Source organism: Bradyrhizobium hipponense, from assembly GCF_008123965.1.
In the GTDB taxonomy this organism is placed as follows: domain Bacteria; phylum Pseudomonadota; class Alphaproteobacteria; order Rhizobiales; family Xanthobacteraceae; genus Bradyrhizobium; species Bradyrhizobium hipponense.
In genome coordinates this window covers 1-57,299 of record NZ_VSTH01000041.1, presented here as the reverse complement: position 1 = coordinate 57,299, position 57,299 = coordinate 1, and the positions used below count along the sequence as shown (strand labels likewise).

Annotated in this window: 53 protein-coding genes (1 of these 53 running past the window's edge); 23 read left to right on the top strand and 30 right to left on the bottom strand. The window is 61.7% G+C overall.

Going from position 1 to position 57,299, the window contains the following annotated elements; translation table 11 throughout:
- Together pdxR and FXV83_RS12970 are read left to right on the top strand one after the other, a co-directional pair.
- Positions 1-437, top strand: partial view of a MocR-like pyridoxine biosynthesis transcription factor PdxR gene (gene pdxR / locus FXV83_RS12975; protein ID WP_148739566.1) — the 3' end only. The gene continues 1,030 nt to the left of window position 1, outside the view; only the last 437 of its 1,467 coding nucleotides appear in the window; the start codon falls outside the window, past its left edge; the stop codon is at positions 435-437.
- Between the two features lie 74 nt (positions 438-511).
- Positions 512-1,138 (top strand): FMN-binding negative transcriptional regulator, encoded by a 627-nt coding sequence (locus tag FXV83_RS12970; RefSeq protein WP_148739565.1) that lies wholly within the window; start codon positions 512-514, stop codon positions 1,136-1,138.
- 456 nt (positions 1,139-1,594) lie between these two features.
- Here the strand turns inward: FXV83_RS12970 and FXV83_RS12960 are convergent, their stop codons facing one another.
- A complete protein-coding gene (locus FXV83_RS12960; RefSeq protein ID WP_235939518.1) occupies positions 1,595-1,903 on the bottom strand; it encodes a hypothetical protein in 309 nt (102 codons plus the stop codon).
- Positions 1,904-2,330: 427 nt separating this feature from the next.
- Between FXV83_RS12960 and FXV83_RS12955 the strand changes: the two genes are divergently transcribed.
- Positions 2,331-3,470, top strand: coding sequence for a hypothetical protein (locus FXV83_RS12955; RefSeq protein WP_148739563.1), 1,140 nt, complete (start codon positions 2,331-2,333; stop codon positions 3,468-3,470).
- A gap of 34 nt (positions 3,471-3,504) precedes the next feature.
- Here the strand turns inward: FXV83_RS12955 and gor are convergent, their stop codons facing one another.
- The 3 genes from gor to rpiA are packed head-to-tail and all read right to left on the bottom strand — an operon-like array spanning position 3,505 to position 6,174.
- The gene (gene gor, locus FXV83_RS12950; RefSeq protein WP_148739562.1) at positions 3,505-4,893 is read right to left on the bottom strand and encodes a glutathione-disulfide reductase; all 1,389 of its coding nucleotides are present in this window, start codon (positions 4,891-4,893) and stop codon (positions 3,505-3,507) included.
- A 46-nt stretch (positions 4,894-4,939) separates the two neighbouring features.
- The gene (locus tag FXV83_RS12945) at positions 4,940-5,458 is read right to left on the bottom strand and encodes a DUF2059 domain-containing protein (protein ID WP_148739561.1); all 519 of its coding nucleotides are present in this window, start codon (positions 5,456-5,458) and stop codon (positions 4,940-4,942) included.
- A gap of 2 nt (positions 5,459-5,460) precedes the next feature.
- Complete coding sequence (gene rpiA / locus FXV83_RS12940; protein ID WP_148739560.1) at positions 5,461-6,174, bottom strand: ribose-5-phosphate isomerase RpiA; 714 nt, start codon at positions 6,172-6,174, stop codon at positions 5,461-5,463.
- A gap of 183 nt (positions 6,175-6,357) precedes the next feature.
- On the opposite strand from rpiA, the gene FXV83_RS12935 reads away from it, so the two are divergent.
- From FXV83_RS12935 to FXV83_RS12915, 5 genes are all read left to right on the top strand, one after another.
- The gene (locus FXV83_RS12935) at positions 6,358-7,074 is read left to right on the top strand and encodes an HAD family hydrolase (RefSeq protein WP_148739559.1); all 717 of its coding nucleotides are present in this window, start codon (positions 6,358-6,360) and stop codon (positions 7,072-7,074) included.
- A gap of 103 nt (positions 7,075-7,177) precedes the next feature.
- Complete coding sequence (locus FXV83_RS12930) at positions 7,178-7,660, top strand: hypothetical protein (protein WP_148739558.1); 483 nt, start codon at positions 7,178-7,180, stop codon at positions 7,658-7,660.
- A 112-nt stretch (positions 7,661-7,772) separates the two neighbouring features.
- The gene (moaA, locus tag FXV83_RS12925; RefSeq protein WP_148739557.1) at positions 7,773-8,801 is read left to right on the top strand and encodes a GTP 3',8-cyclase MoaA; all 1,029 of its coding nucleotides are present in this window, start codon (positions 7,773-7,775) and stop codon (positions 8,799-8,801) included.
- A gap of 170 nt (positions 8,802-8,971) precedes the next feature.
- Positions 8,972-9,553, top strand: coding sequence for a TRAP transporter small permease subunit (locus tag FXV83_RS12920; protein WP_148739556.1), 582 nt, complete (start codon positions 8,972-8,974; stop codon positions 9,551-9,553).
- Between the two features lie 27 nt (positions 9,554-9,580).
- Positions 9,581-11,236 (top strand): TRAP transporter large permease, encoded by a 1,656-nt coding sequence (locus FXV83_RS12915; RefSeq protein ID WP_148739555.1) that lies wholly within the window; start codon positions 9,581-9,583, stop codon positions 11,234-11,236.
- 75 nt (positions 11,237-11,311) lie between these two features.
- On the opposite strand, the gene FXV83_RS12910 is transcribed toward FXV83_RS12915, so the two are convergent.
- The gene (locus FXV83_RS12910) at positions 11,312-12,400 is read right to left on the bottom strand and encodes a TRAP transporter substrate-binding protein (RefSeq protein ID WP_148739554.1); all 1,089 of its coding nucleotides are present in this window, start codon (positions 12,398-12,400) and stop codon (positions 11,312-11,314) included.
- Between the two features lie 279 nt (positions 12,401-12,679).
- On the opposite strand from FXV83_RS12910, the gene FXV83_RS12905 reads away from it, so the two are divergent.
- A complete protein-coding gene (locus tag FXV83_RS12905; protein ID WP_148739553.1) occupies positions 12,680-13,969 on the top strand; it encodes a M20/M25/M40 family metallo-hydrolase in 1,290 nt (429 codons plus the stop codon).
- 393 nt (positions 13,970-14,362) lie between these two features.
- On the opposite strand, the gene FXV83_RS12900 is transcribed toward FXV83_RS12905, so the two are convergent.
- Together FXV83_RS12900 and FXV83_RS12895 are read right to left on the bottom strand one after the other, a co-directional pair.
- Positions 14,363-15,823, bottom strand: coding sequence for a sensor histidine kinase (locus tag FXV83_RS12900; RefSeq protein ID WP_148739552.1), 1,461 nt, complete (start codon positions 15,821-15,823; stop codon positions 14,363-14,365).
- 2 nt (positions 15,824-15,825) lie between these two features.
- Entirely contained in the window at positions 15,826-16,500 is a 675-nt protein-coding gene (locus FXV83_RS12895) for a response regulator transcription factor (protein WP_148739577.1), read from the bottom strand.
- Positions 16,501-17,347: 847 nt separating this feature from the next.
- Between FXV83_RS12895 and FXV83_RS12890 the strand changes: the two genes are divergently transcribed.
- Entirely contained in the window at positions 17,348-18,235 is an 888-nt protein-coding gene (locus tag FXV83_RS12890) for a hypothetical protein (RefSeq protein WP_148739551.1), read from the top strand.
- 271 nt (positions 18,236-18,506) lie between these two features.
- Here the strand turns inward: FXV83_RS12890 and FXV83_RS12885 are convergent, their stop codons facing one another.
- Positions 18,507-19,166: an Abi-alpha family protein gene (locus FXV83_RS12885; protein ID WP_148739550.1), complete on the bottom strand. Its 660-nt coding sequence runs from the start codon at positions 19,164-19,166 to the stop codon at positions 18,507-18,509.
- A 675-nt stretch (positions 19,167-19,841) separates the two neighbouring features.
- On the bottom strand, positions 19,842-20,414 hold the full coding sequence (locus tag FXV83_RS12880) for a MarR family winged helix-turn-helix transcriptional regulator (protein WP_148739549.1): 573 nt from the start codon (positions 20,412-20,414) through the stop codon (positions 19,842-19,844).
- A 1,083-nt stretch (positions 20,415-21,497) separates the two neighbouring features.
- On the opposite strand from FXV83_RS12880, the gene FXV83_RS12875 reads away from it, so the two are divergent.
- A complete protein-coding gene (locus FXV83_RS12875) occupies positions 21,498-22,313 on the top strand; it encodes an ABC transporter substrate-binding protein (RefSeq protein WP_235939512.1) in 816 nt (271 codons plus the stop codon).
- Here FXV83_RS12875 and FXV83_RS12870 read toward each other — a convergent pair.
- From FXV83_RS12870 to FXV83_RS12855, 4 genes are all read right to left on the bottom strand, one after another.
- Entirely contained in the window at positions 22,264-22,692 is a 429-nt protein-coding gene (locus FXV83_RS12870) for a YunG family protein (protein ID WP_235939509.1), read from the bottom strand. The genes FXV83_RS12875 and FXV83_RS12870 overlap by 50 nt on opposite strands.
- Before the next feature lie 368 nt (positions 22,693-23,060).
- A complete protein-coding gene (locus FXV83_RS12865; RefSeq protein WP_148739548.1) occupies positions 23,061-24,149 on the bottom strand; it encodes a TRAP transporter substrate-binding protein in 1,089 nt (362 codons plus the stop codon).
- Between the two features lie 199 nt (positions 24,150-24,348).
- Positions 24,349-25,485 (bottom strand): Mrp/NBP35 family ATP-binding protein, encoded by a 1,137-nt coding sequence (locus FXV83_RS12860; protein ID WP_148739547.1) that lies wholly within the window; start codon positions 25,483-25,485, stop codon positions 24,349-24,351.
- 54 nt (positions 25,486-25,539) lie between these two features.
- Positions 25,540-25,974: a VOC family protein gene (locus tag FXV83_RS12855; protein WP_148739546.1), complete on the bottom strand. Its 435-nt coding sequence runs from the start codon at positions 25,972-25,974 to the stop codon at positions 25,540-25,542.
- 197 nt (positions 25,975-26,171) lie between these two features.
- On the opposite strand from FXV83_RS12855, the gene FXV83_RS12850 reads away from it, so the two are divergent.
- The 5 genes from FXV83_RS12850 (at position 26,172) to FXV83_RS12830 (ending at position 30,904) form a co-directional block, all read left to right on the top strand.
- Positions 26,172-27,041, top strand: a complete 870-nt coding sequence (locus tag FXV83_RS12850) for an NAD(P)-dependent oxidoreductase (protein ID WP_148739545.1) — start codon at positions 26,172-26,174, stop codon at positions 27,039-27,041.
- Between the two features lie 22 nt (positions 27,042-27,063).
- Positions 27,064-28,341 carry a sodium:proton antiporter NhaD gene (nhaD, locus tag FXV83_RS12845; RefSeq protein ID WP_148739544.1) on the top strand — a complete coding sequence of 426 codons (1,278 nt, stop codon included), beginning with the start codon at positions 27,064-27,066 and terminating at the stop codon, positions 28,339-28,341.
- 136 nt (positions 28,342-28,477) lie between these two features.
- Positions 28,478-30,073, top strand: a complete 1,596-nt coding sequence (locus tag FXV83_RS12840; protein ID WP_148739543.1) for a sensor histidine kinase — start codon at positions 28,478-28,480, stop codon at positions 30,071-30,073.
- Positions 30,074-30,117: 44 nt separating this feature from the next.
- Positions 30,118-30,321 carry a DUF1289 domain-containing protein gene (locus FXV83_RS12835; RefSeq protein WP_148739542.1) on the top strand — a complete coding sequence of 68 codons (204 nt, stop codon included), beginning with the start codon at positions 30,118-30,120 and terminating at the stop codon, positions 30,319-30,321.
- Between the two features lie 28 nt (positions 30,322-30,349).
- A complete protein-coding gene (locus FXV83_RS12830; protein WP_148739541.1) occupies positions 30,350-30,904 on the top strand; it encodes a TIGR02281 family clan AA aspartic protease in 555 nt (184 codons plus the stop codon).
- 27 nt (positions 30,905-30,931) lie between these two features.
- Here the strand turns inward: FXV83_RS12830 and dusA are convergent, their stop codons facing one another.
- The 4 genes from dusA to FXV83_RS12810 form a co-directional block, all read right to left on the bottom strand.
- Positions 30,932-31,960 carry a tRNA dihydrouridine(20/20a) synthase DusA gene (gene dusA, locus FXV83_RS12825; RefSeq protein WP_283811707.1) on the bottom strand — a complete coding sequence of 343 codons (1,029 nt, stop codon included), beginning with the start codon at positions 31,958-31,960 and terminating at the stop codon, positions 30,932-30,934.
- A 90-nt stretch (positions 31,961-32,050) separates the two neighbouring features.
- A complete protein-coding gene (locus FXV83_RS12820) occupies positions 32,051-32,245 on the bottom strand; it encodes a hypothetical protein (RefSeq protein ID WP_148739539.1) in 195 nt (64 codons plus the stop codon).
- Positions 32,246-32,667: 422 nt separating this feature from the next.
- Positions 32,668-34,230: a fatty acid--CoA ligase gene (locus FXV83_RS12815; protein ID WP_148739538.1), complete on the bottom strand. Its 1,563-nt coding sequence runs from the start codon at positions 34,228-34,230 to the stop codon at positions 32,668-32,670.
- Between the two features lie 163 nt (positions 34,231-34,393).
- Positions 34,394-35,341 carry a LysR family transcriptional regulator gene (locus tag FXV83_RS12810; RefSeq protein WP_148739537.1) on the bottom strand — a complete coding sequence of 316 codons (948 nt, stop codon included), beginning with the start codon at positions 35,339-35,341 and terminating at the stop codon, positions 34,394-34,396.
- A gap of 190 nt (positions 35,342-35,531) precedes the next feature.
- Here FXV83_RS12810 and FXV83_RS12805 point away from each other — a divergent pair, with 190 nt between their 5' ends.
- A complete protein-coding gene (locus FXV83_RS12805; RefSeq protein WP_148739536.1) occupies positions 35,532-35,990 on the top strand; it encodes a MaoC family dehydratase in 459 nt (152 codons plus the stop codon).
- On the opposite strand, the gene FXV83_RS12800 is transcribed toward FXV83_RS12805, so the two are convergent.
- From FXV83_RS12800 to acuI, 7 genes are all read right to left on the bottom strand, one after another.
- Positions 35,987-36,775: an SDR family oxidoreductase gene (locus FXV83_RS12800; protein WP_148739535.1), complete on the bottom strand. Its 789-nt coding sequence runs from the start codon at positions 36,773-36,775 to the stop codon at positions 35,987-35,989. The two genes, FXV83_RS12805 and FXV83_RS12800, sit on opposite strands and share 4 nt — an antisense overlap.
- Positions 36,776-36,830: 55 nt before the next feature.
- The gene (locus tag FXV83_RS12795; protein ID WP_148739534.1) at positions 36,831-37,622 is read right to left on the bottom strand and encodes a crotonase/enoyl-CoA hydratase family protein; all 792 of its coding nucleotides are present in this window, start codon (positions 37,620-37,622) and stop codon (positions 36,831-36,833) included.
- Positions 37,623-37,810: 188 nt separating this feature from the next.
- Complete coding sequence (locus FXV83_RS12790; protein ID WP_148739533.1) at positions 37,811-38,911, bottom strand: NADH:flavin oxidoreductase; 1,101 nt, start codon at positions 38,909-38,911, stop codon at positions 37,811-37,813.
- 87 nt (positions 38,912-38,998) lie between these two features.
- The gene (locus FXV83_RS12785; RefSeq protein WP_148739532.1) at positions 38,999-40,198 is read right to left on the bottom strand and encodes an ABC transporter substrate-binding protein; all 1,200 of its coding nucleotides are present in this window, start codon (positions 40,196-40,198) and stop codon (positions 38,999-39,001) included.
- A gap of 88 nt (positions 40,199-40,286) precedes the next feature.
- Positions 40,287-41,882 carry a class I adenylate-forming enzyme family protein gene (locus FXV83_RS12780; protein WP_148739531.1) on the bottom strand — a complete coding sequence of 532 codons (1,596 nt, stop codon included), beginning with the start codon at positions 41,880-41,882 and terminating at the stop codon, positions 40,287-40,289.
- Between the two features lie 339 nt (positions 41,883-42,221).
- Positions 42,222-43,340 carry an alkene reductase gene (locus FXV83_RS12775; RefSeq protein WP_148739530.1) on the bottom strand — a complete coding sequence of 373 codons (1,119 nt, stop codon included), beginning with the start codon at positions 43,338-43,340 and terminating at the stop codon, positions 42,222-42,224.
- Between the two features lie 130 nt (positions 43,341-43,470).
- Positions 43,471-44,457 carry an acrylyl-CoA reductase (NADPH) gene (gene acuI, locus FXV83_RS12770; RefSeq protein WP_148739529.1) on the bottom strand — a complete coding sequence of 329 codons (987 nt, stop codon included), beginning with the start codon at positions 44,455-44,457 and terminating at the stop codon, positions 43,471-43,473.
- Positions 44,458-44,795: 338 nt separating this feature from the next.
- On the opposite strand from acuI, the gene FXV83_RS12765 reads away from it, so the two are divergent.
- From FXV83_RS12765 to FXV83_RS12755, 3 genes are all read left to right on the top strand, one after another.
- Positions 44,796-45,149: a winged helix-turn-helix transcriptional regulator gene (locus FXV83_RS12765; RefSeq protein WP_347341049.1), complete on the top strand. Its 354-nt coding sequence runs from the start codon at positions 44,796-44,798 to the stop codon at positions 45,147-45,149.
- A 166-nt stretch (positions 45,150-45,315) separates the two neighbouring features.
- Positions 45,316-46,119, top strand: coding sequence for an SDR family NAD(P)-dependent oxidoreductase (locus FXV83_RS12760; RefSeq protein ID WP_148739528.1), 804 nt, complete (start codon positions 45,316-45,318; stop codon positions 46,117-46,119).
- A 46-nt stretch (positions 46,120-46,165) separates the two neighbouring features.
- Entirely contained in the window at positions 46,166-46,819 is a 654-nt protein-coding gene (locus tag FXV83_RS12755) for a MarR family winged helix-turn-helix transcriptional regulator (protein WP_235939501.1), read from the top strand.
- A 92-nt stretch (positions 46,820-46,911) separates the two neighbouring features.
- On the opposite strand, the gene FXV83_RS12750 is transcribed toward FXV83_RS12755, so the two are convergent.
- The 3 genes from FXV83_RS12750 to FXV83_RS12740 all read right to left on the bottom strand — a co-directional run bounded on the left by FXV83_RS12750 (position 46,912) and on the right by FXV83_RS12740 (position 49,662).
- Positions 46,912-47,691, bottom strand: a complete 780-nt coding sequence (locus FXV83_RS12750; protein ID WP_148739527.1) for an SDR family oxidoreductase — start codon at positions 47,689-47,691, stop codon at positions 46,912-46,914.
- A gap of 73 nt (positions 47,692-47,764) precedes the next feature.
- On the bottom strand, positions 47,765-48,769 hold the full coding sequence (locus FXV83_RS12745) for an NADP-dependent oxidoreductase (protein ID WP_148739526.1): 1,005 nt from the start codon (positions 48,767-48,769) through the stop codon (positions 47,765-47,767).
- A complete protein-coding gene (locus FXV83_RS12740; protein ID WP_148739525.1) occupies positions 48,766-49,662 on the bottom strand; it encodes an alpha/beta fold hydrolase in 897 nt (298 codons plus the stop codon). Before FXV83_RS12740 ends, FXV83_RS12745 begins: the two co-directional genes overlap by 4 nt.
- 471 nt (positions 49,663-50,133) lie before the next feature.
- On the opposite strand from FXV83_RS12740, the gene FXV83_RS12735 reads away from it, so the two are divergent.
- Positions 50,134-50,733, top strand: a complete 600-nt coding sequence (locus FXV83_RS12735; protein ID WP_148739524.1) for a TetR/AcrR family transcriptional regulator — start codon at positions 50,134-50,136, stop codon at positions 50,731-50,733.
- A gap of 40 nt (positions 50,734-50,773) precedes the next feature.
- Here the strand turns inward: FXV83_RS12735 and FXV83_RS12730 are convergent, their stop codons facing one another.
- Genes FXV83_RS12730 through FXV83_RS12720 form a run of 3 tightly spaced genes read right to left on the bottom strand, consistent with a single transcriptional unit; the run spans position 50,774 to position 54,465 of the window.
- Positions 50,774-51,478 carry an SDR family NAD(P)-dependent oxidoreductase gene (locus FXV83_RS12730; protein WP_148739523.1) on the bottom strand — a complete coding sequence of 235 codons (705 nt, stop codon included), beginning with the start codon at positions 51,476-51,478 and terminating at the stop codon, positions 50,774-50,776.
- 17 nt (positions 51,479-51,495) lie between these two features.
- A complete protein-coding gene (locus FXV83_RS12725; RefSeq protein WP_148739522.1) occupies positions 51,496-53,820 on the bottom strand; it encodes a molybdopterin-dependent oxidoreductase in 2,325 nt (774 codons plus the stop codon).
- A gap of 18 nt (positions 53,821-53,838) precedes the next feature.
- Positions 53,839-54,465, bottom strand: coding sequence for a TetR/AcrR family transcriptional regulator (locus FXV83_RS12720; protein ID WP_148739521.1), 627 nt, complete (start codon positions 54,463-54,465; stop codon positions 53,839-53,841).
- A 172-nt stretch (positions 54,466-54,637) separates the two neighbouring features.
- Between FXV83_RS12720 and FXV83_RS12715 the strand changes: the two genes are divergently transcribed.
- Both FXV83_RS12715 and FXV83_RS12710 read left to right on the top strand, forming a co-directional pair.
- On the top strand, positions 54,638-55,837 hold the full coding sequence (locus FXV83_RS12715) for an acetyl-CoA C-acyltransferase (RefSeq protein ID WP_148739520.1): 1,200 nt from the start codon (positions 54,638-54,640) through the stop codon (positions 55,835-55,837).
- 92 nt (positions 55,838-55,929) lie between these two features.
- Positions 55,930-57,135 carry a multidrug effflux MFS transporter gene (locus FXV83_RS12710; protein WP_148739519.1) on the top strand — a complete coding sequence of 402 codons (1,206 nt, stop codon included), beginning with the start codon at positions 55,930-55,932 and terminating at the stop codon, positions 57,133-57,135.
- Positions 57,136-57,299 lie beyond the last annotated feature (164 nt).

The following is a 57,299-nucleotide window of genomic DNA, read 5'->3' as shown; positions in this document are numbered from 1 at the left end:
GACCCCTATTCGCCGCCGCCAAGCAGATAATGGACCGGCACACGCCGCTCACCGAGCAGGACGCCCTCGCCGCGTTGCTGGAAAGTGGCGCCTATGACAGCCACATCAGGCGCGTGCGCCGGCGCAACGCAGAACGCCAGCAGGCACTGGTCGATGCGTTGCACCGCCGCTTCGGCGATCGCGTCCGGATAGAAGGCACGGCCGCAGGCCTGCACGTGGTGGCCTGGTTCGACGGCGTGCCGCAAAAGCGTGAGGATGCCTTGGTCAAGGCGGCTCGCGCCAAGGGCGTTGGCATCTATCCCGTCTCCGCGCTGTTCGTCGGCGTTCGGCGGTCGCGGGAGCCAGTCGGCCTCATCATGGGCTATTCGGCTCTGGAGACTGCGCAGATCGAACGCGGCTGCAAGCTTCTGGCCCAGACGGTCGATGAACTGGACTGATAAAACTTCGCTGAACTGGTCGTTTAATCCAGACCAGGCTTCGGCTATCTCCGGACCAAGAGCGGAGACACACCATGTACATCCCCCCGGCCTTCAAAGACGATATCGAGAGCATCCGGTCCACCATCCGCGGTGCCCGCCTCGCTAGCCTCGTGACGGCTACGACCAACGGTCCGGTCGCCACGCCGCTGCCGCTCTTCCTCGACGAGAGCGAGGGAGAACATGGCGTGCTGTACGGACATGTGGCCAAGGCCAACCCGCAATGGAAGCTGCCGCCGATCGGAGATGCGCTGGCCATCTTCAGCGGTCCCGACGCCTATGTGACACCGTCCTGGTACGCGACCAAGCAGGAAACCGGGAAGGTCGTCCCGACCTGGAACTACGTTGCCGTGCATGCCTACGGCCCGGTCGAATTCTTCCACGAGCCGGAGCGCCTGCTTGAGGCGGTAACTCGGCTGACCAACAGGCACGAAAGTTCGCGCGCAAAGCCTTGGGCCGTCGATGACGCCCCCGCCGATTTCATCGCCGCACAATTGCGCGGAATCGTGGGTTTGCGCATTCCCGTCGTGCGGTTCGAAGGCAAGCGCAAGATGAACCAGAACCGCCCCGAGGCCGACCGTGTCGGCGTCGCACAAGGTCTTGCGGCAAGCGAGAACGCGCAGGATCGCGAGGTTGCGCCTCTCATCCCGCTCTCGGCCTGATGCTCGCGGTCCCCGGAATCCGTTGTCGGGAGCTATCGTCCCGTCAGGTGTGCGTCTCAGCACGCATGTTGGGCAATGCGGCCGTCGATGCAGTACCCGACGCTGGAGCTCGCAGCGGTGTCACGACGGATCGCTGCATCGACGACATCCGAACGCGCCGCAACCGCAGGCAGCGTCCAGGCACCGTCATAGCGCCCGCGCAAGCCTGGGGAACGAAAACATCGCTCCCAACTTGTTGTGTCGCGGAGGAAACGCATGAACCACGTCGCCTATTGCCCCGGCTGCGGCCATGGCCTGGTCCCTATCCTATCCGAGAACGGCCGTGCAAAGCCCCGTTGCTTGTGGTGCGAAAGCCTGGACGCAAGAACGATGGACATGGCGAAGTGGGCCGACAGTCCCTCGGGCAAGCCCGAGCTGATCTCGCGTCAATCCTTCGAATGAGCCGCCCTTCCCGCGTCAGATCCTCGCCGCCAGGCCTTGAGCGGAAACAGGACCGTACTTCAGGGGACGCACAGCAACCGAGCTTCGCGCCGGACGGCGCCGCGGGACGAACAGGCAGTTGACGAGAATCGGCTCGTCATCGCCGAGCGCGGTCCGCTCCCTCGCCAGCAGGCTCATGACCGAACGCATCTTGAGGATCTCCTGCGCCACGAAGCTGCAGTCCTCATACCGGTTGATCTGTTCACGCACGATGGCTTCAGCCTCGAGCATGCTGACGCGGAGCGCCCTAATGGTTCTGCGGATTTCGTTGATACGGTTGTCCATCGCTGCCTCCCAGGTACGGTTGCAGCATAAGAACAAATCATGAACAAAATGTCAATCGATGCGCGGACTGGTCTCGCCCGACTTCCGATCGAGGCCGGCCGGGACCGCAATCCAACTGCTGCGCGGCCGATCCGCCATCGCCGCATCCGCTCGCCGCTGCACTCGCCTTGGCGAGGCTTGCCGACAAATTAGACAAGCTAACTCTGGCTCACTGCGAGCGTTTGCGAGGAAGGCAAACGCAGCACGGAGAATCGACCGACTTAACATCCCGTGCAATCTCGATTTTTCCAATCGGGGCCCGCCGCTAGCAGGCAAACGAATCGATGCGCCGCTCTGCGCCACAACTGGCCCAGAATTCGCAGGGCAGCATCAGGCCCGAGTCTCGCGGCACTCCCCACTAGGCGGATTGCTCGGATTGGAGGATGTCATGAACGTGCATGCTGCGGGCGATCTCAAAACAACTGGCCTCACGCGGCCGGCTGGCGCGCCGCTGCGCCTGAACAGCCAGGATTTCGTCGCGATCGATCGCGACCGGGATGCGAAGTATGAGGCGACCTATCGTCCGCAAGCCCTCTACAACCGTGCGGACGCGGGCTTTCACGCCAACAACGAAACCTTCCTGCTTCATGAAGTCGCGACGAATCTGCCGATCTATCGCCCGGACACCGGCCCCACCGATTTCCATCTCCATCTTCCGCCGGGTAGCTTTCAGCTCGTGCTGGTGACCTCGGGCGCGTTCACCTTCGACTACGATGGACGCTTCTACAATGTTGGCCCAGGCGCAGTGATGCTGCAAAGCGCGATCGTCCACCGCCAGCTGTTTTACACCTGGTCCGGCCTGTCGACCGAAGAGAACCTGAGGACGCCGCAGACGGTGGTGCCGGATCCGATCTCCATGGGCTACTCCGGCAAATTCCTCGAAGCCTTCATCACCGATCCGACGACCTTTCCGAACCCGACAATCGTTGGCCCGGATCAGATCGACGAAGCCGAGACGCCGCGGGTGGCCTGGAGCCATCCGCTGCATGATCGCCCGGCGAATGCAGGCTTCTGGCTTCAGGATCCGCTGGCGCTGGATGCCCTGTTCAAGCCGCTGTCCGATAGTCCGATCAAATCGGCCACGCCAGTTTACGTGCGCGATATCGGCATCGAAATCCCGAGCGGTCATCTCGTCACCGGCCATATCATCGCGACCGACCCGCGCGGCCAGTCGCTGTTGCCGAAGAGCACGTCGACGGCAGCGGACGGCGCCTGTTTTGCCAAAGGCGAGGTCGTCATCTACCGCGTCATTCGCGGCACCGCCGAATTCAGCAACAAGGCTGGCGAGAGCTTTGAGCTCACGGCCGGCGATGTGGTGACGGCCGGCAAAAACGCGACAAGCCTCGTCGGCGTCGGTGAAAACACCCAGGTCCTCCGGCTCGGCCTTCTGCAAGGCATGAACAACCTTCGCAGCTGGACGCCGACCCAGCGTGACGAAATCGACGGCCTGGCCGCTCAGATCATCACACGGAGGGACATTCGTCCCCTGCGCACCGAAGGCAAGCCGGTCGGATATTTGTACGCGTAGGCGCAAGCCTCGCCCGAGCGGCGCTCGTGGCGCCCTACTCCGCCGCTTGCCGCACGTGACGCGCGGTCGGAGTGCGCATGGTGACGAGCTCTTCGGCGGCGGTCGGGTGCAGCGCGAAGGTAGCGTCGAAGTCGGCCTTGGTCGCCTTCATCTTCACGGCGATCGCGACCGCCTGGATGATCTCGGCGGCGGCATCGCCGACGATGTGGCAGCCGAGCACGCGATCTGACGCGCCGTCGACGACGAGCTTCATCAGCACGCGGGTGTCGCGGCCGGACATCGTCGCCTTGATCGGACGGAACGACGTCTTGTAGATGTCGACATGGCCAAACTGCGCCCGCGCCTCGGTCTCGGTGAGGCCGACGGTGCCGACCTCCGGCTGCGAGAACACCGCGGTCGGGATGGTCGAATGATCCACCCTCACCTCGCGCTTGCCGAACACGGTGTCGGCGAAGGCGTGCCCCTCGCGGATCGCGACCGGGGTCAGATTGTGGCGATGGGTGACGTCGCCGATCGCGTAGATGCTGTCGACCGAACTTTTGGAGAAATGGTCGACCGCGATGCCGCCGTTATTCGGATTGATGGCGACGCCGGCCTTCTCCAGGCCGAGATTGGCGACGTTGGGATGCCGGCCGATCGCGAACATCACCTGATCGGAGGCGACGCTCGAGCCGTTCGACAGATGGGTGGTGAATTCCTCGCCATGGCGATCGACCTTGGTCACCGTGCAGGCGGTGAGGATGGTGATGCCCTGCTTCTCCATCTCGGCGCGCACGTGAGCGCGCACGTCGTCGTCGAAGCCGCGCAAGATGTTGTCGCCGCGATAGATCACGGTGACGTCGGAGCCGAAGCCGGCAAAGATGCCGGCGAATTCCAGCGCGATGTAGCCGCCGCCCTGGATCACGATCCGCTTCGGCAGCTTTTTGAGATGGAAGGCCTCGTTTGAGGAAATGACATGCTCGATGCCGGGGATCGAGGCGCCATGGTTGGGCGCACCGCCGGTTGCGATCAGGATGTATTTTGCGGTGATCTTGCGGTCATTCTCGATCAGACGGACGGTGTGCTTGTCCTCGATGAGCGCCCGGCTCTTGACGATCTGCCCGCCGGACTTCTCGACATTGGCGGTGTAGGCCGCCTCCAGCCGCGCGATCTCCTTGTCCTTGTTGGCGATCAATGTCGGCCAGTCGAAGGTCGCGGGCGGAATGGTCCAGCCGAAACCGGCGGCGTCCTCGATCTCGTGACGGACATGCGAGCCGATCACGAAGAGCTTCTTCGGCACGCAGCCGCGGATCACGCAGGTGCCGCCCATGCGATACTCTTCCGCGACCGTCACGCGGGCGCCGTATCCCGCCGCGATGCGGGCGGCGCGCACGCCGCCCGAACCGCCACCGATGACAAAGAGGTCGACGTCGAATTCAGCCATTGTCCACTCCGACCCCTTTCAAGGACTTCTGATCAGATAGTATCGATCAGATCTCCTTGCCACGCTTGCGCATCTCGGCGCGGAAGGCGCCCATCACGGTCTCTGTGAAGTTCTGCGCCCATGAATTCATGAACGCCATGCTGAGGCCGATGGCCTTGGGCTCGGCCTCGACCAGCTTCTTGCCGAGCGGCGACTTGTAGAAGGCAACGAGATCCTTCAGCTCCTGCTCGGTGAACTCGCTGGCATAGACCTGCGCCATGCCTTCTCCGATCTCCTTTTCCCGGCCGTTGAGCTGCTGGGCAACGATCGGCGCCACCTCGTTCAGATCCTTCTGGTAGTTGAGGTTCTGCTGGATCAGCGCGCCCTTGGTCTTCTCGACCATGCCCGGCACCGCGTTGGCGTACATCGCGCTGGCATTCTTCATCGCCAGGATTTCCTTGGCCGCCGCAATCGCGGCCGGCGACGATTTTGGCGCCGCCGCCTGCTGGGCCAGGGCCGGGCCGGCGCAAACGGCCAGTCCCACAGCGAGGGCCGCGGCCGGCAACAATTTCAAAACGCTCTTCATTCCTAGTCTCCTTTCGGCTTTCGCCGTTCAATCACGCGAATTCCCTCGCCACCCGCCAAAACGGCCGAGCTGGCCAAGCCGATAAACAGACCATGCTCGACCACGCCTGGGATCGCGCTCAACGCCGTGGCGAGATGAGCCGGATCCTCAATCCGTCCGAGCTGGGCATCGACGATCCAGTGGCCGCCATCGGTGACGAAAACGTGGCCATCCTTGCCGTTGCGGACCGCCATTTGCCCGGAAACGCCGCACTGCGCAAATGCCTTCTCGATCGCACGCCGGGTTGCGCCGAGCCCGAACGGGATGACCTCGACCGGCAGCGGAAAGCGGCCGAGCGTCGCCACCCATTTGCTGTCGTCTGCAATCACGATCATGCGATCAGAAGCTGCCGCCACGATCTTCTCGCGCAAAAGCGCACCGCCGCCGCCCTTGATCAGATTGAGCGCGGGATCGATCTCGTCGGCGCCATCGATAGTGATGTCGAGATGGTCGATCTCGTCCAGCGTGGTCAGCGGCACGCCGCAACGCACGGCGTCAAGGCGCGTCGCCTCCGAGGTCGGCACGCCGATCACCTTGAGCCCGGCGCGCACGCGTTCGCCGAGCAGCTCGACGAAATGCTTCGCGGTCGAGCCGGTGCCGAGCCCGAGCTGCATGCCGTCACGCACCTCCTCGAGCGCACGCGCCGCCGCCTCCCGCTTCAACTGGTCCATGTTCAAATTGCGTCCGCCTCTGATCCCAAGAGTCCGATCCCAAGAGTGTGCCGCCGGCATAGGCCGCGTTCGGCGGCCTGTGTAGCCTCGTTTTCCCCCGGAGAACAGGGTCTGGGGAACAGGCCTATAAGCTGATCTTATGGGCCCGCCCCTTGCGCCGGTACGGCCGGACCGATAGCGCTTTCGTGCATGACCTCCCCGCACACCATCGTTTTCGATCTCGACGGTACGCTTGTGGATACGGCGCCCGACCTGATCAGCGCGCTGAACCACGTGCTCGACCGCGAAGGGCTGCCGCCGGTGCCGATGCAGTCCGCCCGCAACATGATCGGCGCTGGCGCCCGCAAGCTGATCGAGCGGGGCCTGGAGGCCGAGGGCCGTACCGTCAGCCTCGCGGACATGAACCGGCTGACGGCGGATTTCATCGCCTATTACGCCGACCATATCGCCGTCGAATCCCGGCCCTTCGAGGGGCTGGAGGCTGCGCTCGACCATTTTGCGGCGCAAGGCCACCGTCTCGCGGTCTGCACCAACAAGCTGGAATGGCTGTCGAAGCGGCTGTTGGACCAGCTCGGCCTCAGCCGCCGGTTCGCGGCGATCTGCGGTGCCGATACCTTTGGCGTTCCAAAGCCCGACCCCACCATCCTGCGCGAGACGGTGGCCCAGGCCGGCGGGCGGCTCACGGCCAGCATCATGGTCGGCGATGCCGGACCCGATGTCGGGGTGGCTCGGCGGGCCGGCGTGCCTGTGATCGGGGTCAGCTTCGGCTACACGGACGTGCCGATCGCGGACCTCAAGCCGGACCGGCTGATCCATCACATGCGCGACCTGCCGGCTGCCGCCAGCAGTCTGATGACGGCCAAAGGCCCTGAAATCGCTACGCAATCCCAAGAAGTTCCGCGTTAACCAACGATTAACTATGCGCCGTCCACCGGTTGCGCGGGAAAATCCCCGCCCCTAAGGTCGGTGGGGGGAATGCGGCGGTTCGTCGCAGTGGAAGTGGATGATCATGCGTCGTGTCATCGCGATTGCGTTAGCGGCAGCGAGCCTTTTTGGAGCAACAAGTCTTGGCGGCTGCTCCTCGGTGTCCTGGGACATGTTCAAATCGGCCCCGCCGACCCTCCAGGTCCAGCTCGAATCCAGCCCGCCGGGCGCCGACGCCAATACCTCGCTCGGCCCGGGTTGCAAGACGCCCTGCTCCGTCTCGGTTCCCTCACCCGACGCGCCCTTCACGGTCAGCTACGCCCTGAACAAGTTCCAGCCGGCCAGCGTGCCGGTGAACGTCATCAGGAATCCCGGCGATCTCACCACGCCCGCCTCCGTCACCACCGACCCGAATCCGGTGTTCGCCCAGCTCCAGCCGGCCACCCCACCCAAGCCGGTGAGGAAACCGCACCGGCCGAAGAAGCCGAAACCGGCCGCAGCCGCGGCACCGGCCGCCGCACCGGCCGCGGGGTCGCCGTTCCCCGATCCGAGCGCCGGCAAGCGCTGATCTCCGTGCCGCGCCCGATTGTCCTTGCCACGCCTGATGCTTAGATTGATTGCTTCCACAGCACCGCTGACGCAAAGGTGCGCACCTCGCCGTTAGTGACAAGGCCTGTTGTATGAACGGATCCTCCGCCCTCGCCCAGCTGTCGAGCCCCATGACCGATCCGTTCGGGCGGACCATCTCGTACCTGCGCGTCTCGGTCACCGACCGCTGCGACCTGCGCTGCTTCTACTGCATGTCGGAAGACATGACATTCCTGCCCAAGGCGGACCTGCTGACGCTGGAGGAGCTCGACCGGCTCTGCTCGGCCTTCATCGCCAAGGGCGTGAAGAAGCTGCGGCTCACCGGCGGCGAGCCGCTGGTCCGCCGCAACGTGATGACACTGGTGCGCTCGCTGTCGCGCCATCTCGCAACCGGCGCATTGGGCGAGCTGACGCTGACCACCAACGGCACTCAGCTGGCGAAATACGCCAGGGAACTCGCCGATTGCGGCGTGCGCCGCATCAACATCTCGCTCGACACGCTCGATCCCAAGAAGTTTCGCGAGATCACCCGCTGGGGCGAGATGGACAAGGTTCTGGATGGCATCGAGGCCGCGCGCGCCGCGGGCCTTAGCGTCAAGATCAACGCGGTGGCGCTGAAGAACCTCAACGAGGACGAGCTTCCCGACCTGATGCGCTGGGCCCACAGCAAGGGCATGGGACTGACGCTGATCGAGGTGATGCCGATGGGCGAGATCGGCGCGGGCCGCATCGACCAATATCTGCCGCTGTCGCTGGTGCGCGCGCGGCTCGCCCAGCAATTCACGTTGACGGATCTAGCCGAGACCACCGGCGGGCCGGCGCGCTATGTCAGCGTCGCCGAGACCGGCGGCAAGCTCGGCTTCATCACGCCGATGACCCATAATTTCTGCGAATCCTGCAACCGGGTGCGGATCACCTGCACGGGAACACTGCACACCTGCCTCGGCCACGAGGATGCCTCCGATTTGCGCAAGCCGCTGCGTGCCTCCAGCGAAGATGTGCTGCTTGCGGATGCGATCGACCGCGCCATCGGCCTGAAGCCCAAGGGCCACGACTTCATCATCGACCGCCGCCACGACCGCCCCAGCGTCAGCCGCCACATGAGCGTGACCGGCGGGTAGCGGTTATCCGCGACGGGAGCCTTATTCCCCTTAACTATCAACAAACTTCCGATTGACTGGCAGCACGCTCGCTGGTTTGGTGCGGCTGCTCATGCCTGCGCGGCGAGACAAGCCACGCGCCACTCGGCGCAGTCAAGACGGCCGGGGCAAAATCGGGGGAGGACCTATCGTTGCAAGCGCTCCTAAAGCTGAGCCATGGAATTGACGCGTTCACACGTTGGACGGGCAAGCGTCTGGCATGGCTGATCTTGGTTGCCGTGATCATCTCGGCCATGAATGCGATCGTCCGAAAGACGTTCGATACATCCTCCAATTCCTGGCTCGAGCTGCAATGGGTGCTGTTCAGCATCGTCTTCCTGCTGTGCGCGCCCTGGACGCTGCTGGACAACGAGCACATCCGCATCGACATCATCAATAACATGTTGCCTAAGACGGCTCGCAACGTGATCGATATCATCGGCCACGCGGTCTTCCTGCTGCCGCTGACGGTGGTCATGATGATCACCGGCGTACCGTTCTTCCAGCGCTCGTTCCAGCTCAACGAGCAGTCGGGCAACGCGGGCGGCCTGCCGCAGTGGCCTGCCAAGTCGCTCATTATGATCGCGTTCGCCTTCCTATTCGTTCAGGGCATCTCCGAGCTGATCAAGCGCATCGCAATCATGCGCGGCATGATCCCCGACCCTCACGAGTCGCAGGTGTCGGCAATCGAGGCGGAGGTCGAGCACCTCGTCGAGGCCATCGAGAAGAAGTAGCGCCGGCGGCGTTTGAGGGGGAATTTGATGACCGCGTTTCTTATCGCCAATATGGCGCCGATTATGTTCGCGTCGCTGGTGGTCGTGCTGCTGCTCGGCTATCCCGCTGCATTCTCGCTCGGCGCCGTCGGCCTGATCTTCGCCGTGGTCGGGATTCAGCTCGGCCAGTTCCACCCCGACTTTCTCCAGGCCCTGCCCGAACGCGTCTACGGCGTGATGAACAACGACACGCTGCTCGCGATTCCGTTTTTCACTTTCATGGGATTGGTGCTCGAACGCTCCGGGATGGCGGAGGATCTGCTCGACACGATCGGCCAGTTGTTCGGCACCGTCCGCGGCGGCCTCGCCTATGCCGTGGTCTTCGTCGGCGCACTGCTTGCGGCGACGACAGGCGTCGTCGCGGCGTCGGTGATCTCGATGGGCTTGATCTCACTGCCTATCATGCTGCGATACGGCTACGACCGGCGCATGGCGACCGGCATCATCGCAGCTTCCGGCACGCTGGCGCAGATCATTCCGCCCTCGCTCGTCCTGATCGTGATGGCCGACCAACTCGGCAAGTCCGTGGGCGACATGTACGAAGGTGCGTTCGTTCCGGGCCTGGTGCTCGCGGGCCTTTATGCCCTCTACGCATTCCTCGTGACCGTGATCTTCCCGAAGGCCGCCCCGGGCCTTCCCAAGGATGCGATTGGCTTTCGCGAGGACAGCGGTAGCCGGGGTCTGGCCTCGCTCGGTGTCCTGTTCCTGGCGAGCTGCGTCTTCGGCTGGTTCATGATGCGGAGCTCGGAGAGCCATGGCGCCGACTACGTCGTGCTCAGCATGTTCTTCGGCATCCTATTCGCGTTCTTCGTCGCCATCGTGAACTGGATCATCGACAAGCTTACGGGCTTCCGTTTCCTGTCGAAGCTGGCGCAGCAGACGACCTTCGTCATGGTGCCGCCGCTGTTCCTGATCTTTCTGGTGCTGGGCACGATCTTCATCGGCCTCGCCACGCCGACCGAAGGCGGCGCGATGGGCGCGACCGGCGCACTCATTCTCGGCGGTATGAAGCGGCGGCTGAGCTGGGACCTGATCCGCCAGGCCATCGAATCGACGGCGAAGCTGTCCGCATTCGTCGTCTTCATCCTGGTCGGCGCCCGCGTGTTCTCGCTGACCTTCTACGGCGTCAATGGCCATGTCTGGGTCGAGCACCTGCTGACCTCCCTGCCCGGCGGACAGATCGGATTCCTGATCTTCGTCAACGCCTTCGTGTTCGTGCTGGCGTTCTTCCTCGATTTCTTCGAGCTTGCCTTCATCGTGATCCCGCTGCTCGGGCCCGCGGCTGAGCATCTCGGTATCGACCTGATCTGGTTCGGCGTCATCCTCGGCATCAACATGCAGACCTCGTTCATGCATCCGCCGTTCGGATTTGCGCTGTTCTACCTGCGCTCGGTCGCGCCGAAAGAACGCTATACCGATCGCGTCACCGGCAAACGCATGGACCCGGTCACGACGGGGCAGATCTATTGGGGCGCGGTGCCGTTCGTCGTCATCCAGATCATCATGGTGCTCATCGTCATCGCGTTCCCTTCGATGGTGATGCACTACAAGGGCGTGCAGTCCAACATCGATCCGAACACCATCAAGATCGAGATTCCGCAGATCGAGCTGCCGCCGCTCGACTTCGGCCAACCGAAACAATAGAGCTGGTGTCGCCCGCAAAAAAAGAACCCGGAGCCACAGCTCCGGGTTTTTCGTTTGGCCAACGGCGCGCTGCGGTCAGCTCTGCGAGTTGCGCGCCATGAAGTTGTCGTAGCCGACTTCGGCGACCTGGAACCACTGATATCCGTTGGTTGAGAAGGCCGTCAGCGAGTCGTACACCTTCTTGAAATCCGCATTGGTGGACGCGACTTCGGTGTGCAGTTCCTTTGCGGCCTTCAGGCAGGCCTGCATGATCTCCGGGGAGAACGGATGCAGCTTGGCGCCCGCGGCGAGCAGGCGCCGCAACGCCGGCGGGTTGGACTGGTCGTACTTGGCCATCATCCAGTTGTTGGCAAAGTGGCCCGCCTGCTCGAGGACGCTCTGGTAGTGCTTCGGCAGCGCGTTCCACTTGTCCTGATTGACGAAGGCGAGAAGCATCGGGCCGCCTTCCCACCAGCCCGGAAAGTAGTAGTGCGGCGCGACCTTGACGAAGCCGAGCTTGTCGTCGTCATACGGTCCGACCCATTCGGCGGCGTCGATGGTGCCCTTCTCGAGCGCCGGGTAGATGTCGCCTCCGGCGATCTGCTGCGGCACCGCGCCGAGCTTCTGCAACACGCGCCCCGCAAAGCCGCCGATGCGAAATTTGAGGCCGCTGAAGTCCTGGGGCACTTTGACTTCCTTGCGGAACCAGCCGCCCATCTGACAGCCGGTATTGCCGGCAAGCAGCGAGACGACGTTGTACTTCTTGTAGAACTCGTTGAGAACTTCCCGCCCGCCGCCCAGCATGTACCAGGCCTGGTTGATGCGCATGTTCGGTCCGAACGGCACCGCCGAGCCGAACGTAAAGGTCGGGTCCTTGCCGAAATAGTAGTAGGACGCGGTGTGGCCGATCTCGCAGGTGCCGTTCTGCACTGCGTCGAGCACTTGCAGCCCGGGCACGATTTCGCCGCCCGCGAACGTCTGGATCTGGAATTTGTTGTCAGTCGCTTCCGCCACCATCTTCGCCATCATCTCGGCGCCGCCGTAGAGCGTGTCGAGCGATTTCGGCCAGCTCGTCGGCATGCGCCACTTGATCTCCGGCGTCGACTGCGCGATTGCAGGAGCGGCGAGCGTCACCGCACCCGCTGCACCAAGCCCTGTGACCTTGATGAAGTCTCTTCTCTTCATGATTTCCTCTACCTTGATGGATTGTGATTATGGGCCTTCTTGCCGAGGCTTCGAGACAGCATGGAACATGTGTCATCCGATTTCCATCCCCACGAAGGTAAGGGACACAAAATGCCCAGCTCCCCCGCCAACCCCGTCCTGCTACTTTAGGCTTAGACGGCCAGCGGCCATGGCCGTCCAATCATGTTCCGCCAGTGCATGACACGTGAGCCGGGCGCGTGACAGGCGCCGGAAACACGGGCATACCGGATCATCCTCGAAAACCATGGTCCGCCGCTCATGTTCCGATCGCACTCTGCTCCATCGCTCGTTGGTCCGTTGCTCGCGTCGCTCTGGCTGGCATGTGCCGCAACCATCGCGCATGCCGAGCCCATCCCTGACGTCCATGCGCTGGCGCAAAAGGAGCAGCAGCCGCTGCTCGACACGCTGCGCGATCTCGTCAGCATCGAATCCGGCAGCAAGGACCTCGACGGCCTGAACCAGATCGCCGAGCGCGTCGCCGCGCAGCTCAAGCAGCTCGGCGGCACGGTGGAGATCCTGCAGCCCACCGAGATCTATCGCCTCGACGACACGCCCGAGAAGATCGGCCCGGCCGTGCGCGCCGTCTTCAAGGGCACCGGCAGCAAAAGGATCATGCTGATCGCCCATATGGACACGGTGTACCTGAAAGGCATGCTGAAGGACCAACCGTTCCGCATCGACGGCGACAAGGCCTACGGCCTCGGCATTGCCGACGACAAGCAGGGCGTCGCGCTCATTCTCCATACCGTGGCGTTGCTGCAGAAGCTGAATTTCAAGGATTTCGGCACACTCACAGTGCTCACCAATGGCGACGAGGAGATCTCCTCGCCCGGCTGGCGCAGCACCATCACCCGGTTCGCCGCGGATCAGGATGTCGTGTTCTCGTTCGAAGGCGGTGGTACCGACGGCACGCTGCGCCTCGCCACCAGTGGCATCGGCTCGGCCTATCTCACGGTGCAGGGCAAGTCGTCGCATGCGGGCGCACGGCCCGAGGGCGGCGTCAACGCCCTGTACGAGCTCTCGCACCAGGTGCTCCAGATGAAAGACCTGTCCAGGCCCGAGCAGGGCCTGAAGCTCAACTGGACGGTCGCCAAGTCAGGTACCAACCGCAACGTGATCCCTGCCGAGGCCACCGCCCAGGCCGATGCGCGTGCGCTCAAGGTGGCGGATTTCGACGAGCTGGAAAAGGCGCTGCGGGACAAGATCAGGAATCGTCTGCTGCCCGACTCAAAGGTCGACCTGAAATTCGAGGTGCGTCGCCCGCCGTTAGAGGCCAACGACGCCTCGCGCGGCGTGGCGGCCTACGGCAAGACGATCTATCAGGAGCTCGGACTGTCCCTCAAGGTCGACGAGAAGGCGACCGGGGGCGGCACCGACGCCGCATTTGCCGCGCTCAAGACCAAGGGAGCGGTGGTGGAAGGCATGGGCCTGTCGGGCTTCGGCGCGCACTCCAACGATGCCGAATATGTGCAGCTCAACAGCATCGTGCCGCGTCTTTATCTGGCCACGCGCATGATCATGGATCTGTCCACCGGCAAGCTGAAATAGCGCCTTCTTCCTTCTCCCCTTGTGGGAGAAGGTGGCATAGGCGGCCTTCGGCCGCCGTTCTTAAGAACGCCGATGCTTCGCATCGGCTATGGCGCCGGATAAGGAGTCTTCTCCGAGCGCTCAATTGAGAGTGGGACTCGCGGAGCGAGACCCCTCACCCGTCTCGCCGCTATCGCGGCGAGCCACCCTCTCCCACAAGGGGCAGGGCGATCGCATATGGCGTTATGGGCGGCCTGAGCGCGCGCCTCGTCCTTCGAGACGACCGCTTCCCGCGGTCTCCTCAGGATGAGGCTGAGCGGGATCGGCGCCCGTTGAAACCGCTGCCGCGCACTCCATCCTCATCCTGAGGGCCCGCCCCTAGGCGGGCGTCTCGAAGGATCGGCCAGAACAAGATCAGCCCATATGCGATCGCCCTGCCACAAGGGAAGAGGGTGCAGCGTTAGTGCCGGGCAGGTCCTTCTCTGCGACCATTGCTTCCTCCGCCAACCGAAACCGCAGCGTGAACTCCGCGCCGCCGCCCGCGAGGTTCGCAACCTCCACTGTGGCGGCATGATCGTCCGCGACGGCACGCACGATCGACAGCCCCAGGCCGGCGCCGTCGGTGCGCTGGCGGTCGGCGCGCCAGAAGCGCTGGAAGATCAGCTCGCGCTCGGCCTCCGCGATGCCCGGGCCGCAATCGCGCACATGCACCGAACCGTCGTCCCGTACCTCGACGTCGACGGAGGTGTCCTTCGCCGTGAACTTGATGGCGTTTTCGGCGAGGTTGAAGATCGCGCGCTGCAGCATCTCGGAATTGCCGTGAATCATCACGGGCACCTCGCTGCCCTTGAGTGCGATGTCCTTGTGCCGGGCCAGCGCGAACGGCGCGATCGCGCCGACCACCTCGGCGCAGACGGCGCGTAAGTCAGCGGTCTCGCCGGGGTCGAGCACCAAGGTGTCGAGCTCGGCAATCTCCAGGAGCTGAGCCACGATCCGGCTCATGCCCTCGATATCGGCGTGCAGTGCCTGCTTCGCTGCACCATCGTGAAGCGTCTCGATCCGCGTCCGCAGGATCGCAAGCGGCGTGCGCAATTGATGCGCGGCATCGGCCGTGAACTGCCGCTGCACCCGAAAGCCGCCGTCCAGGCGATCGAGCGCCTGGTTGACCGCGGTGACCAGCGGCATGATCTCGCGCGGGATCTGCTCCGTCGGCAGGCGGATGTCGGTGCGGGCCGGTCCGATATTGCTGGCCTCTTCCGAGGCCTTCCACAGCGGCGCAATCGCGCGGCGGAAGATGATGATGTCGGTGGCGAGCAGGATCAGCAGGATCGGGATGGTGATCCATCCCACGCGCCGGAAGAAATTCGAGACGATATCGTCGATGATGACATCGCGATGCGCGAGATCCTCGGCAACCTGGATGCGCACCGTCTTGCCGCTGATGTCCCGGGTGACGCCGGCGCCGGAGATGGTCTCGGAGAGTGGCGCCGCTGCGGCAGCGCCGGCGCGCCGGTGCGAGGAGAACAGCAGCCGGCCTTCGGCATCGCGAATGTCGTACCGATAACGACCGTAAGCGTCTGAATAAAGCCCTCGCAGGCTGTCCGGCAGGTTGAACGTCAGCGTGCCGTCCGGCTGCGCGACGATGCGCTCGGCGAGTACTTCGGCCTGCGCACGCATGGCATCGCGATGCAGCAGGTCGATCTCCGAATTGAGCAGCCAGAACAACACCAGCGGCAGGAAGATCGCGACCACCGCGACCGCGACGATGTGCAGGAACACGATGCGCCAGATCAGCGATTTGAACGTCGGCGATCTCGCGTAGAGCCCGGCATAGGATCCGACATGGGATCTGACCTGGGATCTGACCTGGGCCACGCTTATTTCTCCTCGGCCATGAGATAGCCGACGCCGCGAATGGTATGGATCACGACCCTGGCGCCGTGCTCGGCCAGCTGCTTGCGCAATCGCGAGACATAGACCTCCACCGCGTTCGAGGCGACCTCGCCTTCGAGCCCGAAAATGTGGTCCTCGACATTCTTCTTCGGCACCACACGCCCCTGCCGCCGCAACAGGATCTCCAGCACCGAGGCCTCGCGCGCCGAGATGATGCGCGGCTGGTCGTCGACGAAGATCTGACGGCTTTCAGTGTCGTAGACGAGATTGGCCAAATGGAGCGAGCGGCCGAGCAGCTGGCCCGGACGGCGCAAGATCGCCTCCAGCCGCGCCACCAGCTCCTCCATGGCGAACGGCTTTGCGAGGTAGTCGTCCGCACCGCTGCGCAGGCCGTTGACGCGATCCTGCACGCCGCCGCGCGCGGTCAGCACCAGCACCGGCAGCGGATTGCTCTGTCGGCGCTGCTCGCGCAGTACCGAGAGGCCGTCGCCGTCGGGCAGCCCGAGGTCGAGGATCATCGCAGCGTAACTGACGCTGCCCACCGCCTCGCGCGCCTCGGCGGCGCTGCTCGCGATGTCGCTCTCATAGCCGGCCGCCGCCAGCCCGCTGGCGACCAGCCGTGACAGTTCGGCATTGTCCTCGACGATCAGAAGACGCATCGTAGTCCCGCCGGATGGTTCGATATCAGCACGCGGCTTGCGCCGCATCTTCGCTCTCTTCCACCATTCGGGGCGCGTCGGCCAGCGAAAAAATGAGAACCGCTGACCTTCTGGTGCCTTGTCAGTTTCATGTATGCCAAAATGGGGAGGCACCCACACGGTCGCGTCGTCAATCCGAAATCTCGTGCTTGATCGGACATTGCTGCAGCGGAGACCACGCCCTGAACGGGCACTTCCCCTGAGGGAGTGAGTTAGCCGGTCAGCGGATCGTTGCAGTAAGGTGCCAACAATCTGCGGATAGTAGTGATCTCAATGTTAGCCGTGTCCGTGGTAGTGGCGCGCGCGGCGGCGTCCTCGACGCGGAAGAAGTCGGGCAATTGGCGTACCTGTGAATAGAGGGCTGCGCTGAAGGAGCAGAGGGCTCGACTCTTGGTTGCAATATGGCCACAATGGTATTGCGGGACCTTCAAGGCCCTCGCAAGACGTACCCAGAGAAGACGTACTCACTCAATTGATCTCAAAAAATGGGAGTTATTTGCATGCGAGCGCTACATGTTGTTGTGGCTCTGACGGCTCTTTTGATTTCTTCCGTATCGTGTTTCGCCTGCGAGGCGGGCGATCAAAAAACCTCAAGTGACGGCCGGACCCTTATTTGCCAGTGTAGTAACGGCAGCTGCCGCTGGGCTGGTGGCTAGCCGACCCCTCATATGACTTGTGAAGTGCGGCGCGCTCCAATGCGCGCCGCTGTCTTGAAGGGAGTGGACGCCTACAGGTGCAGCCCCCGATTGACATCTGCCGTTTGCCGTGCCCGAACCTCCTATTTTCAAAGTTCTGGGGGCGGCGCTAGATGGCTCAGTTCAAGGCGCAATGCATCTTTGACAAACCAGCTAGGCGAACGGCCGAGCACATCTTCGGCCAATGGATGAGAGATCAATTCCCCTCAGCATTTCGAAACACTGAGCATCTAACATCGTTTACAGACTACAGCACTGGCGTACCGGTGCCGACGATGGCCAAGGGGCGCATGAACCGCAACGGCAGCCCACACGCTCAACAATTGAGGCTTGTCTGCGAGTCTTGCAACAATGAGTGGATGTCTCGGCTGCAAAATCAAGCCAAGGAGCCGTTGACTTCACTCATGCGGAACGACTGGTCGAAACTGGACGTGCCGTCGATCAAGTCAGTTGCTGCATGGGTGGCAATGGTGACTATGTGCCTTGAATTCGCTGACCTTAAGACCCAGGCGATCCCTCTCGCCGAACGGCAGTTTCTCATGTCGACAGGAACACCGCCGCCCGACTGGATCATTTGCCTAGGTCGTTGCCGGACCGATAATGCCCCCGGCACTATGTGGCATCGAGCAGCAATGCTAGAGACGGAAAAGACACAATCCCCACCACAGCAGTTCCAGCCGAACTACCAGACAACGACCATCTGTCTTGAAGCCGCTTTCGCGCATGTCCTCAGCGGTCCGGTTGCGCTTCTTCCCGATCCTAAAGCCTATGCAGAATCGCTCGGAGTTCGGGTGTTCTGGCCGCTCCCGCAAACCGCTCCGTCTGAACCACTTGTATTCACGCCAGAAGGAATTACCCGCGTCGCGATGCAATTCTGGCGAGACAATGGGTTGGTTACGGATCTTCTGCATGGAACGCGGAGCCCCTTCATTCCGAACAACACGTTGCCCGGGCAATTGCCGCAATCATTGATCTCGCTGCTGCTTCGAAAAAGCCGCTAGTCCCTCTGAACCGAAAGCGCTCACGGGCTATAGCTCCAAGCTCGTAATCAGCGCCTCAAGGGTTGCCGCGATGGGGTTCATCGCCGCCTGCGTGCGCCAGCCGATGGCTGTGACCCTTGGTGCTCACGTCAATATGCAGTCACAAATCGTCGGATAGCGTTGGTAAGCACCACTCCCTCACGGTTCGGCGCATTAGCGAGCGCCAGCGAAAGAAGCAAGACGCTTCCGACGAGAACATCTAAGAAGTCCAGCGCGAACATGAGGTCAGCACTCACTTCCATGCTTCTTCGGTTTCGCCTTTCAGTCGTCGGAGAAGCTTTGTCTCATAATAACGACCATCGCCGATCTTCACGCTAACCGTCCCGGCGAAATGATTACCATCGACCAAAAACGTTGACTTTGGATCGTCATATTGAAGAAGCCCAAGAGCAGTCAGCCGATCCATAGTGACTTCCAAATCATTCGCGGCTGCGCCCAAGTCGTCGGGAAGCAATTGCTTCGGATCGGAACGAAATAATTTCCGTAGTATTGGCCAGTCCTGCGGCTCCAATCTTCGGATCACGTCGATGAGCAACTTATCAGCGCTCGGGTTCTTTGGGTTAACACTGAACGCCAGATAGGCCGCCCAAACATCCTGTAGAGTTTCGTCGCTCTCGTCCCCGATCGCATCCATAATTGGCCCAGTCAGTCGACCAGGTAGAGGTCGCGTGTGCCCTACCAATCCCGCCAAATCTATCGCCTTCTGCGTCTTCTCGATCACGCGGAGACGGTTTCTTATACGGAAGCCCGCCATGCTGTCGGCAAAGGCATGTCCGACTTCACGGAAGCCTTCCCCGAATACTCCATCCAGCCACGACCCGACCTTGTCTATCGATTCAAGGGAACGATTTCCAAGCTTGGCCAGCTCCTCAGTAGCCTTATCTCCAACCATCCCACACCCTCCCCGATTGGAGAGGGCAGCATGTTCCCGTTCACAGTAAAAGTCTAGGATGAGGTTCGCTCCCGCTCGCCCTTGATAGGAGCCGACGAGCAGCGCTGAAGGGAAATGGATTTAGCACCTGCGAAGCGCTAGACTGAAACCTTCAGGACACCCTTTCTCGAGGCGAGAGTCTCAAATATGGCGATGAATATCGCGCTTGGACCAATACTTCTTGCAATATCGTTCTCTTGAACTCTCGTCGTACGATTAAAGCGATTGAGATCGACGACGATTCAATTGGGGTATCGCTCGTTGACGTCACCAAGGAATATCTAAACGAATGCGCAGAATTTCGAAAGCCGGTTAAGCATCTGAACGCCGTGCGGATCAATCCATCACGGCCCCGCCAACTTCTTGCGTTTTCCCCGGCCAGCGAAAAGACGCCTGGCAGGCCGATCGCATTTGTCAGATCCATGTAAGCCAACCAGACGTGCACTCATAAGGTCGGGAGGCGGCCGTTCGGTGCAGGCAGAACTCCGCGCTCGATCGAACATTCCCATTTCTGACCCGGAGCGGATCTCCGGTGCACCGACGCAAGATCAAATTCAGCAAATCGTTCCCGCTGAATAGTTCGCAGCCGTGACGTCGACAGTGACGCAAGCACTCAGGCTCATCAGCATTGAGCCGCTAGCCTTTTCCGCTCCGCCCCTCGAAATAGGTGCAAAGCAAGGTCATCTCTTTTTGGTCTATGGATTTCCGAAAGAGCCGACACTTGAAATGATGATCCTTCCCCTCTCCGCTTTCGACCAGAAACATACATTGACTGCAAACGCCAGGATGGTAGCGACGCTCGGCAACATCGAGTCCAATCAGAACACGGCGAAGCGTATCGCGCAGCTGAGACCGATCGGGGACCTCCAGTGCCACAATCTGATCTCGCAAGGCGTTTATCGGATCGCGCTCCAGCAACGTCTCGCCTTCGCCTGTAACGCAGAGCGCAATCGAGCGCTTGTCCTCTGCAGATGGCTTGCGGACCACCAGTCCTTTGTTCTGGAGCACGGCGACAATCTGCGATGCGGCGCTGCGGTTCGTACTCAGAAAGCTGGCGAGAGCAGTCGGCGTCCTCGAAAACCTGTTTGCACGAGCGAGAAAGCGTAAAGCCATCCATTCACGATCGCTTAGACCCGAACGATTACCTTCAAAGAGCCAACTGTCGGCCGATTGGACCAGGAGTTGCAAGATTTCAATTGCCATTCTCATTGACAAATCCCTACGGGAAACGGCCGCCTTGGCATCTCGATCAGAGATCGAGAACCGCCGTGTTCGGTGAAAGCTGAATTCCCGTCGGGACTGGTTGAGTCCAGTATTTAGTACCGTGAAGTCGGAACGGCGGTGAAGCATACCTGACGCCCGCCCCGACTTCGGCCCGATTGCCGGATTCCGATAGCCCTCCCGTTCGGCAAAGGGAACACCGCAAAACTACGCACCGCACTCACGTTGAGATTGTTGGCGTCAAATCGCACGCGCCCGAACAACATCGGGAATCTCTGCCGCGGTGACCGCTAAGCATCTCTCCCGGCGCGAGATTCCGGACGTCTCTCCCCCAGGAAGTTGACGAGGAAGCATCGCAAGGCCGGTCGCCGTCCTGTCAGGTTCGTGTAAGCCAACCAGGAGTGTCCACAACAAGCGGGGAGTGTTGACTGGTGGAATGCAAGAGGCACTGCCGCTTTCGTCTCCGAACCGGACATGCGCGGCGACGCTGAGCACCCAAGCTGGTAGAGCGCGGCGAAGCTGAGCGCACAGCCGGTCCGAACGACGATGTTGGTCGTGCGCTCGGTCCAGCCGGGAGAAATGATCGGCTACGCCTCGCTCTACCCCATCCCGCAGCACGCGGCTCAGGCTGATCTGCGCTCTCTTGCACCATTCGGGGGCGCGTCAGCCAGGAAAAAACGCTCCGCGGCGTATCCTTGCTTCCGTCAGCTTTGCGTAAGCCGATCGGGGCGCCTGCTCATGAGCGCGCGGAGCGGCTGTTGCGGGCGCAATCGGACATCCCGTGCTTCATCAAACGTTGCCGCTTCCGACCCAACCCGGACATGAGCCAAGCTTCGTAGCGCCGCTCGCTTGCCGGACTGAACTGAACGGATACTATCGATCTGATCGTTCCTTGGAGCAAAGGATGAAGCGTCGAGACTTCATGGTGGGGGCCGGTGCGGCTGCACTCTGGTCGGACCTCGCGCGATCGCAACAACCCGCAGCAATGCCGGTGGTAGGCGTTCTTGGCAGCGGGAGTGCGGAGGGCTGGGCGCGCTGCTGACTGCTGCGTTTCGCCGTGGTCTTGGCGCGATGGGCTACGTCGAGAGCCAGAACCTTGCCCTTGAATACCGCTGGGCGGAAGGTCAGTACGATCGTTTGCCCGCAATGGCTGCCGACCTGGTGCATCGCCAGCCATCCGCGATCGCCGCCTTCACGACCCCGGCGGCACTCGCCGCAAAGACAGCGACCGCATCGATTCCGATCGTATTCACGACGATCGGGAACCCGGTGCAGATTGGTCTGGTGCCGAGTCTCAGCCGGCCGTCCGGAAACGTCACCGGCGCGACCTCCTTGAACGTACGGGTCGGGCCGAAGCGCTTGGAGTTGATGCACGAACTCCTGCCGGCGGCCAAGGATATGGCTCTGTTGCTGAACCCGAACAATCCCACTACGGAAAACCAGTTGAAGGAGATGCAGGTCGCGGCGCACGCGCTCGGGCTTCAAGTCCAGGTCTTGCATGCGAGCACCGAGGACGATTTTGATGCGGTGTTCGCGCGCGCAAGCGAATTGCGCTCCGCAGGCTTGGTGATCGGCGGAGATATTCTCTTCACGGGGAATAGCGACAAGCTCGCCAAGATGGCGCTGCGGCATGCGCTCCCCGCCATCTTTCAGGGCGGCACCTTCGCCGCGGCCGGCGGCATCATGGATTATGGAGGCGACTTTGCCGAAGCGAACCGCCTTGCCGGCGTCTACACCGGCCGTATCCTGAAAGGCGAAAAACCTGCCGACCTGCCGGTGCAGCAGGCCACCAGAGTTCAGTTGGTTGTCAACGTGAATACGGCGAGTGCGCTTGGCATCACAGTCCCCGTCTCCCTTCTCGGACGCGCAGACGAAGTGATCGAGTAGCTCTACTTTTGCTGCGCCCATGACTCCGGTTTGGCGCGCCATCACGGTGCTCCTGAAACGCCGCTCTGAGTTCAGCGAGTTCGTCCTTTGTTGCTCCCAGTTCTGCGTCGACGCGATTTGCTGGCACGTCCAAATAAACGATCGGCTGATCGAACTGGCTCGCTGTGAGGTCATACCTCCGCCCTCCGATCCGATCGTAGAAATGATCGCCGGCCGGCAGAGGCGTCTTCAGCAAGTCGCCGCCGAAGAGCTCGTGAATGAGCAGTGCAGTCACGTTGCATTGCCCTGCCGCCGGATTGTTCGCGGTCAATTGGCGGACGGTCGACAGCGACCATGCCTTGCGCAGCGCGCTTTCAACTTCATCTGGATCGAAGCTCATCGTCATCCCAAGAATTGGCGCTGCGGCGCGAATTTCGGATTATACGATTATCACATTCTGCCCCTGTTTTGCCCGACGAGTCAAACTGCTTGGCCGGATCGTCGAAGGTACGGAAAGCAGTGCATTTCGCGCGCCTGTTCCCCGCTCCGCGGACGATTGCCGCTCCCGCCGAATTGGTCTGGCCTGTCAAACTGTTGCCAGCATCCCCAGCGTGTCCTGCGTTGACCCCTCGTCTACTGTGCATGGGGTTGTTTTCCATCTTTTTGTTGGCACCCCCGGCGCGCCGCGGCAAGAAGGCATCGCGGCAAAGAAAAGCCCGGCCTCCAGGGAAGGCCGGGCTTTCCGGTCTTGCGACTTTAGGCTTGCGATCAGCCGCGGGTGCGCGAGCGGATCATGAAGCTGTCGTAGGTGTATTCGGCGACCTGCCACCACAGATATTCGTCGGAGCGGTAGGCCTGCATGGCGTCGATCGACTTCTTGAAGTCGGGGTTCTTGGCCGAGATCTCGGCCCACAATTCGTTGGTCGCCTTGAAGCAGGCTTCCAGCACCTCGTTGGTGAAGGGACGAAGCTGGGTGCCGCCGGCGACCAGACGCTTCAGCGCCCCCGGGTTCTGCATGTCGTAGCGCGCGGCCATCCAGCTGTTGGCGTTGGCCATCGCGTTGGTCAGGATCGCCTGATAGTTCTTCGGCAGCTGGTTCCACTTTTCCAGATTGACGAAGGAATGCACCGTCGGGCCGCCCTCCCAGAAGCCGGGATAATAGTAGTACTTGGCGACCTTGGCGAAGCCGAGCTTCTCGTCATCATAGGGGCCGACCCACTCGGCCGCGTCGATGGTGCCCTTTTCCAGCGCCGGATAGATGTCGCCACCGCCGAGCTGCTGCGGCACCACGCCGACCTTCTGGAGCACCTGGCCGGCGATGCCGCCGATGCGCATCTTGAGGCCCGAGAGATCGGCGACCGTCTTGATCTCCTTGCGGAACCAGCCGCCCATCTGCGTGCCGGTGTTGCCGCAGGGGAACCCGATCACGTTCGACTTCTTGAAGAACTCGTTGGCGAGTTCGTTGCCGCCGCCCTGGTAGAGCCAGGAATTCTGCTGACGCGCATTGAGGCCGAACGGCACCGACGCGAAGATCGAGAAGGTCGGATCCTTGCCGACATAGTAGTAGGAGACGGTGTGGCACATCTCGACCGTGCCGTTCGAGGTTGCGTCGAGCGCCTGGAGGGCCGGGACGACTTCGCCCGCGGCGAACACCTGGATCTGGAATTTGTTGTCGGTCATCTCGGCGACGTACTTCGCCACCTGCTCGCCGCCGCCATAGATGGTGTCGAGCGACTTCGGGAAGCTCGACGTCAGGCGCCACTTCACCTCGGGCGAGGACTGCGCGATCGCCGGCGAGGCCACCGCGGTCGCCGCCGCGCCTGCTGCCGACACTTTCAAGAAATCACGACGCTTCATCTTCAGGTCTCTCCTTGCTGGGGCGTTTCCCCTAGACTTTCTCTTTGCCGCCGCTCATTCCGGCGGGCGCGTTCTAGGCCGCGTCGAACCGAAGGGGGCTTGACTGCCGGGGGCCTTTAACATGGAAGTCCCGCTTGCGGAACGCGACATTGGCATGACAGGGCTCGACGAAAGTCGCATGTCTGCCCATGCGCCCGGCTCAGGCCGCAGCAATGACGCCCTTGAGCTGATCGCGGACCTGCCCCGCAATGGCGCGATAGATCGCCGCATGAGGCCCGCCCGGCTCGCTGTCGACCACGGGGTTACCAGCATCCGAGGATGCGCGAATCGCCATGTGCAGGGGGATCTCGCCCAGGAACGGCACGCCGAGCTTCTCGGCCTCGTGCCGCGCCCCGCCATGGCCGAAGATGTCGGACTTCGTGCCGCAATGCGGGCATTGGAAATAGCTCATGTTCTCGACGATGCCGAGCACGGGCACGTTGACCTTCCTGAACATCGCAAGCCCGCGCCGCGCATCGATCAGGGACAGATCCTGCGGGGTCGAGATGATGACGGCGCCCTTCAGCGGCACGTTCTGCGCCAGCGTGAGCTGGGCATCGCCGGTGCCGGGCGGCATGTCGACGACCAGCACGTCGAGCTCGCCCCATTCGACGTCGCGCAGCATCTGCGTCACCGCCGACATCACCATCGGGCCGCGCCAGATCATCGCGGTCTCTTCCTCGACCAGGAAGCCGATCGACATGATGGCGAGGCCGTAGCGCCTGAGCGGAATCATCTTGCGCGCGTCGTTCAGTGCCGGCTTTTCGCGCAGGCCGGTCAAGCGCGGCACCGAGGGGCCGTAGATGTCGGCATCGAGCAGCCCGACCCTGAGGCCGAGGTCGCGCAGGCCCAGCGCCAGATTGAGCGCGGTGGTCGACTTGCCGACGCCGCCCTTGCCCGAGGCCACCGCGATCACGGCAGCGACGCCCGGAATCTCGGATTGCCGCGCCATCGGCGAGGCGCCGCCCTGCGGCGGCTTGTGAGCATGCACCGGCTGCACGCCCGGCGTGCCGCGGCTCGGAGTTGGCGGCGGGGGCGGCGCGGCGCCGGGCTTGCGCTCGGCGGTCAGCGCCACCATCGCGGTGGTGACCCCCGGAATGGCGCGCACGGCGGCTTCAGCCTCGGCACGGACCGATTCCCAAGCCCGGGCTTCGGCGGCATCGACGTTGATCGAGAAGAAAACCTTGCCGTCGGATGCGCTGATCGTGCTCAGCACATTGGCATTGGTAAGCGCGACCCCGCGCGGCGATTTGATCCGGCTAAGGCTGTCCAAAACCTGTTGCTGCGTCACGCTCAAAGCGCATCTCCTGAATTCAAGATCTGCCCCATTAGAGCGGAAACGCCCAAAAGGCTACTGCCTGCCGATATCGTCAGCCATCTCGGCAGGCGCGGCCCCCTGCTCCTTGGCCGCCTCGTAATTGAGCTCGATCATCACCCCGTTGGGGTCGTGGACGAAGATCTGCCAGAGCTCGCCGCCGGGCACCTGGCGCGATTCGAATTTCATGCCCTTGGCAGCGAGGCGCTGCTTCATGTCTTCAAAGCCGCGGCTGGCGAAGGCGACGTGATGAACAACGCCGGAATCCGGTTTTTGTGGCTCCGAGGTCGGAGAAATATCGACGAGGTGCACCACTGGCTTGCCCTCGCTATACATCCAGGCCCCCGGAAAGGCGAAATTCGGCCGCGCGCCGTTTTCCAGGCCCAGCACATCCTCGTAGAAGCGGACCGTCTCGGCCAGCTTGCGGGTCCGGATGTTGAAATGATCGAGGACGCCAACGCTCACGCCCATGCTTTCGCTCCCTTTTTTGAAGTCCTTGGTCGTCCCGTCATCCTAGCACAGGAGGCCGCCAAACGAAGCCGTTGCCCTCCCGGCGCAACGGTTTATGGTGCGCCTCCGATCCGCCTCGCCGCGGAACTTGAAGACCCCCGCTGGCGTCCCGCGCCCGGCAAGAACCGTAAACCCAAACTACCGACAAGGTACCACACATGGCTAAAGTCGCTTTCCTCGGTCTCGGCGTGATGGGCTTCCCCATGGCCGGACACCTCGTCAAAAAAGGGGGCCATGAGGTCACCGTCTACAACCGCACCGCGGCCAAAGCGAAGGAGTGGGCGGACAAGTTCGGCGGCAAGACGGCACCGACCCCGAAGGCCGCCGCCGAGGGGCAGGATTTCGTGATGTGCTGCGTTGGCAACGACAATGATTTGCGCGCGGTCACGATCGGCGCCGACGGCGCGTTTGCCGGCATGAAGAAGGGCGCGACCTTCGTCGACCACACCACGGCCTCCGCCGAGGTTGCCCGCGAGCTCGATGCGACCGCGACCAAGATCGGCTTCAAATTCATCGATGCCCCGGTCTCCGGCGGCCAGGCCGGCGCCGAGAACGGCGCGCTGACGGTGATGTGCGGCGGCGCGGCGGATGCCTATGCCGGCGCCGAGCCGGTGATCGCTGCCTATGCGCGGATGTGCAAATTGCTAGGGCCTGCGGGCTCCGGCCAACTGACGAAAATGGTCAACCAGATCTGCATCGCCGGGCTCGTCCAGGGCCTCTCCGAGGGCATCCACTTCGCCAAGAAGTCCGGTCTCGATGTCGCTTCGGTGATCGAGGTGATCTCCAAGGGTGCGGCACAGTCCTGGCAGATGGAGAACCGCTACAAGACCATGAACGAGGACAAGTACGATTTCGGTTTTGCGGTGGAATGGATGCGCAAGGATCTCTCGATCTGCATCGCAGAAGCCCGCCGCAACGGGGCCAACCTGCCGGTGACCGCGCTGGTCGACCAGTTCTATGCCGAGGTCGAGAAGATGGGCGGCAAGCGCTGGGACACGTCCAGCCTGCTCGCGCGCCTCGCACGCTGACACCTGAAGGATTGAAGCTGCCTTGCTGACCGCGATCGCCGCAATCTTCGTCCTGGCCTATGCGGCGATCGCGCTCGAGCATCCGCTCGGCGTCAACAAGAGCGCTTCGGCGCTGATCGGCGCTGGCCTGCTCTGGACCGTCTACGCGATTTTGACGGGCGACCACGCGCTGATCGGCCGTCAGCTCGACGAATCCGTCGCCTCCACCGCGCAGATTGTGTTCTTCCTGATCGGCGCGATGACCATCGTCGAGGTGATCGATGCCCATGACGGCTTCGAAGTCATCACCTCCCGCATCGGCACGACCAGCCAGGTCAAGCTGATATGGCTGGTCGGATTCGTGGCGTTCTTCTTGAGCGCGATCCTCGACAATTTGACGACCACCATCGTCATGATCTCGCTGACTCAGCGGCTGATCGCGCGGCGCGAGGACCGCCTGCTGTTCGCATCCCTCATCGTCATCGCCGCCAACGCCGGCGGCGCATGGACCGTGATCGGTGACGTCACCACGACCATGCTGTGGATCGGCGGGCAAATCACGCCGCTCAACATCATGGGCGCCGTGTTCCTGCCGTCGCTGCTCAACCTGCTGGTGCCGCTGGCATTCATCAGCTTTTCGCTCAGGGGCAAGACCATCGCGCCGCCGATGAAGGACGACGGATTGCGGAGGGTCGCTCCGTTCGAGCGGAACGTGATGTTCTATCTCGGGCTCGGCGTCCTGATCGCGGTGCCCGTCTTCAAGACGGTCACACACCTGCCGCCCTTCATGGGCGTGTTGCTCGGGCTCGGCCTCGTGTGGCTGGTGGGCGAGATCGTTCATCGCGACAAGGACGAGCACGTGCGCAGTCCCCTGTCGCTCGCCAACGCACTGACGCGGATCGACATGGGCTCGATTGTGTTCTTCCTCGGCATCCTGCTCGCGGTCGCCTGCCTCGAACATGCCGGCCTGCTGTCCATGCTGGCCAAATGGCTGGATACGACCATCGGCCGCCAGGACATCATCGTCGTCGTGCTCGGCCTTCTCAGCGCCGTCATCGATAACGTGCCCCTGGTCGCCGCGACCATGGGCATGTACGACCTCGCGCATTATCCGCCCGACAGCTTCCTCTGGGAGTTCATCGCCTATTGCGCGGGGACCGGCGGATCGATCCTGATCATCGGTTCCGCCGCTGGCGTTGCCGCCATGGGGCTCGAGCGAATCGAGTTCCTCTGGTACGCCCGCCGCATCGCAGTTCCGGCGCTCGCCGGATATCTGGCGGGGGCCGTGGTCTACGTGGCGCAGCAAGCACTGCTGCAGTGAGCGGCGTGGACCGGATGCAAATTAACGCCCGGTTAACGTAATTCTTTAGCTCCTTAAGTCACCTCTTAAGGATTTCTTGCCAGAGATAGACAATGCAGAAAGCCCGTCTCGCGCGGGCAGGAATTGTTGTTGTTCGATGAGTAAAGCCGCTGAAAAGCCCGAGGTTGTGCAGCTTCCGGCCGAGCCGGTGAGCGCGCCATCGGCGAGCAGTCGCCGGGCGGCGGCGCAGCGAGTGCGCGAGGCGCGCGACAAGTTAACGTCGACCAGCGGAACCCGGCCCGCCTTCGATGCCGAGTTGCTCCGTCAATATGCCCAGACAAGACTGTCGGCCTCCTATGTCGTGATGCTGCTGGTGGTGGCGACCGGCGTGCTGTTCGGGCTTTGGATGCAGCCGATCCCGGCCGCGGCCTGGACCGCAGGCATGCTCTGCATCCATGTCGCGATGACCCGCAGCTGCCGGCGCTTCCTGAGCGAGACGTCATCGCCCACGGCGACGCGCGTATGGCGGACGCGGTTCGTCGTGCTCGACCTGCTCTATGGTCTGTGCTGGATGGCGATCCTGATCCATCCCGTGCTCGACACGGTCACGGAAACGCTGATGATGTTCCTGATGCTGCTGGTGATCGCAGTATCGAGCATGCTGGCGGCCAATCTGCCGATCGCAGCCCTTGCCGCCACCGCGCCGGTCGCGGTTGCGATGGCGCTCAGCTTTGCGATGACCGGCTCGCTGGACAATTACATCCTGGCGGCGCTGGCGCTCTCGGCCGAAGGCTATTTCGTATTGCTGGCGCACCAGCTGCACTCTTCAACCTTCGCCACGCTGGAGGCGCGCGCCGAGAAGGACGCACTCATCGGCGAACTCGAACAGGCCAAGGCGATCTCGGACGAGGCACGTCACCGGGCCGAAGCCGCCAACGTCGCCAAGTCGCGCTTCCTGGCGCAGATGAGCCACGAGCTGCGCACGCCGCTGAACGCGATCCTCGGCTTCTCCGAGGTGATGAAGAGCGAGATTTTTGGTGCGCATGCGGTACCCGTCTACAAGGAGTACTCCGGCGACATCCATAATTCCGGCGTACATCTGCTCAACCTCATCAACGAGATCCTGGATTTGTCGCGGATCGAAGCCGGTCGCTACGAGCTGAACGAGGAAGCAGTGTCGCTTGTCGGCATCGTCGCCGACTGCCATCATCTGATGAAGCTGCGCGCCTCCAGCCGCGGCATCACCATCCACGAAGTGTTCGAGCAGGGCATGCCGCGCCTGTGGGCCGACGAGCGCGCAATCCGTCAGGTCGTGCTCAATCTGCTGTCCAACTCGATCAAGTTCACCCCGCAGGGCGGCGAGATCTGGCTCAAGGCCGGCTGGACCGCGTCGGGCGGGCAATATCTTTCCGTGAAGGATACCGGCTCCGGAATCCCCGAGGACGAGATCCACGTCGTGCTCGCCTCGTTCGGCCAGGGCTCCAACTCGATCAAATCGGCTGAACAGGGCGCGGGCCTCGGCCTGCCCATCGCAAAGAACCTGATCGACCTGCATGGCGGCACGTTCACGCTGAAATCGAAACTGCGGATCGGCACCGAGGTGATCGTCACCTTCCCGCCAGAACGCGTGATGAGCGCGCTGGCGCCGCTGTCGGAGGACGCGCCGCCGCTCCAGCCGGAGAGTTCCGCGATGCCCGACGAGAAGCGCCGGCCGCGCCACAAGCCAATCATGAGCGCAGGCACGGGCTCTTAAACAGATGCTTGCAGAAATGCCCGACGAACCCTCACTATGCCGACATGAGCAAAGACACGCCGTGCATCGCCGTCTGCATGATCGACCCCAAAACCAAGCTGTGCTTCGGCTGCGGCCGCACGCTGCCGGAGATCGCGCGCTGGCACGCCATGGACAGTGCGGAGCGGCTCGCAGTGATGGCGATGCTGCCGGCACGCATGTGGGCAGCCGGATTGCAGCCGATCGCGGGATTGTCGAAGCGCGCCTGACCTGCGTGCGCGCGCGTGGAGGCGTGCGATGATTCGCTTCCTGCTTGTTCTCGTCATGCTCGCCTGCACCGCCGGTGCCGTCGTCGCCTATGGCGATCCCGACCAGATCGTACGCGCCAGCCACAGGGTCTCGCACATGTTCCGCGGACAGGCTGCATCGCCCGCGCCCGCGGTGCAGATCCCGCGCGGCCAGGCCGGCGAGTTCGCGCTGCGCGCCAAGATCAACGGCGTTGTCGCACCGATGGTGATCGATACCGGCGCGACCTCGGTCGTGCTGACCTGGGAAACCGCGAAAGCGATAGGGCTGCCGCTGGAGATGCTCGAGTATGATGTCGACCTCGAGACCGCGGGCGGTCACACCAAGGCGGCCCGGCTCACGCTCGACCGTCTCGCCGTCGGCCACCTCGTCGAGAAATCGGTGCCGGCGCTGGTCGTGCAGCGCGGACAGATGAAAACCAACCTGCTCGGCATGAGTTTCCTTGATCGCCTGGAAAGCTGGGGCGTGCGTTCCGACAAACTGATGCTCACCGGCTATCCGGAGCTTCAGGGCGGCCACCGCCGCTCGCGCACAGCGGTCGACTAAGAGCAAACGGACTCCGAATGCCTGTGACTAGGCAGCCGCCTCGGCCGGCGCGCAAGTAGCAACGCGTGCGATCGCATCGCGCAGCACGCCTGTGTCTGCGCCCGGCTTCGTCCCTTGCTCGGCGAGATGGCGGCGGAAGGCGCGCGCGCCGGGCACGGCGTGGAACGCGCCGACGAAATGCCGTGTGATGGCGTGTAGTCGCGTTCCGCGCGCGAGCTGCTCCTCGATATAGGGCATCATCGCCTCGAGCACGTCCTGCATGGTCGCATGCGGCGCCGCCTCGCCGAAGATGTCGGCATCGACCGCGAGCAGCCGCCACGGCTCTTGATAGGCGGCGCGTCCGAGCATCACGCCGTCGACATGGGAAAGATGCGCCCTCGCCTCGTCGATGCCACCGATGCCGCCATTGACGATGACCGGCACATCCGGCATCGCGCGCTTGAGCCGGTAGACGCGGTCGTAGTCGAGCGGCGGGAGGTCGCGGTTTTCCTTCGGCGACAGACCGTTCAGCCAGGCCTTGCGGGCATGCACGATCAGCGCGTCGCAGCCGGACGCGATCACCGCGCGCGCGAGTGCGTCGAGCGCCGGTTCCGGATCCTGGTCGTCGATGCCGATGCGGCATTTCACCGTGACGGGAACGGCGACCGCGCGCTTCATCGCTTCGACACACGCCGCCACGAGCTGCGGCTCCGCCATCAGGCAGGCGCCGAAGCGGCCATCCTTCACGCGATCCGAAGGGCAGCCGACATTGAGATTGATCTCGTCATAGCCGAAGTCCTGCCCGATCCGCGCGGCCTCTGCGAGCTGGCGTGGATCCGAGCCGCCAAGCTGGAGCGCAACCGGGTGCTCGAGCGCGTCGAACCCGAGCAACCGATCCCGGTCGCCGTGAATGACCGCACCGGTGGTCAGCATCTCCGTATAGAGCAGCGCCCGACGGCTCAGATGACGGTGAAACACCCGGCAATGCCGGTCAGTCCAATCCATCATCGGAGCCACAGCGAAGCGTCTGCCTAACATCTTGTTTTCATTTACCTTTGTAGTCCTAGTCCGTCCCAACCAATTTCTGGCCCGACAAGCGATCGGACGACAGACCTATAGCATTTTCCTTTCTTTTCAAGCAGTTGAACCTGTTCCAGCTGCTGCACGTCATTCGTTTTCGCTGATTTTTGCCTGATCCGGTACTGCACGGCTGTACCGGCCAAATGTATGCAGTACCGCGTGCTGCACCACACTCATTGTGACCTCGATCACTTCGATTCCGCTAGCATGGTGCAAGCGATGAAAGCTGATCAAGTCAGCAGCAAAGTAGCGCTGCGCTTTGCTGGTGCCTAGTCCCGCCATGCTCCGATCGCAGCTTCGGCGACCATGTCGCATGAAAAGTTACGCGCGGCGGAACGCGTGATCGCGCGTAACGAATAGGTCGTAGCTTCAAATCGAGGACGCTCAAGCGCCGATACCAACATTTTGGTTTAAGTTGCAGTCTGACCAGGATAGCCCTTCCAAGGCGCTCGATCCGTCATTGTGCAAAGATCGTCAAGCTCAGCGCGTACATAACTCTTCCCAAAGCCACCAGGGACAATCCAAGCGCGAGAGTGATGAGCTGCCCAAGATGCACGTCGTCCATTTCGAGGTCCGGCATTATACTTATCGCGTGTTCCATGACGAGGCAGCGTTCCATTATCCCGTCCGGCCGCAGTTGCGATTCAAGTCACCCAATCAGAACGCGTGTGCAAATGATCGTTGTTGGATCGTGTGCCACCACCTCAGTTGACCTTGCGCTCATATCCTTCCCAATAGCGCTCACGCAGTAATCGCTTCAGTATCTTCCCGGATGGATTGCGCGGAAGCTCGTCCACGAATTCGATCGACTTCGGGATCTTGAACCCCGCCAGCCTTGCTCGCGCGAAATGCAGTATGCCCGCCGGATCCGGCGAACGATCCGGCTTCAACACGATGATGGCCTTGACCGCTTCACCCCACAGGTCGTCGGGCACGCCGATGACGGCAACATCGGCGATATCCGCATGCCCATACAAGGCACTTTCGATTTCGGCGGGGTAGACGTTCTCCCCGCCGGACACGATCATGTCCTTCAAGCGGTCGTGGATATACAAATAGCCGTCTTCATCAAGAAAGCCGGCATCGCCAGTATGCAGCCAGCCGGCCTGGAGAGCCCTCGCGGTATCCTCGGCCTGATTCCAGTATCCCCTCATATTTTGCGTTGAGCGACAGACGACCTCCCCCACCTGCCCAGCCGGCAGCGGCTTTCCCGAACCGTCGATGATCCGCAATTCGACGCCTTCGATGGGGCGGCCACGCGACCTCAGGATTTCGTCATCACCAGCTGAATGGTCTGCGTCTCCCAGAACGGTGATGACGCCGGTCGTTTCAGTAAGGCCGTACACCTGAAAAAATTTCGTATGCCTGAACACGCGGAGCGACTTTCTAAGAAGTTCGAGCGGTATCGGAGATGCCCCGTAAAGAATTTGCCTCAGCGAGGAGAGATCGAATGTCTCGGCGTTACGTTCGGCCAGCATAGCCAATAACATCGCCGGAACGAGGAACGTGACCGTGGCCCGATCGCGCTGTATGGTTTCGAGCGCCACCGATGGAACGAACTCGCGAAGCACAATTGTCTTGAGGCCGGCGACCAGACCCAACACGCCGGTACCAACCCCGGCGATGTGGAACAACGGCATTGCGAGCAGCATGACATCGTCGGACAACCACGCCTTCCAGTCGTTAACCGCTTGTAGAGGAAAATTTGCGTGAGAGAGCTGCACACCCTTCGGATAGCCGGTCGTGCCACTGGTGTATAGCTGCAGGCAAATGTCATCCGGGCTGACTGGCAGGCCCGGCTCAGTCAGGGGGTTGACATCGCGCCACTTCAGGTAACGCGAGTCGAGCACAATTATTTGGTGAACAGTGTCCAGCTGGTCCTGGACTTCAGTGATGAGTTTTTCGAACGATTCACCGACGAAGAGAATCTCGGTTTTGGCATCGTTGACCGCGAAAACGATCTCGGGAGGTGCCAGCCTTGCATTGATGGGAACTAGGACGGCGCGGGCCTTGGCCCCTCCAAGCAGCACTTGAAAAAAGATATCCGAGTTTCTGTCGAGAATCGCGATACGACTCGCCGGTCGCACGCCTGTAGCTACGAGGCCGTTGGCGACTTGATTGGATAATTCGTCCAAGGCCCGATAGTTCGTCTCGCGCCCTTCGAAGCTCAGGGCGATAGCGTCGGGAGTGCTTGCCCCGTAGCGTCGCGGAATTTCCGCAATCGTTTGGATCGGCGTTGACGACAAGGACCTATCCGGCTCGATCATCCATCCCTCCCCATTATGTATTTTGGGATACAGGATGGCTGGCAGGGCGCTCCGCGAGTAGCTAAAGTCTGGACTACCGCTATTCAGCACTGAATGACCACCGCCCTCGCGCGTCTTGCAGCGATGTACCCAACAGGACGCGATGGGGATACTTGAAACGCCGTCAAGCTTTGCGCTTGGCCGGCCTTGCACTCCGGGGGGTACCCGCAAGCCATTCCCTGGAAGTTGCGAATTCTGCTTCCAGAAATCGCCTCACTTCCCTAGTCAAGCTTCTCAGATCGCTCTCGCGCCTGCGGAGCAGCCATACGTTCATCGTGACTGTTTCTTGCGGTAGAACCTGAACCAACCCCTCTGCCTGCGCGAACGGCACGGCAAGGAGCGCAAGCCCGAGCCCACAACCGGCGGCGGCAAAGTGGTTAGCCACCGGATTGACTCGAACAACGCTGCGGATGCCGGCCGCCTCCGAGAAATACTCCAAAAGGTGCCTCTGATTGGGCCGGACATTGCGGAACGAGACAAAATCGGCCGTATGACCGATGATGTCGTGATCCTTCAGCTCAGGCAATGACCGTGGCGCGGGGCGGCCGGCGAGGTACTGCTCGGAAGCGAATATCCCCATCGGAACGTCGGCAACCCGCTTTCCGATGAGATCGTTCTCGCCGGGGTCTCCCATCCGGATGACGTAATCCAGGTCGCTCGTTGCCACGCTCTGCTGGCTCACCGTAGAGATTATTTCCAGATAGATCCGGCTATTGCGTCGCCGCAGCTCCTTAACGCGAGGCAGAAGCCAATGTTTGGTCATTCCTTCAGTTGCCGATATCCTGACAACGGACGATCTCTGTCCGACCCGCGAACGCAAATCGCGTTGAAACGACTCGAATGCGAGCATCATATCGCCGGCCGATCGTTGCAGGTCTTCGCCTTCCTGTGTCAGCTTCACGCCGGACGGGGCGCGAAAGAACAGCGGCGCGGCCACGTAGCGCTCCAGCTCCTTGAGCCGCCTGCTCAACGTCGGCTGGCTCATACCGAGTTCGTGCGCGGCGCGATTGACGCTTCCGGTCCTCGCCACCACGGAAAACAAGCGAAACAAATCCCAATTCGCTTCGGTCACGCTCTCTCGTCCTTTGCACCAGCGCCTTGCGTGTTTGGCCGCCAGCGCAGGCGGAGCCGCCGGAGCCGGAGACACGAGCGGCGGCCGTTATTCAGTATTGCGGTCCCCATTCAACAAAATCGTCATAGCCTTCTTCGCAGCAGTGCGGAATATGCCCGGTATTCAATAGTCGAAACAGCGGACACCAGCGATGACGACGGTCACACTCGCAGCAATCAGGGATTTCATAGGTCAGGATCTCGGCAGATCGCATTGGGTGACCGTCGACCAGTCCATGATCGAGCAGTTCGCGGCATGCACTGGAGATAGACAATGGATCCACGTCGACACAGATCGTGCGAGCAAGGAAAGTGCCAGCGGGGGCACCATTGCGCATGGCTTCCTGAGCCTGTCGTTGATCGCATCATTGGGCATGGGCTTGGGGCTCGCTCCGGTAGACGCATCTGCCGTCATTAACTATGGCCTGGACAAGGTCAGATTCTTGACACCGGTAAAATCGGGTAGTCGCGTTCGGCTTCAGCTTTCGATGACCAGCGTTGATCCGAAAGACAACGGGAGTATGCTGATCAAGGGCAACGCGGTACTTGAGATCGAGAACAGTCAAACACCGGCTCTGGTTGCCGAGACGCTGACGCTGGTGGTCCCCTAGCCCGATATCACCGAAGTCAGGCCGCCATCGACAGCAAGGATCTGGCCGGTGATGTGCTTGCCGGCGTCGCTGGCGAAGAGAACCGCGGCGCCTTTCAGATCGTCCTCGTCGCCGATGCGGCGCAGCGGTGCGCCCGCGGCGAGCTTTTCGACCCCGACGGCCTCGATCGTGCCCTTTGTCATCCTCGACGGGAAAAAGCCGGGCGCCAGAGCATTGGCCGTAATTCCGTAGCGCCCCCAACTCCCCGCCAGGGCCCGCGTGAAATTGACCACAGCGCCCTTGCTCGTGTTGTAGGCAACCATCTGCATATCCCCGGAACTTCCGAACAGGCCCGCGATTGAAGCAAGGTTGATGATGCGGCCATATTTGTTGGGAATCATCGAGTGCTTCGCAACCTGCTGGCTGAGCAGGAACAGCGAGCGGATATTCAGGTTCATCACCTTGTCCCACGCTTCGATCGGGTGATCCTCGGTCGGTGCGCCCCAGGTTGCGCCCGCGTTGTTTACCAGAATGTCGATCCGTCCGAGCTTCTTGATCGCTTCGTCGGCAAGCCGCTTGACGTCTTCGTCCTTGGAATTGTCAGCGGCAATCCACTCCGCCTCGATGCCGAGACCGGCAAGATGCGCCTGGGCTTTTTCCAGGTCTGGCGCCTTGCGAGACGAAATCAAGACCCGAGCCCCTTGCTCGCCTAGCGCCTCGGCGATCTGCAGCCCAAGGCCTCGGGACCCACCTGTAACGAGCGCATTCTTGCCGGTGAGATCGAATGCCTTCTTGATGCTTCCCATAGTCAAATCCTCAAGCTTGTGGGCAAGATTCTGCTGCGCGATCCGCGCGCGATTACTATTTCCCGCGGAACACTGCCGAGCGACGTTCCACGAAAGACTGGATGCCTTCTTTCATGTCTTCGCTGCTGAAAACGCGATCCTTGATCTTTGGGATGTAATCGATCGCAGCTGTTTCACCAGCCTCGATGTACTTCAGCGCGGCTTCCTTGGTCACCTGAATGCCAATCGGCGCGTTCTTGGCGATGAGCTGGGCGATTTCCATCGCACGACCTATGTGCTGGCCGGGAGCGACGACCTCCTGAACAAATCCGACCTTGTAGGCCCGCGCTGCGTTGAACTCGTCGCACAGGAACAGGTGATACATCGCATCTCCCCAACCGGCCCGGGTCAGATAGCGAAAGTGAGCGCCACCAAGTGGCGCGATCCCGCGCTTGGATTCCATCTGGCAGAACCGGGCGTCATCGGCCGCCACGACGATGTCGCCAGCCAGCATCATTTCGATACCGATCGTGAAACAGATCCCCTGCACCGCCGTTACGATCGGCTTGCGGCACCGGCTTTTCAGCGCGAACGCATCGATGTTGCCGGGCTTGATCTCGGTATTCTCGGCCTTGGGTCCGAAGAACTTCGGCATATCAAGGCCCGCCGTGAAGTCCGGGCCCTCGGCGCAGAGCACACCGACCCAGTAGTCGTCGGTGCGGTCCAGAAGCGTCATCGCATCCGACATCTGCGCCATCATCTGCGGACTGAACGAGTTCTTCTTCGCCACGTTGTCGATGATGATCTTGAAGACATGCCCGTGCACTTCGGTCCGGACTTGGCCGATTTGGGTCTTCGTCTCGCTCATTTGCTGCTCCTCCGAATTGCTTCCAGGCGACCGCGCGATGGCACGCAGGTTCCTCCCATCGACTGACCCGCAGCCGACTATTATGGCCAGCCAGTTTGGAACGGTGAACGAAACACTAGCTACAAAAAAACTGAATAGCCCTTATTCAGCAGCGACGCCCCCTGCCCCAAAACCTTTCATCGCTCAGCTTAGCTCAGCGCTGCGAACGCAGTCCGTTCGAAAGCCATCAGTTCTTCCGTCCGGCCGTCGCGTATCTTCAGCAGCCACTGCGGGTCCTGAAGCAGCGCCCGGCCCACCGCAACGAGATCGAACTCCTCGCGATCGAGACGACGGATCAACTCGTCGAGGGATGCCGGACGGGAGCTTTCTCCGCCGTATGCCGCGATGAACTCGCCGGTGAGACCGACTGACCCGACCGAAATCGTCGGTACTCCGGTCACCTTCTTGGCCCATCCGGCGAAATTCAGATCGGAGCCACCGAACTCCGGCTCCCAGAACCGGCGTTGGGAACAATGCAGAATGTCGACTCCGGCGTCGACCAGAGGTTTGAGCCAGGCTTCCAACGCGCGAGGCGTATCGGCCAGCTTTACTTCGTAGTCCTGCTGCTTCCATTGGCTGATCCGGAGCAATATCGGAAAATCCGCTCCAACCGACTTGCGTACCGCGTGGACGATATCAGCGGCAAACCGGGCGCGGCCGGGCAGATCCTTGCCTCCATAGGCATCCTCGCGGCGATTGGTGCCATCCCAAAAGAACTGATCGATCAGATAGCCGTGCGCCCCATGCAATTCGACGGCGTCGAATCCCAAGCGCTTTGCCGCAAGCGCCGCATCGGCGAAAGCGCGAATGGCGTCTGTGATGTCCTCTTCGCTCATCGGCTCGCCGAACTTCTTCTCCGGTCGCGACAGACCGGACGGACTGTCGTAGGCACCGGGAGGAGACCAATTCTGAGCGCGCGTGCGCACGGCTCCGACATGCCATAGCTGCGGAGCCATCAGGCCGCCCGCGGCGTGCACCTCGTCAACCACACGCCGCCACCCCGCCAGCTCCTTCTCGCCATGAAAGCGGGGAACGTCCGGATCGTTCAGGGATGCCGGACGATCCACGCCCGTACCCTCCGATATGATGAACCCGACCGCTCCTTCGGCACGGCGGCGGTAGTACCGCGCGACGTCTTCGGTCGGAATTCCGCCGGGAGAGAACGAGCGCGTCATCGGCGCCATCACGACCCGGTTCGGCAGGTTCAGCCCATTGAGCTTGAAAGGCCGGAAAAGCACATCAGTGACCATTTACACTCCGTGAGTTAGAATTTCGCGCGAACTTTCCGAGGCAAGCTCAGCAAGCCGCGCCGTCCACTCTGCCTTCAACAGGCGAGCTCATTTTTGAGCCGCAGTCAGCACGTCCCCGAACTGCTCCCACGAGCTTCCGGTCCAGCGCTGGAGCTGAAGCTGCGTGTACGCCATGCTATTTTCGGGGCCTGTGTTGATCGTAATGCCCGGTATCACCGTCGGCAGCGACAGCCCGCGTATGCTCCGCGATTGCTTGACGATGTTCTCGCGCGCGAGATCGTTGCCGCACTGCTTGAGCAACTGCTCCAGAATCTGTCCCTGCTGCGTCCCGAATACATAATTGGCATCGCCGATATCGCCCCCCGGCAGGTATTTGGCGAAATGGTCACGGTACCATTTGATGCCGGGATCGTCGGCCCACTTCTTGTCATTCGGATCCTTGGTGATCGTCGCGGCCACGATGCCTACGGCCTTCTCTGGCCCCGCGGGGACAATGGTCGAAGAGACAGAACTCGAAACGAAGTTGATCAGGAAGAGAGGCTTCCAACCGACCTCGTCGGCTTTCTTGATCGCCTGTGCCGCGAATTTTGGCGTGCCCGCGACCAAAAAAGCTTCGGCACCGGACGCCTTCAGCGACACAACATGGGAATCAATGGTCGGCTCGGTCACCTCGTAAGAGGACACGATGACTTTCTTGTCGAAATCGTCCTTCAGGTAGGCCTTGAATGCATTGACGAAGTCCTTACCCAAATCATCGTTCTGATACAGGATCGCTATCTTCGCGTCCGGACGGGTCTGCGTGATGTATTTCGCGTAGATTCGCCCCTCCGTATCGTAGCTCGGCAACCCCGTCGTGGTCATCGGAAACTCAGCAAAATTGGTGAACTTGGTGACTCCGCTGACCACGAAAAGATGAGGCACCCTCTTGGCGTTGACGTACTTTATGGTGGCGCTGATGCCGGGCGTACCCAGCGGACCGAACAAGAAGGCGACCTCGTCGCTTTCAATGAGCTTACGGGTCTGCTCGACCGTCTTGGGCGGACTGTAGGCATCGTCGTAGGTGATGAGGTTTATCTTTCGTCCGTTGATACCGCCCCGATCGTTGATCGAATTGACATAGGCGATCAAGCCCTTTCCGGTATTGCTGAGCGGCGAAGCGGGGCCGCTGAACGGAAAGGTCGCCCCTATCTTCACCTCGGACTCGGTAACCCCGGGCGTCTCCGCACGCGCGGGCGCGCCGGCTATCGATGTCGCAAGCGCGACTGCTATCACGGTCTTCCTGTACATTGATCGCTCCCTCCGTCGACGAATGCGTCGCTTACAATTCTGCCCTGAACGGCTCTATGTCGATGTCGAGCGCCTCAGCCGGCATGCGTCAGCCCGCAGCCGCCACATCGGACGTCTTGGCGCTCGCCCGCGCGATCGCGATCTCGCGCAATTGGTGTTTGAGTATCTTGCCGGTAGAGGCCGAGGGCAGAGCATCGAGGACGACCACCTCGCTCGGACGCTTGTATGACGTGAGTTGTTGGGCGGCATACGCCTTCAGATCTTCGGTGCTGACGCGGGCACCGGGCAACAGCTGCACGAACGCGACGACCTCCTCGTTGCCATCGACCGTTCGTCCCACCACGGCCGATTGCACGACCTGATCGTGAGCATTCAGAACCGCCTCTACCTCGGCGGGATAAACGTTGAAGCCGGAGCGGATGATGAGTTCTTTGGTACGGCCGGCGATGTAGAGATGGCCCTCGCCGTTCACGCGGGCGAGATCCCCTGTGTTGAACCATCCCTGGCCATCGATCGCCGCCGCCGTCAGCTCCGGAGCGCGATAGTAGCCGAGCATCACGTTAGGGCCCCGCACGTGCAGTTCGCCCACTTCGCCGGTCGCCACCGTCCTGCCTTGCCCGTCCACGATCCGGTGCTCGATTCCGGGAAGAAAGGGGCCAACCGACTCGTCGGAAACAGGATGTTCTGAACGGACACCCGACAGGCCCGGCGAACATTCGGTGATGCCATAGTTGTTCAAGAGCGGGATGCCGAACTCGTCCTCGATGCGTTTCTTGAGATCGAGGTCGAGCGGCGCGCCGGCGACGCTCATGAGCCGCAACTTGCCCCGTTCGAGCCGCCGGATGCCCTTGACAGCCTTGTGTTCGAGCAGACGCTGATACGTGGCCGGCACACCGAACAGGCTGGTAATCCCCTCCTCGGCGATGGCATGAGCCAGCGCAGCGGGATCGGCCTTGGCGACGACGTGCAGGGTGCTGCCGTGCATCAGCGTCGAAATCAGCAGAATCGAATACCCGACGATGTGGGACATCGGCAGCACGCCGTAGATTCGGTCGGTCAGGCGATTTTGGCGAAGCAGTCCCGAAACCCTCCCGGTAACGAGGAGGTTGCGGTGGCTCAACATGACCCCTTTCGGAGCGCCGGTGGTGCCCGAAGTGTAGAGAAGGCCCGCGACCTGGCGGGCGCCATCCCTCTCGACGGGCTCAGCTTGCGCATCCTCGTTGAGAGGACCGACGCCGATTCCACCAAACGGCCCGACAGCGCCGATCTTTGCACCGACACGTTTGGCGTGATCGGCCGCTTCCTTCGAGAGGGCCGAGTTGAACAGCGCACGCCTGGCGCCGCTGTGCGTCCCGATCAAGTCGATCTCTCTCGCCGAGAGGCGCGGATTCACCGCGATGCCCCATGCATCGAGCTTGCTCGCCGCGAACAGCATCGCCCCCAGTGCTACGCTGTTCTCGCTCGCGATCATCACGCGATCGCCAGGCCTGACCCCCAAATCGGAAAGATCCTTCGCCGCGGCGTCGACGGCCTCCGAAAACTGCCGGTAACTCCACGAACGCCCGCCTTCCACGAAGGCCGGATGATCCGGGATGTCCCGCACGAAGGGCGCATACACCTCGTGCACCCTGGAAGGCAGACCATCCAGCAATTCGGCCGCGGTGAACTCGTCCACGCTACTCATGCCATTCCTCCCTAGTGCCTCCTTTTCGGAAGCTGCGCGGCCGCCTTCAAACGGGCAGTTCCGTCCTTTCAGTCCATCAGCGGAGTAGATCGTTCTAAAATAGAACTGTCAAGTTTTGACACTTGCCCTTGCTATCACAGGAGACGAACAGCACCGTCACTTGCCATTAATTCCTATTTGGAATTCTTCGGATGCAGGACGTTGGAGAAATCAGTCAGATAAGGCGTGAGGAAGCGCAGTGCTCGTTGACGTGTACAGTCGCGGTCCGGCGCTCGCCGAGGTGTTGCTGATCCTGCCCTGACGGTCCGGACCGCCGTATTCGGGCAGTTGCGCGACTTTTCATTGGACTCCCTCCACCGCCTCAGCCGATTGCAGCAGCGGATAGTCGGTGTAACCGGCCGCTCCACCACCTGCGAACGTTGCGCGATTGTAGGGATTGAGTGCAGCGCCGAGTTGCAGACGGCGCGGCAAATCCGGGTTGGCGATGAAGTGCCTTCCGAACGCGACGGCGTCGCCCTGGCCAGCGCGGATCGCTGCGTCGGCCGACGGACCGATGAAGCCGCCCGCGAGAATCAATGTTCCGGACCAGAACCGACGCAAATCATGGATCGCGAGCGGCGCGCCGGCTTCACCGGCATCGGTGTCGCGGGCTTCAATCATGTGAACATACGCGATATTGAGAGGAGCCAGCCGGCTCAGGAGATGGCTGTAGAGTCCGATTGGGTCCGCGTCACCGACGTCGTTAAATGTACCGAAAGGCGACAACCGCACGCCGACGCGATCAGCGCCCCAGACCTCCACCAGCGCGCTCATCACTTCCATCAGCAGGCGGGACCGATTTTCGACCGAGCCGCCATAAGCGTCCGTGCGGTGATTGGCCTTGCTGTGAAGAAACTGCTCGATCAGGTAGCCGTTTGCACCGTGGAGCTCGACGCCGTCAAATCCTGCGGCCAGCGCGTTGCGCGCGCCTTCACGGTAAGCCTCGATGATTCCCGGAATCTCTCCGATCTCAAGTGCGCGGGGGGTCTCGAATGGCACCATCTGGAACGATGGCGTGAACGACTTGCCGGCAGGTGCAATCGCCGATGGAGCCACCGGCAGCGCGCCGTCTGGCTGGAAGCTGGTATGGGACACGCGACCAACGTGCCAAAGTTGCATGAAAATGACGCCGCCCTTGGCGTGCACTGCATCCGTGATCTTCTTCCATCCTGCGATCTGTTCCGCCGAATGAATGCCGGGCGTCGCCGGATAGCCTTGGCCGGAGGGCGCGACCTGCGAGGCCTCGGTAACGATCAGACCGCCAGCCGACGCGCGCTGTGAATAATACTCAGCTCCGAGATCCGTAGGCACATTGCCAGGTACTGCCGCGCGCATGCGCGTGAGCGGCGCCATCACCACACGATGCGAGAGTGTGTAGCGGCCAAGCTTGAGAGGAGCGAAGAGATGTGCTGAACTCATGAAATATCCTTTGGCTGCGAACGGTTAAGCCTGCTGCCGGCAGGCAACTCGCGTAACGTTCTGGTTGAGTTTGAAACCATTTGGACAACGCGAGCCGCGCCGAGCGATCGCCGATAAGTTGAGGCGAAAATCACGCGTTGACGTCGACGACCGTGCGGCCCTGGACCTTGCCGGCAAACATTCGCCGCACGACATCGGGGACCTCTGCGAGGCCGACGACCTGTGTGGTCCGTGCCAGTTTTCCCAGGTCAAGATCGCGAGCCAGGCGCGTCCAGGCCTCGATCCGCACCTCCTGCGGGGCATTGACCGAGTCGATCCCGGCAAGAGTGACATTGCGCAAGATGAAGGGCAGGACCGTTCCGGAAAGATCCACGCCTTGAGCCAGGCCGCAGGCTGTGACCACGCCGCGATACTGCGTCTGCGCCAATACGTTCACCAGGGTATGGCTGCCGACGGAATCGACTGCGCCAGCCCAACGCTCGCGCGAGATCGGGGCGCCCGGCTCCGAAAGCGTCCGTCGATCGATGATTTCAGCCGCGCCGAGATCCCGCAGATAAGCGGCTTCGTCGAGACGTCCCGTCGAAGCAACGACGCGATAACCGAGGTCGGAAAGTATTGCGATGGCGATCGAACCGACGCCGCCATTGGCGCCGGTAACCAGGACGTCACCGCGCTGCGGTGTGAGGCCACCATGCTCGAGTGCCAGCACGGACAGCATAGCCGTATAACCCGCCGTGCCGATCGCCATTGCATCCTTTGTTGAAAATGGCGCCGGGATCTTCACGAGCCATTCGCCCTTCAACCGCGCCCTCTGGGCGTATCCGCCGTGATGGGTCTGGCTTAGCGCCCAGCCGTTGGCGACGACGCGGTCTCCGACCGCAATTCCCGGATAGGATGATGCCTCGACCGTCCCGGCCAAATCGATTCCGGGGATCAGGGGAAACTGGCGAATGATCTCCCCGCGTCCGCTAATGGCGATAGCATCCTTGTAGTTCACGGTTGAATAATCGACCGCAACCGTGACGTCGCCGGGCATGAGATCTTGTTCGTTCATTTCGAACACGCTGGTCGAAATCTTCTCATCTGTCTTTGCTGCCAGCAGTGCCTTGAACGCCATCGCAATATCCTCGGGTCCGTGTTTGCTGTCGACGGACCTAGGCGCGCGCGCCCCGGAGCTCAAGAAGGCACAATTAACGCGGGTACTATCATTTATGAACGTATCCGACGCCGCAAACGTCCCTCGTCCAGGCACCGCCTTACATTGCGACGTGACGCCCCAAAGCGCGAGCAGCGAGTCCTGGCATATTGAATGCATGACGTGCATATTGTAGTACGGTCATCATGTGATATAGCTACTCTGATCTGAGGGCCTGTTCTGCAATGGCGACGAACGCGTCAGGTTTAGGGAGGTATCCGGTGCGCCCCAGAAGGTTTGACGCCAAAAGCGGATGTGCCGTGGGAGTGACGCTGTCCGTCATCGGTGGGCTCTGGAAGCCGCTGATCCTGTTTCATCTCTTTGCCGGCAAGAAGCGGTTCATGGAACTGTCCCGAGCGATCCCTAACGCCACGCAGAGAATGTTGACCCTTCAGCTGCGTGAACTGGAGGCCGATGGCGTCATCGTCCGCCATGCGTATCCGCAGATTCCGCCGAGGGTGGAATATGAAATCTCTCCCTTCGGCCAGAGCCTTAGTCCCATACTCCTTTCGCTTCGGAGGTGGGGCCAACACTACGAAGATTCAATCGAAGGCACTGCTTTGCAGCAGCCAACACGTGACGCGCAGCGGTCAAACGCTTGCTCGCACACATGAAAGCGTAGCGAAGGCCGCAACATTCAGTTCGCCGCCTCCCGTGCATGCGTCATGATTTCCATTGCGACCCTGCGCGCTTTGGCAGTTTCGAGAAAATATGACTACACCTTGCGCGCGGACCAGATGACTCCCATATACTTGAGTACTCATCAAATGGAGCTAATTCATGCCTGACAATTCATCGAGCAAGCCCGTCGCGGTCGTGACCGGAGCTTCGGCTGGGATCGGCGCCGTATACGCGCGGCGTCTGGCCGCCCGAGGCTTCGATCTCATACTCGTCGCTCGCAGAGCCGACCGCCTGGCCACGCTTTCCAAGGAAGTTCAGGAAAAACAGGGCACGAAGGTCGCAATCGTCGCGGCGGATCTCACCGATGCCGCTGACCTCGGTCGCGTCGAGCAGCATCTGGCGGCGGAAAAGCGGATCACCATGCTTGTCAACAATGCCGGCAGCGCCAAGCTGGCGCCGATGTCCGCCACCTCGACCGACGAGGCAGCGTCGATGATCGCTTTGAACATCACCGCCCTGACGCGGCTTACGCAGGCAGTCCTGCCGAATTTCCTGGAGAGGAACTCCGGCTCGATCATTAATGTCGCTTCTGTGCTTTCACTGCATTCGCTGCCGATCAGCAGCGTCTACAGCGGCACCAAGGGCTATGTTCTCAATTTCAGTCGCGGCCTCCAGGCGGAATTGGCAAATACCGGGGTCAAGGTCCAGCTGGTGCTTCCCGCCACAACATCGACCGAGCTCTGGGACATCGCCGGCGTCCCGCTGTCGCAGTTGAACCAGTCCTCGATCATGACGGCGGAGAACATGGTCGACGCATCGCTCGCTGGGTATGATCGGGGCGAAGCTGTCACGCTTCCTTCCGTCGACGATACGCGCTTGTGGGAGGCCTATGACGCCGCTCGCGGTGGCCTTGTCGCGGCCTCGCAGACGGGGCAACCCGCATCCCGTTACGGCGTGAACTGACAGGCCCACGCCGGCCCTCACCGGCATCAATCGGATCGCCGTTCCGGTGCTGAATGCAGCCCGGAACGCTCCTCCGGCAAACGGTGTCGAGGAGACGCATCTTGCCGCGATCGCGGTAAAAGGGCATTTAGGTGTCATGGGCACGACAACCAGGAAATCGTCCGGGAGGCCGGACGTCAGCGAGGCACTGACGGGCCTACAGCAGGTTGCCTGCACAAACACGGCGTTGCGGCGCGCCTCGCGCCGCCTCGGTCAACTCTATGACGAAGCATTGGCTCCGACCGGACTGCGCGGAACGCAGGTCAGCCTGCTGACGCAGATCGATGCAATGACTTTGCCGACGAATCGAGGCAATGCTGCCGGGCCGACGCTTCAGGAGCTGGCATCCCAGCTGTCTCTGCGCGTCTCCGGAATCACGCACGCTCTGTCGCCGTTGGTCCGCGACGGGCTGGTCGAGCTTATGCAGGACGCGCTCGACGCGCGCGTAAAGCACGCGCTGTTGACGTCCAAAGGCAGAGCACGCCTCGCCAAGGCGATAGAGCACTGGGCCATCGCCAACCGTCACGTCGAGAAGATCATGGGAAGCGCGAAAACGGCGAAGCTCCGTGAACTGGCGGATCAGATATCCACGGAGACCTTCGATCTGTCCGCCGAGCTTCGGATTCCATCGCGCAAGCGTAAGACGAAAGCGGCAGTCTGAGCGGGCCTGCTAGGGTTCATGGCAATAGCTCGATGGACGTCGGCGAGCATCTCAAACATTGCTCAGACGTAGTTGCGCTCCAACGCTGCCCACTACCATTTCTCGACCCACGGCCGGAGCACGACTTCGAACGCCCAGGTCGACCGATGCTGCCGATGAAGCTCCAGATACGTTTTCGCGATATGGTCGGGGTCTGCCATATTGTCGTCGACGGTTGCCCCCGCCAGCCGGTGCGCGCGAGTGCCGTCTTCCTGGGTCCAGCCGATCGCGGCGTCGATCGGCACATTCGCTATGTGGATACCCTGCGGCATCAGTTCTCTCGCCATGCTTTGCGCGAGTCCGGACTTGGCGTGACATGCCATTGCAAAGGCGCCACTTGATGGGAAGCCTTTGAGCGCCGCGCTGGCGTTCGTGAAGATGATCGTTCCTCTCGCGCCATTGGCGTCGGGTTCGTTCCCAAGCATGAGCCGGGTTGCCTGTTGACCGACCAAAAACGCGCTGAACGCAGAGTTTCGAAGTGTTTCGAACGCCATCACCGGGTCGGCTTCGATGACGCTTTTGCGGAAAATGCCGGGGACCCGGCCGTCGATGTTATGCACGACGAGCCGTGGCGTGCCGAGGTCTTGAACGACTTTCCCGAACAGCTGTGCCACGGCCGCCGGTTCGCTTGCATCGCAGGCGTATCGGCGCACGCCATGCGTCTTTTCCAGGGTTTCAAGGACCACTTTTTCTGGATTCCTGGCTGCGACGCAGACACGCATGCCGTTTTCCGCGAACAGCCTGGCGCAACTCGAGCTGATGCCCGGGCCGCCACCGACAATGAGTGCAACGTCCTGTACGGCAGGCTGGGTGTCGTGTTTGGATTGCGTCATGTTGCTTCCTCCGATGCAGTTGGCGGCCCGGCCGACGGCGTGGCGTCACAACTCAGGCGGCGTCATGAGGTGCCTATTGTTTCACTGCAATCACGACCTTGCCCTTTGCGCGCCCGGTCTCAACGTAGGCCAAAGCATCCCCAGTTTTTTCAAACGGAAAGACCTTGTCCACGACCGGACGGATCACGCCGGATTCGATCAGGGCCGTGATTTCGCTCAGCTGCTGCCCCTGCGCGCGCATGAACAGGAATGCATAGCGCACGCCAAGGCTTTTGGCTTTCTTGCGCGCACCACGGCTCAGCAGGCGCGTCACCAGTTGCAGGAACAGGTTCAACCCTAGTCCCTTGGCGAAATCGGGATCCGGCGGACCTGAAATCGAAACGAGGAAGCCGCCCGGCTTGAGCACGCGGAGGGATTTTTCGAGCGCCTTGGCGTCCTGGCTGTGCAGGACCAGATCGTAGCCCGACAAGACCTTCTCGAAATCCTGTGTCTTGTAGTCGATGACCAGGTCCGCACCGAGACTTCTGACCAGATCGACATTTTTCGTGCTCGTCGTCGTCGCCACGATCGCACCGAGATACTTGGCGAGCTGTATGGCAAAAGTCCCCACACCACCGGAGCCGGCCTGAATGAAGACCTTTTGCCCGGGCTTCAGCTTGGCCACTTCAACCAGCGCCTGCCAGGCGGTCAGCCCCACCAGCGGGATGGAGGCGGCCTCTTCCATACTGATGTTCTTGGGCTTTGGCGCCACGTCGGCTTCATTCATGGCAATGAATTCCGCGAACGTTCCGACCCGATGATCGCGCGGCCGTGCATAGACCTCGTCGCCGACCTTGAAGCGCCTGACTTTGGTGCCAACCCTGGTGACTATTCCGGCAACATCGTGCCCCAGAACGAAAGGCGGACGATACGGCAGTATGAGCTTGAATTCTCCGTCCCTGAGCTTGGAGTCCAGGAGGTTCACAGCAGTTGCATGAACACGAACCAGGACATCATCGTCGCGCAACTCCGGCTCTGGTACGTCGGCCAGGCGCAGAGCACCTTTCTTTTTGTATTTGTCGACAACGAATGCCTTCATGGCTTCTTCTCTGATTTGAAATCTGGTGACAGGGCGTCGAGGAAGGACAGTGCCTTCGGGACGAAATCGGCGCAGTTCTGAAAAATCCCGCCATGCCCGGCATCTTCGTAGATAACGAGTTGCGCGCCCGAGATACGCCGCGCCATGTCGATGCTGTTGGCGGTCGGCACCATGATATCGTTGTCGCCATTCGCGATCAGCACCGGGATCCGAATGCTTCCGAGATCCTGAGGCGCTTGCTGACCCCAGTTCTTGATCGCCTTGAGTTGCCGCAAGAAGGCTTCGGGTGTGGGTCCTTTATCCCGGTCTGCCTTGCGCTCCTTCAGCCGCTCAAGAAAGGCTTTTGCGGCTCGGCGACCGTTGTCTGTGGACGTGAAGAACAGGTAGAATTTTGGATCTCGCAGTGTCAGCACGCCCTTGATCATCAAAGGCCAGGACACAGGGCCCACCTTGTCGATACCACTGCCGCCCGCCGGGCCCGTGCCGGTCAGAATGAGCTTTCGCACGAGGTCCGGCGCCTTCAGCGTGATATCCTGCGCCACAAATCCGCCGAGGGAAAAGCCAAGCAGATTGACCTTTTCGAAGCCCAGCGCACGGATCAGAGCAATCGTATCCCGCGCCATTTCGTCAATGGTAACAGGCGCTTTCCCGCCTGACATGCCGATACCTCGGTAATCAGTCGCGATCACATGATGGCTGGTGGCGAGCCCATCGACAATCCGCGGGTCGAAATTGTCGAGAACCGCGCCCCAATGGTTGAGAAGGATCAGCGGCACGCCGGTGCGGGGACCTACATCGCGATAGGCGAAAGTCGTTCCTGCAGCGCTGATCGACAGATTGGGCGCATCGACATAGCGCACGACCGATCCGGTGTGACTGACATAACTGGTCATCGCTTACTCCATTGTCCGGCTCGGACCAGGAAATCCTAAATTGGAAGTGACATTCGATCGGATGGCGCAGCTCCTGCTTGCGCGCCACGACGCCGCCTATACTGGCGAGTGGCGTATCGGACGGAACAGCCAAGGACCGACATTAAGAATGTCCCGCTACCCTCCCCTTGCGCGGTGGCGGGCAGCTCTGCCGATGCCATCCGACACGCCGGTGAGAAACGCGGCGTTCTGGCGCGCGTGGGCCTTCCAGGTCAGTCTCATTTTGCCTCTAGCTAAGTAAGGGCCCGCTTCGACGGACCTACACATCACGCTGCGATACTTTTTTGATGACGATCGTCATCTTAACTGCTAGATGACGATCGTCATGAATAATGTCAAGCGGAGTTTTTGCGAATCTGAGACCGCTCGGCCGCGGCTAGTTGGGACCGCAAGACGAAGGTTCGGTCCTGCTACGAACGGAGCGAGCAAACCATGAGGGTGTCACGAGAAAAGGCGCAGGAGAACCGCAAGCAGATTATCGAGGCGGCAGCGCGCCTGCTGCGTGAGCATGGTTTCGACGGCATCGGGGTCGCCGACATCATGAAAGCAGCGGGGCTCACTCACGGCGGCTTCTATCGCAACTTCGCTTCAAAGGACGATCTGGCAGTCAAGGCCAGTGAGCATGCGATCGCGGACAGGATGGCGTTGTTGAAGAATGGGCTGGCGCAACAGCAGCCTCAAGATCCGTTGCGTGCGGTGGTCGAAAGCTATTTATCGTCGGCCCATCGTGACGATCCAGGGTCCGGATGCATTCTGCCGGCGTTGGCCGCGGATGCCGCGCGCCGCGATGATCCCGCTCTGCGCGCCGTCTTCATTACGACGATCCAATACTATCTCGACCAAATTGCGAAACTGTCGTCCGCGAGCCCAAGGGCGGGCAGCAGACATCCCGCAGCCATCCTGTCGGAGATGGTAGGCGCTGTCATATTGTCTCGAGTGATTGCGAACGACCCTCTGGCGGAATCGCTGGTTGCTGCCGTGGTGGCGGATATTGCCGGACCATCACCCAGACGCGCATCGGACGAAGAGTGACGCAGCGCGCCAGCGGCCCGTCTTTCCCATCGGAGGAGCGTCACCAGTTTTCGCGGAAGGGCCGCAGTTCCGTGAGGAATGACCATGCCGATCGGTCCTGACCGTAGAGATGGTACAGTTCGTCGGCGATGGCGGCGGGTTTGATGAAGAATTCATCCGGCCTGTCGCTCATTCGCGCGCGCATTCGAGGCGTGTCGATCACGGCGTCGATGAGAAGATAGGCGACGTGCACGCCGAGCGGTCCCATGTCACGTGCGATCGACTCGGCCAAGATACGCTGCGCCGCCTTTGTCGGAGCGAAGCCGGCGAAATTGGCCTTGCCCCGGATCGAAGACGTGTTTCCGGTTACCAGGATGGCGCCCTTGCCCCGGTCAATCATGTCGGGAGCCACTTCGCGCGCGAGATACAACAAGCCCATCACGTTGACCTCGAAATTGGCCCTCAGCATCTTCGGCTCGATTTCGCGAAAGCTTCCCCAACCTCCGCCTACCGCGTTGTGGACGAGAACTTCAGCCGGGCCGAAGCGGCGCTTTACATCATTGACTACGGTCCGCACCTGGCTCTCGTCCGAGACGTCGCAGGTCATCGCGTGGACATCGGGAAGCTCTTGCGCAAGGCGATTGATGAGCTCCACTGAACGGGCAAGCGCAATGATGCGGAACCCGCCGGCAGAGAATCGCTTGACGATGGCGGCTCCGGTGCCCGGCCCGACCCCGGTCACGATCGCGATTGGCTTCTCGGTCATTTGACACTCCGTTCGAACTATTGTCCGGCCGCTCTCAAATGAATTCGCTCCGACTGCGACTGATAGGCGGCCGCCTCCTGCGCGGACACCAGGGCCAAACGAACCGCAACATTCTTGTGGTAGGGCGTACCGGCAATGGGATCGCGGTTGCCGCTCTCGGTGAGCAGATTGATGCGGGGCCCGTTGATCAGGCGCCCTCCGTCCGACGCGGGGTATGCCTGACCGTAGCCGTGCGGCAGCGCCAGCTGACCATTCCGCATGGCGTCATCGACCTTGCAGCGGACGACGAGCCTCCCGATCACCGACTCGACGGCGATCCAGTCACCGTCCTTTGCGCCCAGCTCGCCCAGATCGCTCGAATTAATCAACATGGCCCCGTCCGGATCCTCGCGACGCCATGCGGGATCGCGAAAGATCTGGTTGGCATTGAACATGCGCCGGCCACCAGCCGCCAACATGAACGGAAACTCCTTCGGCGCGCCCGCGGCATGTGGATCGAGCCGCGCGAGCCATTCGAACATCTGCGGGACCACTAGCCGAACCTTGCGGTCCGAATGGTTGATCAATGACCAGACCTCGTCATAGTCGTGCCGGGTGATCGCCGTGCCCTGCCGGGTGGCCACGATCGTGTCGAACAGGAGATCGCCGAGCTGATGATCCGCCACCTCGTCCGACGCGCCGATCGCCCGCCGCACCGCTTGGGGCGAGCGCTTCGCGCAAGCCAGGGCCGCGCCCCACAAGGGGGCCGCGGCCGCCGTGCCATCCGGAAGCGTCTGCCCCAGCGTATGGTAGAGCACCAGGGGAGCGACTGCAGCGGCGGAGGGGTTTTCTGCGATGAAAGCACGAAAGGCGACGGCGAAGTCGGCTCGGGAACGCCGCGCCGCCTCCCGCAAGGGCGCCAGCACATTGTCACCCGGTAGAAGCCCCAAGGCGATCGCAAGCCGCGTGTAGATCTCGGGCTCCGGCAAGGTGCCGGCGAGCGGCGGCAAGACACCGGCACGAACGTGAAAATAATTCGTCGGAAATTCGAAGTTGAACAGGGTAAATTCTGTCTTTTCAAATTGCGAAGAGGCCGGGAGAACGTAATGCGCGAGCCGTGCGGTTTCGGTCATTGCAACATCGACCACAACGCATAGGTCGAGCGAGCGCAGCGCGCGTTCTACCGCCGCGGTGTTTGCCGCCGTGTTGGCTGGATTGGAACTGTCGATCCAGGCGCAACGCAACCGGTCGGGATGGTCGTTGAGCACCGCTTCGGGGAAAATGTTGGGCGGCAACAGGCCCCCGATAATTGCGTCGCCGGTCGGTGCGAAGGTCTGGTTCGGAGAATTGCCCCATAGCGGTTGGAGCCAGCTATGCAATTGGTTGGTACCTTTGCGGCCGAAATTGCCGGAAAGCATGATCAAGAGCTTTTCGAGATAGGAGTTGAGCGTCGAGTTGATGCCTTGCTGGATGCCAAGCTCGACCCGCACCACCATGGCCTTTGCCGCTGCGATCATCGCGGCGCAACGCTCCACATCCGCGATCGAGACATCGGCGGCTGCCGCCCATTCTTCAACGGGGATGTCTAGTAGCGCCTGCCTCACTTCCGCGAAGCCGATCGTGTGCTCCTGAATGAACGCGTGGTCGATCCGGTCGGACCGGACAAGCGTGGCCAGCATCGCGCCAAGGAGAAACGTGTCGGCCCCCGGACGAACTGCGAGATGCAGATCCGCCATTTCGGCGGTTTCGGTTCGCCGTGGGTCAATGACGATCAGCTTGCGCGCCGGATCCTTGCGGATTTGATTGAGATGGTCGCGCGCATTGGGGAAGCCGTGCGCGATCCAGGGATTGGCACCGATGACAAGCAAGAGATCGCAATGATGGACGTCTTCGGCGGTGTGGCAGGTCTGGCTGCCGAACATGTGGCCGTTGACCCAGAAGTCGCCGGTCTTCTCCTGCGAAAGAGCGTTGAAGACGCTGCGCGAACCCAGCGCGCGCAATAATCCGCTGGCGTAGGCGCCGCCCGCATGGTTGCCCTGCCCGCCGCCGCCGTAAAGGGCAATGCTCTTGCCGCCATGCTTGTCGACGATGCCGCGCAGCCGCTCCGCGATTTCTGCGATCGCTACGTCCCACTCGATTTCGTCGAAGCCGCCGTCCGTGCGCCGACGTAGCGGCTTCGTGAGCCGATCCTTGTGATGCGCATAATAGGGAATCCGGGTCGCCTTGTTGCAGAGATAGCCCTGTGATTTCGGGCTCGAACGGTCGCCTCGCACTTTCTCGAGGCGCTCTTCATTCACCAAGACTTCGATCCCGCAATTGATGTAACACAGGTTGCAGGCTGTCTTGAGCCACTTGCCAGCCATCTAGTGACCTCCCTTACGCTATGATTTTTTGCAGCGCATCGCCTCTATGGTCCTTCGCCGGGCCTTCCGAGCCGGACCGCCGGCGGTCCTGCGTCCGGCATCGAGAATGCAATCGGAAAGTTTCCCCGCGCCAACGGCACGCGACAGCACGATCGATCCGACCATGGTTGCGATGGCGCCCGTCGCGATCTGGCGTGCCTGTCGCGGTTGAGACTCACCGGGAAGCAGCTCGACAAGGACATCGATCATCATCTCCAGTTTCGATGCCAGTGCCTGCTGCTCGCTCGGGCTGGATCGAGCCACATCGACGGCCAGGGTCGGAAGTGCGCAACCGTGTTTAGGATTGTCGCGATGCCGGGTACTGAGATAATCGGCGACCAGCGCCTCGAAGCGCTCGCCGTTGGCCTTCCCGTTCGCCAGCTTTTTCCAGCGCGCAGTCATTTGGTCCATTGCAAAGGCGACCGCCTCGCCAACGAGGGCGGCGCGTGAATCGAAATGGTTATAGAAGCCGCCGTGCGTCAGCCCCGCAAGCTTCATCAGATCGACAACGCTGAGCCCCTCGGCACCCTTTTGGCGCAAACCGTAGGAGGCATTTTCAACGATCCGACTGTGGGTTCGACGCCTGTGGTCTTCAACGTATCGCATCGCCACTCCCTGCAAGATCTGAAAGAGTTCGGCTGTGCAAACCGTCCTCCGTCTCCTCCGAGCAATTCTGGAACCGCGCTTCCTTGATGGTCACGGCAACATTTCATTGCAATGCCAGCGATCTTATATGACTATCATCATATAACAACACCTATCAGCAGGAGCGTTCGCCATGGCCGTTGCTTCCGACCCCGTCGTCATCCTTTCCGCCGTCCGCACGCCGCTGGGCCGCTTCATGGGCGAGTTGTCGCCTCTCAGCGCCCATAAGCTCGGCTCCCACGTGATCGGCGCGGCGCTCGAAAGGGCCAAGCTTGCGCCCGAGAAGGTCGACGAGGTCTTCATGGGCTGCGTGCTGCCGGCCGGACAAGGTCAGGCGCCGGCACGTCAGGCCGCCCGCGGCGCCAAATTGCCGGATGCGACCGGCGCCACCACCGTCAACAAGGTCTGCGGTTCCGGCATGAAGGCAACCATGCTGGCGCACGACATCATCAATGCCGGCTCTGCCGAGATTGTATTGTCCGGCGGCATGGAGAGCATGAGCAACGCACCCTATCTGCTGGCAAAGGCGCGCGGCGGTTATCGCGCCGGCCATGACCGCATCATCGACCACATGATGATGGACGGGCTCGAGGACGCCTACGAGACAGGCCGCTCGATGGGCGATTTCGGCGAGGCCACCGCAGAGGCCTATCAGTTCACCCGCAAGGACCAGGACGCCTATGCGATGGAAACGCTGAGTCGCGCCCGCAAGGCGGTCGAGGGCGGCACGTTCAAGGCCGAGATCGCGCCAATCACGCTCACCGAGAAAGCCGGCCCGCGCGTCGTCGCCAATGACGAGCATCCGCTGAAGGTCGACCCGGCAAAGATTCCCGGGCTGAAGCCGGCGTTCCGCGCCAACGGCACCATCACGCCGGCGGCCTCCTCGGCCAACGCCGACGGCGCTGCCGCGCTGGTCCTGACGAAGCGATCGCTCGCCGATCGCAACGGCCTGCCCATGCTGGCCGAGATCAAGGGCCACGCCACCCATAGCCAGGAACCGCAATGGTTCACCACGGCGCCGATCCCGGCCATTCGCAAGCTGCTCGACAAGGTCGGCTGGAGCGTCGGCGATGTTGATCTGTTCGAGATCAATGAGGCCTTTGCCGTGGTGGCGATGGCGGCGCAGAAGGATCTCGGCATCCCCAGGGAGAAGCTGAATGTCAATGGCGGTGCCTGCGCGCTTGGTCATCCGATCGGTGCCACCGGCGCGCGCCTGATCGTGACTTTGTTGCATGCGCTCGAAGCCCAGAACCTCAAACGCGGCGTCGCGGCGTTATGCATCGGCGGCGGTGAAGCCACCGCCATTGCGATCGAACGCGTCGCCCGCGGATAGCACGGACACCGTGCGAAAACGGCTCGGCGAGCGGCGCGAACCGTGTCACTCGCCGTCTTGTAACCTGCCTATGCCTCAGCGCGAAAGTTCACATGACTGACCAAACGATCAAGGCCGAGCCGCTGCACGTTCCCGGCTCCACCGCCTTGCCGATCGCGGTCCTTTCCGTCCTGGCTGCCATGGGAACGCTCGCGACCAACGTCCTGCTGCCGTCGCTGCCCCAAATTGCGATCTCATTGAATGTCACCAGCGCGGCGGTCACGTCCGCCATTACCGTCTTTCTCGCGGTGTTCGGAATAGGCCAGCTCTTGGTCGGACCGCTTTCGGATCGTTACGGAAGACGCTGGCCGGTCCTGATTGGATTTGCAGTGTTCTTCGGGGGCAGCGTCTGGTGCGGTTTGGCTACAGACCTGCCCAATCTTTTGATCGGCCGCGTCGTGCAGGCTGCGGGCGCTTGCGCGACGTCAGTGTTGTCTCGCGCCATCGCCCGCGACATGTTCAGTGGGCCGGCATTGGCGCGCGCCATGGCGCTTATTATGATCGTGATGTCCGCCGCCCCCGGGTTCTCGCCGTTGCTTGGCGGCGCACTCGACCATAGCTTCGGCTGGCGCTCCGAATTCGCTCTTGTCGCCGCCTTTGCCGCTGTTGGCGCCATCGCCTACAGCATCGTCCTCGGCGAATCCCACCATTCGACCCGCACACCGCTTAATCCGGTCGCCATCGCCAGGACCTATACCGGCCTGATTGGCGATCGTCGTTTCGCGATCCCGGCTGCAACCGCTAGCCTGATCATAGGCGGCCTGTTCTCTATGTTTTCGGCTGCACCGCGCTTATTCATTGAAGCGCTGCACTTCACGCCGATCCAGCTCGGCCTTTTCTTCGCCGGCACCGTCTTTATCGTATTCGCCGCCGGTATGCTGGCGACAAAATTGGCACCACGCTACGGGCTCGATGGACCGATCAGGGCAGGACTATGGGCGACGGCCGCCAGCAGCGTAGCGATCCTGCTCATCTCGATGACCAACCCCACTTTCCTGCCGTTTCTAGGCGCAATGAGCGTATTTCTCCTCGGCATGGGCGTTGTCAGTCCACTGGCTACCGCGCGGGCGCTCTCTCCATTCGGAGAGAAAGCCGGCGCCGCCTCGGCTCTGCTAGGTTTCTGGCAGATGATGAACGCCGCAATCGGTGTTTGGCTTGCTGCAACGGTGTCCCATGAAGCAATGTTGGCGCTCGGCGTCGTGTTGAGTGCGTTTTCACTGCTGGCGCTTGGCTTGTACGCGCGAGGCCCGGAGTCTTGATCGGCCTTTGATTCCGCACGAGCCGAGCGCACAGCGCTTCGAAGAGAAAATCGCATCGATTGGCCTCGCCACGCAGCAGTACGAGGTGGCCGCCAAATAAGCGCGGACACACGAAATCACTCGCTCGCAGAGCTCATCAACAACACTAGCATTACAGTTGCGTT

Coding starts and splice junctions, on each gene's coding strand:
- FXV83_RS12945 (WP_148739561.1), bottom strand. CDS start 5,458: ATGAAGAGCGTTTTGAAATTGTTGCCGGCCGCGGCCCTCGCTGTGGGA.
- FXV83_RS12710 (WP_148739519.1), top strand. CDS start 55,930: ATGACTGACCAAACGATCAAGGCCGAGCCGCTGCACGTTCCCGGCTCC.
- FXV83_RS12745 (WP_148739526.1), bottom strand. CDS start 48,769: ATGAAGGCATTCGTTGTCGACAAATACAAAAAGAAAGGTGCTCTGCGC.
- FXV83_RS12790 (WP_148739533.1), bottom strand. CDS start 38,911: ATGGTCACTGATGTGCTTTTCCGGCCTTTCAAGCTCAATGGGCTGAAC.
- FXV83_RS12875 (WP_235939512.1), top strand. CDS start 21,498: ATGGGCTACGTCGAGAGCCAGAACCTTGCCCTTGAATACCGCTGGGCG.
- FXV83_RS12830 (WP_148739541.1), top strand. CDS start 30,350: ATGATTCGCTTCCTGCTTGTTCTCGTCATGCTCGCCTGCACCGCCGGT.
- gor (WP_148739562.1), bottom strand. CDS start 4,893: ATGGCTGAATTCGACGTCGACCTCTTTGTCATCGGTGGCGGTTCGGGC.
- FXV83_RS12735 (WP_148739524.1), top strand. CDS start 50,134: ATGAGGGTGTCACGAGAAAAGGCGCAGGAGAACCGCAAGCAGATTATC.
- FXV83_RS12870 (WP_235939509.1), bottom strand. CDS start 22,692: ATGAGCTTCGATCCAGATGAAGTTGAAAGCGCGCTGCGCAAGGCATGG.
- FXV83_RS12785 (WP_148739532.1), bottom strand. CDS start 40,198: ATGTACAGGAAGACCGTGATAGCAGTCGCGCTTGCGACATCGATAGCC.
- FXV83_RS12775 (WP_148739530.1), bottom strand. CDS start 43,340: ATGAGTTCAGCACATCTCTTCGCTCCTCTCAAGCTTGGCCGCTACACA.
- FXV83_RS12725 (WP_148739522.1), bottom strand. CDS start 53,820: ATGGCTGGCAAGTGGCTCAAGACAGCCTGCAACCTGTGTTACATCAAT.
- FXV83_RS12715 (WP_148739520.1), top strand. CDS start 54,638: ATGGCCGTTGCTTCCGACCCCGTCGTCATCCTTTCCGCCGTCCGCACG.
- FXV83_RS12835 (WP_148739542.1), top strand. CDS start 30,118: ATGAGCAAAGACACGCCGTGCATCGCCGTCTGCATGATCGACCCCAAA.
- FXV83_RS12890 (WP_148739551.1), top strand. CDS start 17,348: ATGGCTCAGTTCAAGGCGCAATGCATCTTTGACAAACCAGCTAGGCGA.
- FXV83_RS12895 (WP_148739577.1), bottom strand. CDS start 16,500: ATGCGTCTTCTGATCGTCGAGGACAATGCCGAACTGTCACGGCTGGTC.
- FXV83_RS12915 (WP_148739555.1), top strand. CDS start 9,581: ATGACCGCGTTTCTTATCGCCAATATGGCGCCGATTATGTTCGCGTCG.
- FXV83_RS12855 (WP_148739546.1), bottom strand. CDS start 25,974: ATGGGCGTGAGCGTTGGCGTCCTCGATCATTTCAACATCCGGACCCGC.
- FXV83_RS12905 (WP_148739553.1), top strand. CDS start 12,680: ATGTTCCGATCGCACTCTGCTCCATCGCTCGTTGGTCCGTTGCTCGCG.
- FXV83_RS12800 (WP_148739535.1), bottom strand. CDS start 36,775: ATGGGAAGCATCAAGAAGGCATTCGATCTCACCGGCAAGAATGCGCTC.
- FXV83_RS12780 (WP_148739531.1), bottom strand. CDS start 41,882: ATGAGTAGCGTGGACGAGTTCACCGCGGCCGAATTGCTGGATGGTCTG.
- FXV83_RS12840 (WP_148739543.1), top strand. CDS start 28,478: ATGAGTAAAGCCGCTGAAAAGCCCGAGGTTGTGCAGCTTCCGGCCGAG.
- FXV83_RS12815 (WP_148739538.1), bottom strand. CDS start 34,230: ATGATCGAGCCGGATAGGTCCTTGTCGTCAACGCCGATCCAAACGATT.
- FXV83_RS12820 (WP_148739539.1), bottom strand. CDS start 32,245: ATGGCGGGACTAGGCACCAGCAAAGCGCAGCGCTACTTTGCTGCTGAC.
- acuI (WP_148739529.1), bottom strand. CDS start 44,457: ATGGCGTTCAAGGCACTGCTGGCAGCAAAGACAGATGAGAAGATTTCG.
- FXV83_RS12750 (WP_148739527.1), bottom strand. CDS start 47,691: ATGACGCAATCCAAACACGACACCCAGCCTGCCGTACAGGACGTTGCA.
- FXV83_RS12760 (WP_148739528.1), top strand. CDS start 45,316: ATGCCTGACAATTCATCGAGCAAGCCCGTCGCGGTCGTGACCGGAGCT.
- FXV83_RS12910 (WP_148739554.1), bottom strand. CDS start 12,400: ATGAAGAGAAGAGACTTCATCAAGGTCACAGGGCTTGGTGCAGCGGGT.
- FXV83_RS12930 (WP_148739558.1), top strand. CDS start 7,178: ATGCGTCGTGTCATCGCGATTGCGTTAGCGGCAGCGAGCCTTTTTGGA.
- FXV83_RS12960 (WP_235939518.1), bottom strand. CDS start 1,903: ATGGACAACCGTATCAACGAAATCCGCAGAACCATTAGGGCGCTCCGC.
- FXV83_RS12880 (WP_148739549.1), bottom strand. CDS start 20,414: ATGAGAATGGCAATTGAAATCTTGCAACTCCTGGTCCAATCGGCCGAC.
- FXV83_RS12805 (WP_148739536.1), top strand. CDS start 35,532: ATGACGACGGTCACACTCGCAGCAATCAGGGATTTCATAGGTCAGGAT.
- FXV83_RS12795 (WP_148739534.1), bottom strand. CDS start 37,622: ATGAGCGAGACGAAGACCCAAATCGGCCAAGTCCGGACCGAAGTGCAC.
- moaA (WP_148739557.1), top strand. CDS start 7,773: ATGAACGGATCCTCCGCCCTCGCCCAGCTGTCGAGCCCCATGACCGAT.
- FXV83_RS12720 (WP_148739521.1), bottom strand. CDS start 54,465: ATGCGATACGTTGAAGACCACAGGCGTCGAACCCACAGTCGGATCGTT.
- FXV83_RS12885 (WP_148739550.1), bottom strand. CDS start 19,166: ATGGTTGGAGATAAGGCTACTGAGGAGCTGGCCAAGCTTGGAAATCGT.
- FXV83_RS12865 (WP_148739548.1), bottom strand. CDS start 24,149: ATGAAGCGTCGTGATTTCTTGAAAGTGTCGGCAGCAGGCGCGGCGGCG.
- FXV83_RS12850 (WP_148739545.1), top strand. CDS start 26,172: ATGGCTAAAGTCGCTTTCCTCGGTCTCGGCGTGATGGGCTTCCCCATG.
- FXV83_RS12955 (WP_148739563.1), top strand. CDS start 2,331: ATGAACGTGCATGCTGCGGGCGATCTCAAAACAACTGGCCTCACGCGG.
- FXV83_RS12935 (WP_148739559.1), top strand. CDS start 6,358: ATGACCTCCCCGCACACCATCGTTTTCGATCTCGACGGTACGCTTGTG.
- FXV83_RS12970 (WP_148739565.1), top strand. CDS start 512: ATGTACATCCCCCCGGCCTTCAAAGACGATATCGAGAGCATCCGGTCC.
- FXV83_RS12740 (WP_148739525.1), bottom strand. CDS start 49,662: ATGACCAGTTATGTCAGTCACACCGGATCGGTCGTGCGCTATGTCGAT.
- FXV83_RS12730 (WP_148739523.1), bottom strand. CDS start 51,478: ATGACCGAGAAGCCAATCGCGATCGTGACCGGGGTCGGGCCGGGCACC.